Annotated in this window: 49 protein-coding genes and 2 pseudogenes (1 of these 51 running past the window's edge); 22 read left to right on the top strand and 29 right to left on the bottom strand. The window is 36.6% G+C overall.

The annotated features are described in order from the left end of the window. The 7 genes from ACG9ZL_RS16335 to efp all read right to left on the bottom strand — a co-directional run. Positions 1-1857, bottom strand: the 5' portion of a protein-coding gene (locus tag ACG9ZL_RS16335) for a transglutaminase TgpA family protein (protein WP_419360754.1). 159 nt of this gene lie to the left of the window's left edge; the window shows 1857 of its 2016 coding nt (coding positions 1-1857); its start codon is at positions 1855-1857; the stop codon falls past the left edge of the window. Between the two features lie 9 nt (positions 1858-1866). After that, entirely contained in the window at positions 1867-2775 is a 909-nt protein-coding gene (locus tag ACG9ZL_RS16330) for a DUF58 domain-containing protein (protein ID WP_419360753.1), read from the bottom strand. Positions 2776-2787: 12 nt separating this feature from the next. Continuing rightward, a complete protein-coding gene (locus ACG9ZL_RS16325; RefSeq protein WP_419360751.1) occupies positions 2788-3747 on the bottom strand; it encodes an AAA family ATPase in 960 nt (319 codons plus the stop codon). Between the two features lie 137 nt (positions 3748-3884). Further along, on the bottom strand, positions 3885-4910 hold the full coding sequence (locus tag ACG9ZL_RS16320) for a 2-dehydropantoate 2-reductase (RefSeq protein ID WP_419328296.1): 1026 nt from the start codon (positions 4908-4910) through the stop codon (positions 3885-3887). Positions 4911-5107: 197 nt separating this feature from the next. Beyond that, the gene (locus ACG9ZL_RS16315; protein ID WP_004721243.1) at positions 5108-5410 is read right to left on the bottom strand and encodes a YbdD/YjiX family protein; all 303 of its coding nucleotides are present in this window, start codon (positions 5408-5410) and stop codon (positions 5108-5110) included. Positions 5411-5442: 32 nt separating this feature from the next. Further along, positions 5443-7542, bottom strand: coding sequence for a carbon starvation CstA family protein (locus ACG9ZL_RS16310; protein WP_336953186.1), 2100 nt, complete (start codon positions 7540-7542; stop codon positions 5443-5445). A 397-nt stretch (positions 7543-7939) separates the two neighbouring features. After that, entirely contained in the window at positions 7940-8509 is a 570-nt protein-coding gene (gene efp / locus ACG9ZL_RS16305) for an elongation factor P (protein ID WP_004721246.1), read from the bottom strand. Positions 8510-8848: 339 nt separating this feature from the next. Between efp and epmB the strand changes: the two genes are divergently transcribed. The 3 genes and pseudogenes from epmB to ACG9ZL_RS16290 all read left to right on the top strand — a co-directional run bounded on the left by epmB (position 8849) and on the right by ACG9ZL_RS16290 (position 13847). Continuing rightward, complete coding sequence (gene epmB, locus ACG9ZL_RS16300; protein ID WP_419328295.1) at positions 8849-9865, top strand: EF-P beta-lysylation protein EpmB; 1017 nt, start codon at positions 8849-8851, stop codon at positions 9863-9865. A gap of 14 nt (positions 9866-9879) precedes the next feature. Then, the gene (locus ACG9ZL_RS16295) at positions 9880-11631 is read left to right on the top strand and encodes a cyclic-di-GMP receptor FimW-related protein (RefSeq protein WP_336953190.1); all 1752 of its coding nucleotides are present in this window, start codon (positions 9880-9882) and stop codon (positions 11629-11631) included. Beyond that, positions 11613-13847 (top strand): annotated as a pseudogene (locus tag ACG9ZL_RS16290) (EAL domain-containing protein). Before ACG9ZL_RS16295 ends, ACG9ZL_RS16290 begins: the two are co-directional and overlap by 19 nt. Positions 13848-13976: 129 nt before the next feature. Here ACG9ZL_RS16290 and rpmE read toward each other — a convergent pair. The 4 genes from rpmE to ACG9ZL_RS16270 all read right to left on the bottom strand — a co-directional run bounded on the left by rpmE (position 13977) and on the right by ACG9ZL_RS16270 (position 18846). Next, complete coding sequence (rpmE, locus tag ACG9ZL_RS16285; protein ID WP_004721254.1) at positions 13977-14201, bottom strand: 50S ribosomal protein L31; 225 nt, start codon at positions 14199-14201, stop codon at positions 13977-13979. 237 nt (positions 14202-14438) lie between these two features. Further along, positions 14439-15419: a bile acid:sodium symporter family protein gene (locus ACG9ZL_RS16280; protein ID WP_419328293.1), complete on the bottom strand. Its 981-nt coding sequence runs from the start codon at positions 15417-15419 to the stop codon at positions 14439-14441. 539 nt (positions 15420-15958) lie between these two features. Continuing rightward, positions 15959-16360: a lactoylglutathione lyase gene (gloA, locus tag ACG9ZL_RS16275; RefSeq protein WP_419360749.1), complete on the bottom strand. Its 402-nt coding sequence runs from the start codon at positions 16358-16360 to the stop codon at positions 15959-15961. A gap of 290 nt (positions 16361-16650) precedes the next feature. Next, positions 16651-18846: an AmpG family muropeptide MFS transporter gene (locus ACG9ZL_RS16270; RefSeq protein WP_336953195.1), complete on the bottom strand. Its 2196-nt coding sequence runs from the start codon at positions 18844-18846 to the stop codon at positions 16651-16653. Positions 18847-19027: 181 nt separating this feature from the next. Between ACG9ZL_RS16270 and ACG9ZL_RS16265 the strand changes: the two genes are divergently transcribed. Next, positions 19028-21667, top strand: a complete 2640-nt coding sequence (locus tag ACG9ZL_RS16265; protein ID WP_419330211.1) for a Lon protease family protein — start codon at positions 19028-19030, stop codon at positions 21665-21667. Between the two features lie 242 nt (positions 21668-21909). Here the strand turns inward: ACG9ZL_RS16265 and grxD are convergent, their stop codons facing one another. Beyond that, a complete protein-coding gene (grxD, locus tag ACG9ZL_RS16260) occupies positions 21910-22251 on the bottom strand; it encodes a Grx4 family monothiol glutaredoxin (RefSeq protein WP_336953200.1) in 342 nt (113 codons plus the stop codon). Positions 22252-22416: 165 nt separating this feature from the next. Here grxD and ACG9ZL_RS16255 point away from each other — a divergent pair, with 165 nt between their 5' ends. Beyond that, positions 22417-23628, top strand: coding sequence for an aspartate aminotransferase family protein (locus ACG9ZL_RS16255; RefSeq protein WP_419360747.1), 1212 nt, complete (start codon positions 22417-22419; stop codon positions 23626-23628). A 137-nt stretch (positions 23629-23765) separates the two neighbouring features. On the opposite strand, the gene ACG9ZL_RS16250 is transcribed toward ACG9ZL_RS16255, so the two are convergent. The 3 genes from ACG9ZL_RS16250 to surE form a co-directional block, all read right to left on the bottom strand. Then, positions 23766-24698, bottom strand: coding sequence for a LysR family transcriptional regulator (locus ACG9ZL_RS16250; protein ID WP_419328288.1), 933 nt, complete (start codon positions 24696-24698; stop codon positions 23766-23768). 95 nt (positions 24699-24793) lie between these two features. Further along, positions 24794-25627: a peptidoglycan DD-metalloendopeptidase family protein gene (locus ACG9ZL_RS16245; RefSeq protein ID WP_336953206.1), complete on the bottom strand. Its 834-nt coding sequence runs from the start codon at positions 25625-25627 to the stop codon at positions 24794-24796. Positions 25628-25733: 106 nt separating this feature from the next. Then, positions 25734-26519 (bottom strand): 5'/3'-nucleotidase SurE, encoded by a 786-nt coding sequence (gene surE, locus ACG9ZL_RS16240; RefSeq protein WP_419328287.1) that lies wholly within the window; start codon positions 26517-26519, stop codon positions 25734-25736. Between the two features lie 116 nt (positions 26520-26635). Between surE and ACG9ZL_RS16235 the strand changes: the two genes are divergently transcribed. From ACG9ZL_RS16235 to ACG9ZL_RS16220, 4 genes are all read left to right on the top strand, one after another. Continuing rightward, positions 26636-27001, top strand: a complete 366-nt coding sequence (locus ACG9ZL_RS16235) for an MCR_0457 family protein (RefSeq protein WP_419328286.1) — start codon at positions 26636-26638, stop codon at positions 26999-27001. A 181-nt stretch (positions 27002-27182) separates the two neighbouring features. Continuing rightward, positions 27183-27557, top strand: a complete 375-nt coding sequence (locus tag ACG9ZL_RS16230) for an MCR_0457 family protein (protein ID WP_336953211.1) — start codon at positions 27183-27185, stop codon at positions 27555-27557. 141 nt (positions 27558-27698) lie between these two features. Further along, a complete protein-coding gene (gene dacC / locus ACG9ZL_RS16225; protein ID WP_336953213.1) occupies positions 27699-28847 on the top strand; it encodes a D-alanyl-D-alanine carboxypeptidase PBP5/6 in 1149 nt (382 codons plus the stop codon). Positions 28848-28980: 133 nt separating this feature from the next. Beyond that, positions 28981-29523: a gamma carbonic anhydrase family protein gene (locus tag ACG9ZL_RS16220; protein ID WP_419360745.1), complete on the top strand. Its 543-nt coding sequence runs from the start codon at positions 28981-28983 to the stop codon at positions 29521-29523. Positions 29524-29650: 127 nt separating this feature from the next. Here the strand turns inward: ACG9ZL_RS16220 and ACG9ZL_RS16215 are convergent, their stop codons facing one another. After that, the gene (locus ACG9ZL_RS16215) at positions 29651-30133 is read right to left on the bottom strand and encodes a hypothetical protein (protein ID WP_004820707.1); all 483 of its coding nucleotides are present in this window, start codon (positions 30131-30133) and stop codon (positions 29651-29653) included. 607 nt (positions 30134-30740) lie between these two features. Between ACG9ZL_RS16215 and ACG9ZL_RS16210 the strand changes: the two genes are divergently transcribed. The 5 genes from ACG9ZL_RS16210 to ACG9ZL_RS16190 all read left to right on the top strand — a co-directional run bounded on the left by ACG9ZL_RS16210 (position 30741) and on the right by ACG9ZL_RS16190 (position 35318). Continuing rightward, positions 30741-31226, top strand: a complete 486-nt coding sequence (locus tag ACG9ZL_RS16210; RefSeq protein ID WP_419328284.1) for an NUDIX hydrolase — start codon at positions 30741-30743, stop codon at positions 31224-31226. 4 nt (positions 31227-31230) lie between these two features. Beyond that, on the top strand, positions 31231-32367 hold the full coding sequence (gene mnmA / locus ACG9ZL_RS16205; RefSeq protein WP_419360744.1) for a tRNA 2-thiouridine(34) synthase MnmA: 1137 nt from the start codon (positions 31231-31233) through the stop codon (positions 32365-32367). A gap of 30 nt (positions 32368-32397) precedes the next feature. Next, positions 32398-33129 (top strand): high frequency lysogenization protein HflD, encoded by a 732-nt coding sequence (gene hflD, locus ACG9ZL_RS16200; RefSeq protein WP_336953223.1) that lies wholly within the window; start codon positions 32398-32400, stop codon positions 33127-33129. Positions 33130-33185: 56 nt separating this feature from the next. Continuing rightward, positions 33186-34574 (top strand): adenylosuccinate lyase, encoded by a 1389-nt coding sequence (gene purB, locus ACG9ZL_RS16195; protein WP_336953225.1) that lies wholly within the window; start codon positions 33186-33188, stop codon positions 34572-34574. 102 nt (positions 34575-34676) lie between these two features. After that, positions 34677-35318, top strand: coding sequence for a DUF2238 domain-containing protein (locus tag ACG9ZL_RS16190; RefSeq protein ID WP_419328282.1), 642 nt, complete (start codon positions 34677-34679; stop codon positions 35316-35318). A gap of 68 nt (positions 35319-35386) precedes the next feature. Here the strand turns inward: ACG9ZL_RS16190 and ACG9ZL_RS16185 are convergent, their stop codons facing one another. Continuing rightward, positions 35387-35761, bottom strand: coding sequence for a winged helix-turn-helix transcriptional regulator (locus ACG9ZL_RS16185; RefSeq protein ID WP_004721299.1), 375 nt, complete (start codon positions 35759-35761; stop codon positions 35387-35389). Positions 35762-35887: 126 nt separating this feature from the next. On the opposite strand from ACG9ZL_RS16185, the gene ACG9ZL_RS16180 reads away from it, so the two are divergent. After that, a complete protein-coding gene (locus ACG9ZL_RS16180; protein WP_239045888.1) occupies positions 35888-36739 on the top strand; it encodes an SDR family oxidoreductase in 852 nt (283 codons plus the stop codon). Positions 36740-36799: 60 nt separating this feature from the next. Here ACG9ZL_RS16180 and ACG9ZL_RS16175 read toward each other — a convergent pair whose 3' ends face one another. The 8 genes from ACG9ZL_RS16175 to uvrB all read right to left on the bottom strand — a co-directional run bounded on the left by ACG9ZL_RS16175 (position 36800) and on the right by uvrB (position 45327). Then, positions 36800-37480 carry a hypothetical protein gene (locus ACG9ZL_RS16175; RefSeq protein WP_224965304.1) on the bottom strand — a complete coding sequence of 227 codons (681 nt, stop codon included), beginning with the start codon at positions 37478-37480 and terminating at the stop codon, positions 36800-36802. A gap of 12 nt (positions 37481-37492) precedes the next feature. Then, positions 37493-38227: a hypothetical protein gene (locus tag ACG9ZL_RS16170; RefSeq protein WP_056512445.1), complete on the bottom strand. Its 735-nt coding sequence runs from the start codon at positions 38225-38227 to the stop codon at positions 37493-37495. Positions 38228-38357: 130 nt separating this feature from the next. Continuing rightward, positions 38358-38819: a hypothetical protein gene (locus tag ACG9ZL_RS16165; protein ID WP_419360741.1), complete on the bottom strand. Its 462-nt coding sequence runs from the start codon at positions 38817-38819 to the stop codon at positions 38358-38360. A 458-nt stretch (positions 38820-39277) separates the two neighbouring features. Continuing rightward, a complete protein-coding gene (locus ACG9ZL_RS16160; RefSeq protein ID WP_336953235.1) occupies positions 39278-39517 on the bottom strand; it encodes a hypothetical protein in 240 nt (79 codons plus the stop codon). Between the two features lie 168 nt (positions 39518-39685). Continuing rightward, positions 39686-41143, bottom strand: coding sequence for a glyceraldehyde-3-phosphate dehydrogenase (locus tag ACG9ZL_RS16155; protein ID WP_336953237.1), 1458 nt, complete (start codon positions 41141-41143; stop codon positions 39686-39688). A gap of 361 nt (positions 41144-41504) precedes the next feature. After that, positions 41505-42434 carry an EamA family transporter RarD gene (rarD, locus tag ACG9ZL_RS16150; protein WP_419360738.1) on the bottom strand — a complete coding sequence of 310 codons (930 nt, stop codon included), beginning with the start codon at positions 42432-42434 and terminating at the stop codon, positions 41505-41507. A gap of 145 nt (positions 42435-42579) precedes the next feature. Beyond that, positions 42580-43170 carry a lipocalin family protein gene (locus tag ACG9ZL_RS16145; protein WP_419360736.1) on the bottom strand — a complete coding sequence of 197 codons (591 nt, stop codon included), beginning with the start codon at positions 43168-43170 and terminating at the stop codon, positions 42580-42582. Between the two features lie 135 nt (positions 43171-43305). Then, positions 43306-45327 (bottom strand): excinuclease ABC subunit UvrB, encoded by a 2022-nt coding sequence (uvrB, locus tag ACG9ZL_RS16140; protein ID WP_419360735.1) that lies wholly within the window; start codon positions 45325-45327, stop codon positions 43306-43308. Positions 45328-45458: 131 nt separating this feature from the next. Here uvrB and ACG9ZL_RS16135 point away from each other — a divergent pair, with 131 nt between their 5' ends. Further along, the gene (locus tag ACG9ZL_RS16135) at positions 45459-46394 is read left to right on the top strand and encodes a hypothetical protein (RefSeq protein WP_419360734.1); all 936 of its coding nucleotides are present in this window, start codon (positions 45459-45461) and stop codon (positions 46392-46394) included. A gap of 141 nt (positions 46395-46535) precedes the next feature. On the opposite strand, the pseudogene ACG9ZL_RS16130 reads toward ACG9ZL_RS16135, so the two are convergent. Beyond that, positions 46536-47051, bottom strand: a pseudogene (locus ACG9ZL_RS16130) (IS5 family transposase); the annotation flags it as partial. Positions 47052-47537: 486 nt separating this feature from the next. Between ACG9ZL_RS16130 and ACG9ZL_RS16125 the strand changes: the two are divergent. The 4 genes from ACG9ZL_RS16125 to ACG9ZL_RS16110 all read left to right on the top strand — a co-directional run bounded on the left by ACG9ZL_RS16125 (position 47538) and on the right by ACG9ZL_RS16110 (position 53085). Next, entirely contained in the window at positions 47538-48755 is a 1218-nt protein-coding gene (locus ACG9ZL_RS16125) for an acyltransferase family protein (RefSeq protein WP_419360733.1), read from the top strand. A 307-nt stretch (positions 48756-49062) separates the two neighbouring features. Next, the gene (locus ACG9ZL_RS16120) at positions 49063-49842 is read left to right on the top strand and encodes an A1S_2505 family phage non-structural protein (protein ID WP_419360732.1); all 780 of its coding nucleotides are present in this window, start codon (positions 49063-49065) and stop codon (positions 49840-49842) included. 202 nt (positions 49843-50044) lie between these two features. After that, positions 50045-51448, top strand: a complete 1404-nt coding sequence (locus ACG9ZL_RS16115; protein ID WP_419328277.1) for a sensor domain-containing diguanylate cyclase — start codon at positions 50045-50047, stop codon at positions 51446-51448. 185 nt (positions 51449-51633) lie between these two features. Continuing rightward, positions 51634-53085: a sensor domain-containing diguanylate cyclase gene (locus ACG9ZL_RS16110; protein WP_336953244.1), complete on the top strand. Its 1452-nt coding sequence runs from the start codon at positions 51634-51636 to the stop codon at positions 53083-53085. Between the two features lie 98 nt (positions 53086-53183). Here the strand turns inward: ACG9ZL_RS16110 and ACG9ZL_RS16105 are convergent, their stop codons facing one another. Then, positions 53184-53363, bottom strand: coding sequence for a hypothetical protein (locus tag ACG9ZL_RS16105; protein ID WP_004721316.1), 180 nt, complete (start codon positions 53361-53363; stop codon positions 53184-53186). A 220-nt stretch (positions 53364-53583) separates the two neighbouring features. Here ACG9ZL_RS16105 and ACG9ZL_RS16100 point away from each other — a divergent pair, with 220 nt between their 5' ends. After that, on the top strand, positions 53584-54819 hold the full coding sequence (locus tag ACG9ZL_RS16100) for a pyridoxal phosphate-dependent aminotransferase (protein WP_419360730.1): 1236 nt from the start codon (positions 53584-53586) through the stop codon (positions 54817-54819). A 119-nt stretch (positions 54820-54938) separates the two neighbouring features. Here the strand turns inward: ACG9ZL_RS16100 and ACG9ZL_RS16095 are convergent, their stop codons facing one another. Further along, a complete protein-coding gene (locus tag ACG9ZL_RS16095) occupies positions 54939-55316 on the bottom strand; it encodes a hypothetical protein (RefSeq protein WP_419360728.1) in 378 nt (125 codons plus the stop codon). Positions 55317-55544: 228 nt separating this feature from the next. Beyond that, complete coding sequence (locus ACG9ZL_RS16090; RefSeq protein WP_419360726.1) at positions 55545-56441, bottom strand: AraC family transcriptional regulator; 897 nt, start codon at positions 56439-56441, stop codon at positions 55545-55547. A gap of 201 nt (positions 56442-56642) precedes the next feature. On the opposite strand from ACG9ZL_RS16090, the gene ACG9ZL_RS16085 reads away from it, so the two are divergent. Next, positions 56643-57338, top strand: coding sequence for an alpha/beta hydrolase (locus tag ACG9ZL_RS16085; protein ID WP_419360724.1), 696 nt, complete (start codon positions 56643-56645; stop codon positions 57336-57338). Positions 57339-57671 lie beyond the last annotated feature (333 nt).

Genomic DNA, 57671 nt, shown 5'->3' with positions numbered 1-57671 from the left:
CATCCATTGTTGAAACGTTTCTGCTTCTGCTTTTTGATCAACCACAGATAATTGATGATTAAATTGAGCAATGATTCGCTCAAGTCCTGACATTTGACGAATGCGCCAAAATTGCGTCACACCCCAATAGATCAACAGTAATCCGAGAATTCCAAAAATTAAAACCAAACCATAACTATAGGCCGATGTTAAGCCAAGTTTCTTCATCCAGCCGCTTTGCTTCTCTGCATCGTAACCGACAACCTTACTCTGCCATTGAAAACCAGCATAGTCACTCCAAACACGCAATGTTCTAAGCAGCGATGAATGCTGAAAACGCAAATTTGAATAACCCGCATCACCAAAAATCGAACGATCATCATTCATCACATTTTGCATACCACGATCAATACGTGTTGGTGCAATGATAGCTGTTGGATCAATGCGTTGCCATTGCCCATGTTGATAAACCTCAGCCCAAGCATGTGCATCTAACTGGCGTACTTCCCAACTCTGACCATCAGGAGACAACTCCCCCCCTTGGTAGCCTGTGACCACACGCGCTGGAATCCCAACATAACGCATCAGCAAGACAAAGCTTGAGGCATAATGTTCACAAAACCCCTGCCGTGATTGAAACAAGAACTCATCAACACGGTGATTCCCTAACTTTCCAGGGGCAAGTGTATAAACAAAATTTTCTTTCTTGTACCAGTTCAATACATTCTGAATATAAGCTTCAGGATTAGACTGACTCTGCTGATACAGATTTAAAGCAAACTTCTGAGCTTGTAGATCACTCTTTTTCGGATAACTGAGGTTATTTTTCAGCATCATCTGTTCAAAATGTGCATCTTGAATATCTCTAACCTGACTCCCCACCCACTGCAATTCAATTGGCTGGGTACGCTGTACCAGTCGTTTAGGTGTAATCGACCAATCTTGGTGTAACTCAAAACGTTGTTCTATTGGAATGGACTTTTCTAAACCGGTAATCCATTGCTGACTTGGATCACTGGCAAGATATTGATAATGAAATCCATCAAGATGCCCTGCGATCTTGGAATACGCTTTTACCTGTTTATTGGCAAACTCACTTGTCCACGTTGTACCATCATAACGATCAAGCACCATCGCTCGCCAATACAGCTCATTACGATTTGGCAATTGCTTCATATTGCCAATAATTCGAAATGCCAATGCACTAGACTGTGAAAGCTCAGCGATATCACCTGGTGACATGCGATCACTCAATCCCGTTACCGCTTTATTATTGGGAATGGGGATTTGCCAAAGTGGTGGCAAACGCGGGAAAAACATAAACAGTAAAACAAAGAATGGCAAAGCTAATGCAATAAATTTAACAATATGTATTGAATCAGTTTTAAATGACTGAAAAATCGGTTGATCTATTTCAAAATTAACGATTTGTACACGATATAGCCCAACCAAGCAACTGATTAAACAGCACAAAACTAACAGTGCCATCCAAAAGGCTTGGCTGTGTAAAAACAAACTGGCACTGACGAATAAAGCGAAGTTAAACAGAATAATGAAGTCTCGTTTTGATTTGGTTTCAAGCGCTTTAGCAAATAAAAAAGTGGAGAGAACGGCTGTCCCTGCTTCTACGCCTAAAAATGTGCGTGAATCAAAATAAATGATGAGCAAAGCTAAAAGTGCAAAAACTAATTTTGGGATTTGTGTAAATAATCGAGGCAGATTATAGACTTGATGTTTATTAGTTTTGTCATAATACAGCGCCAAAGTCATTATATTAATGAGGAATAAAATAGACAATGCAATAGGCATATAAGCCAGTTGTGCCAACCAAATTAAACTCAGCACAACTAAAATTGAAATTTGTATCGATTTATTCATTGTTCATCCTCACGCTTGCGCCAATAAGGTTTTGATATGAATATAGTGCTGTTCTCCAATCCCATTTTCAGTTTGTGCATGCGGTAAAATGATGCTGTACGGCGTTTCAGTCTGATGACATCGATCGACCAACTCCATCATAAAACTCAGCTTCTCTTCATGGTCTGCACTTGGCATTTTGCTATATTCAATTTGCATCGCATGGGTATCGACCAAATCATCGAATTGTTTGACAAATAATCCTTGTCCACGCGCAGCCTGTTTCCAAGAAATGCTTTGCAATGAATCACCTGATTTAAAAGTCCTTAACTCTTTAAATTCATCTAAATCAGGTTCGCCCGTATTAGAATAATTCTGTGATTGATGCGTTAAAGGCTTCGCTTCAGGAGCAATCCAATAACTTTCAGTTAAATAAATATAGGTCCATGCCCGCACCAAACCGAGTGGATATGTGGAGTAAATTTGAATTGGGGGGACTGAAAATTCGCCACGTTGTTGTGGGATAAAATTCAATTCAAAACTTTGTTGTTTTTCTTCAAATAGAAAAGATTGTAATTGTTCATCAAATTTAAAGTTTAAAAATTTAGGCGTAGCACGGTCCTGTTGTAGGTTTACTTTCACTTTAAAAACTTCATTAACCTTACCCACCTCATTGACAATTACGTCTAATGTAATCGCATGTAATTGTTTAAAACTGAGATAGAAACTAATACATAAAATCGCACTCATTAAAAAACAAAAGCCAAGAATTAAATTATTGGCATAATTAATACCAGCAATAAAAGTAATCAGAATGAGGACTAGATATAAAAAACCCTGCTGGTATATAAAAACCAACACTTGGTTTTGTTTCAGTGTACGAGTTCCTGTATAGCGAAACCGAAGATGCAGCCATTTAACAAATCGTTGACCTAACATAAGCGTTTCCAATTAGCCCTTTACAGGAACTTTTTGCATAAGCGCTCGTGTCTCAGACTCACCTAATCCTATACGATGAGACACCACAGCAACAAATACGGCTTGTACATCATCTGCAATTACAAATTGTCTTTTTTCAATCAAAGCATAGGCTTGTGCTGATTTTTTTAACGCCAATAATCCACGTGGAGATAAGCCATGACGACCTTTACGTGTTTCTTCTGCTAAATCAAGCATATATTCAAAAACCACATCGCTCAATGCAATTTGATTTACCATACATTGTAATTGCAAAATTTCCTGATGTTGAAAAATTACTTGCAACTTTTCAATCAAATCATGTCGTGAGTTTTGTTGTAGTAATAGTTTTTCTGCTGCGCGTGATGGATACCCCAAAGACAGTCGCATTAAGAAACGATCAAGTTGTGACTCTGGTAAACTATAGGTTCCACTTTGAAAAAGTGGGTTCTGCGTTGCAATCACCCAAAATGGATGAGGTAAAGAGTAACGTGTACCATCTATAGTGACATTGCCCTCTTCCATTGCTTCAAGCAAAGCACTTTGGGTTTTAGGGCTACAGCGGTTAATTTCATCTGCAAGCAGAATTTGGGTAAAGATTGGACCGTGTTTAAACTCAAATCGATGCTCTTTTTGATTAAACATATTGATCCCAATCACATCACTTGCCAGCATATCATTGGTAAACTGAATCCGTTGAAAATCGAGACCTGCTAGACGTGACAAACTGCTGGCTAAGGTGGTTTTTCCAAGTCCGGGTAGATCTTCAAAAAGTAAATGTCCACCAGCTAATAGACTACATAACGCCAGTTTAGTCTGATGACTTTTATCTAAAATAATTTGGTTAATTTGACTTAAAAAGTCATCAATTTTGGGGTAAAACTGAACGAGGTCTAAATTTGTTACAGGACTATGTTGTTCTGATGCCTTTACTTGTGTTGTTCCCCAAATCACCTTATATTTCCCCAATAAAATTATTGTAACTTCCTTAACATACACGGTTTTAAGGAATACTCAATCTTGACTGCTATAATTCCTTATTTTCATTTGCTGAATATTAGATATACTTCAAAATTTATAGCCCCCATCAACTAAAATTTTAACTTTGCAGCATGTTTTAACTTTATTTTTAAATCATCTGCACCAATTGAAAATTCACTTCCTGAAATTTCAGCCTGTTTAATCAATTCGATTAAGGTTTTATTGATAGGCGCTTGTTTACCTAACTGCTGGGCGAGCTGAACGACTTCGCCATTAATCCAGTCCACTTCTGTGGTTCGCCCTGCCATCAGATCATCTTGCATAGATGATCGCGCCAAGGGATCAATTGCCAACATTTTACGGCTTAATATTTTAAAAATGAAATCGGGCAAACTGATTATTTTAGGCAATAGATGTGCCGAAATTGCTGTGAGTTTGGCTGGCTTAATTTGTGCTAAATCTAAGAGATATAACGTTTCTTGTTGCGCCATAGCAAGGCATTGTCGATATTGATGATTAGACAATTGTTGTTTTAACGGTAACTTTGATAAAGCATTGATTGAATTATTTAAATTCAGCAAAATTTTTGCCCATTGCACTGCAAGCATATCCTGATCAAAAACAATTTCTAATTCAGCTTGTTTAAAAAGCTTGGCTAAATCCTGTTGCTGTGCATACGCTTTCACATGCAACGCACCAGATGTCCCTTGATGAAAATGCCCAACTGCTTGAACTGCAACATTAAAAGGCACCATACCTTCTAAAATCGAATGATGTTTTAAAATCCGCTTTAAAATCGGAACATTACTCAACCCGTTTTGAAAACTCACAATATAGGGTCTGTGTGCGCCCAAGTTGTCATAAAGTTCCTTGGCAACTTGCTCAGTCGCAGCCGACTTTACACATACAAAAATAATATCAGCATCTGTGACTATTTTAGGATCAACACTGAGCTGTAAATCATTTGCCGCGATTTTTATCGTTTTACCAGTGTAATCTGTCAGTTTTAAACCAGACGTGCTTAATTCTTCATATACACGAGAACGTGTAATAAAGCTCACATCAGCACCTACCGTTGCTAATCGACCGCCAATATAACATCCAATACTACCAGCACCATAAATATAGATTTTCATAGCAGTCTCCTTTTCATTTATATGTATTACATGATTTTAGCGGAGTTAGAATTTGCCAACTGTCAGTTATACGACAAGTCTAATCATGAAGTGTGCTGTTATTGCGTTAAACCGATAAATCACTTCGCTCATCTTCAATAAAAAACGGCACCCAAGTGCCGTTTCTATTTAAGCTTTAAATCAACTTATACATTCCATCAACATGGGCATTTCTTCATTGTTCCACCAGCTGTTGGATAGCGGGCATCTACACAATAGCGATGAAAAGTCTTTTCATCCATTGCATCCATATCGGGATGATGCTTTTTCATATGTTCCAGATAATTTTGATAATCTGGAACACCCACCATCAAACGGAAACTTTGTTGTAAGCGTGTCCATAATGTTGCAATTCTAGACCAATTTTTAGGATTAAAAATTAGTTCCTTTTGCGACATGATGGTCATCTTGATGATTTTATAAATCACCGTTTTACCACCTTGAGCAAATTTAAGCTTCATCACTCACCTCTCACTCTATCTGCAATATCAACTTAGTGTGATTTAGAAACAGACACTTCTTCAGGATCTGCATATACCGCTGGAGCTTCATTTACTGTTGGTGTAGGACTCGCCAATGCACGACGAATTGCGCCAATAGCGGCAAACAGCATCACAATCGCAACAATCATAAAGAATGCACATAGTGCAGCATTGATTTGATTGGACAATACAATGGTTTGCATTTCTTCAAGTGTTTTGGCTGGTTTTAAAATTTCACCATTGGCAATTGCTGTTGAGAATTTATCCGCCTGAGCCAAGAATCCAATCTTAGGATTAGTATGGAAGATTTTTTGCCAACCCGCAGTCATACAGGTAATGAATAAGAAAATTGTTGGGATAATGGTAACCCATACATATTTCTCTTTCTTCATTTTAAATAAAATCACTGTACCTAAGATCAAAGCCATTGCCGCAAGCATTTGGTTACCAATACCAAACAAAGGCCATAAGCTGTTAATACCACCAAGTGGGTCGACTACACCTTGATAAACAAAGAAGCCCCATCCCGCAACAGCAACCGCTGTACCGATCATATTCCCCACGAAGTTGTGTGAGTTTTTAAGTGCTGGAACAACGATACCCACCGTATCCTGTACCATAAAACGACATGCGCGAGTTCCAGCATCGACTGCAGTTAAGATAAACAGCGCTTCAAATAAGATCGCAAAATGATACCAGAACGCCATCATTGAACGATTATTGAAAATATCCGTGATGATATGAGCCATACCAATTGCAAATGTTGGTGCACCACCAGTACGCGAAAGAATCGTACTTTCACCGACTTCTTTTGCCAGCAAGCTCAATGTTTCAGGTGTAACCACAAAACCAAGTGTACGTACTGCTTCTGCCGCGCTTTCTACTGTAGTACCCAATACTGCCGCTGGCGCATTAATCGCAAAATAAACACCCGGTTCAAGCACTGTTGCACAAATCATTGCCATGATTGCAACAAATGATTCCATTAACATACCGCCATAACCAATGACACGAATATTGACTTCGTTATCAATCAGTTTAGGTGTAGTTCCAGACGAAACTAAGGCATGGAAACCAGAAATCGCACCGCAAGCAATGGTAATAAATAAGAATGGGAACATGGATCCAGCAAAGACAGGACCTGTACCATCGATAAAATGCGTAACAGCCGGCATTTTTAACATTGGCATTGCAACCATAATACCCACTGCTAAACCTGCAATTACACCAATTTTTAAGAAAGTTGATAAATAATCACGCGGTGCTAATAACAGCCAAACAGGTAATACTGAAGCGACGAATCCATAAATGATCAAAGCCCAAGTGAGTTGTGTTCCTGTTAATGTGAAGAATGGTCCCCAATAAGGATCAGCGGCAACATTTCCACCATAAACAATTGCAGCCATCATCAGAACAAAACCAATGATAGATACTTCAGCAATCTTACCTGGGCGGATATAACGCATGTAAATGCCCATAAATAAGGCAATTGGTATCGTCGCTGCAATACTAAACACACCCCATGGGCTATGTGCAAGTGCTTTTACCACTACCAATGCCAATACAGCAAGGATGATAATCATCACGCCTAATGCACCAAGCATGACCACAACACCAGCAAATGAACCAAGCTCTTGCTTTGCCATTTCCCCAAGTGAGCGGCCATCTCGACGTGTAGAGATAAATAAAACCAAAAAATCCTGAACCGCACCTGCAAGAACAACCCCGACTAAAAGCCAAATTGTTCCGGGTAAATAACCCATTTGGGCAGCAAGAATAGGTCCAACCAATGGCCCCGCTCCTGCAATAGCAGCAAAGTGGTGGCCAAAAAGTACATATTTATTGGTCGGAACATAATCCAAGCCATCTGCTAAACGATGTGCTGGAGTTAATCGCCGAGAATTTAGTTCAAAAACTTTATTGGCAATAAATAAACTATAAAAACGATATGCAATGCTATAGACACATACCGCTGCAAGTACTAGCCAAACCGCATTGACATGCTCACCCTTGCTCACCGCAAGTATTCCAAAAGATACTGCACCAATTATGGCGACAATCACCCAGATCAATTTTGATAAGGGTGATGATTTTGTTTGAATATTTTCCATTAAAACCTCACATCTTGATTACAAAAAGCAGTTCCATTGTTTTTATAAAGCGTAATGCATTTCCGTGACTCATTCCTTGGTGACTCTACTCCTCATTTTTTTGTTTTCATCTAAGACTTTGGCATTAAAACTGATCTGAATATGTACTATTAGCATGACATCACAATGACTTAAATCGTGACTTTGTTATTTTTATCATTCATATAATAATTCGACTATCTGACTCTACTATTAATTATGGGCTATCATTCTACGACTTTAGTCGAAAATTTAGCCGTTATTCTCTATTTTATAAAAGCTTTTACCCTTAGAAAGGCTTATACAAACTCTAATCTAAATACAATAAAAAAGGGATGATTTTCATCATCCCTCAGCTTCTTCATTTTTCAAAAAATGCTTAAGCACGCTCTAAGTAATCACCAGTACGAGTGTCTACACGAACGCTTTCTTCTTGCTGTACAAATAATGGAACACGTACAACTGCACCTGTTTCAAGTTTAGCTGGTTTACCACCACCACCTGAAGTATCACCACGTACACCAGGATCAGTTTCAACGATTTTCAATACAACGAAATTTGGCGCACTTACGTTTAATGGAATACCATTAAATAGCATAATTGTGCATTTTTCGTTTGAATCGTCTTTCAACCATTTCGCAGCATCACCCATTGCAACTTTATCAGCAGCAATTTGTTCAAAAGATACGGGATCCATGAAGTTCCACAATTCGCCATCGTTGTAGAGATAATCCATTTCTACTTCTACAATATCAGCTGCTTCTAGAGATTCACCTGATTTAAAAGTTTTTTCTAATACTTTGCCAGATCTTAGGTTACGTAGTTTTACACGGTTAAACGCTTGACCTTTACCTGGTTTTACATATTCGTTTTCCATGATTGAACATGGGTTACCATCAAGCATAACCTTTAGGCCAGCTTTGAAATCATTTGTAGAATAATAGGCCATGAAAGGCACACTCCGAACTTACTAATTTAAATCTCTACTGCGATGCTATCAGCAAATCACCCGATTTGTGATAGTGATCATTCCAAACAGCAAAGAATGTATTTTACATTTTTCGTATTCTAAATGAGCAATACATCGTGAAGCAATGAAAAATTACCCATGTTCGGTCAGATTGAGGGTAAAATCTTCGATTCATTGGTGATTCACTGCTGTTCAATACAAATCAACTGTACTGAAAGCATTTTTCCATTGAAATATTTCAAATTGGACCTGACAAATTCAATCTGAACAAGCAATACAATCCGCTTTCCCTATCTCCAACTATTTATCGCACGTGGCATGTTAAATTACTTATATCAAGAGCAAAATTGGCAATCTCAACTCAGTGATTTAATTACTGACCCAATAGAGCTGTTAGAAACACTTGAACTTTCTAAAGCCCAGTTACTGTCTGGCGCTATCCTCGCGTCTGGACAATTTAAACTACGTATACCGCGCGCATTTGTAAAAAAGATGGAGGTTGGAAACCCCCTAGATCCGCTTTTACTACAAGTTTTACCACATCATCTTGAAATGGAAGAACATGAAGGCTTTATCATAGATCCTCTTGATGAAGAACAAGCCAATCAGATTCCTGGATTATTACACAAATATAAGTCACGTTTTTTACTTACCCTTACCGGTGCTTGTGCCGTACATTGCAGATATTGCTTTCGTCGTCATTTTCCTTATCAAGACAATTTACCTAAAAATGAAGATTGGTTGAACATTAAAGGCTATTTAGAAGATCATCCGGAAATTAATGAAGTGATTTTGAGTGGTGGCGATCCGTTGACGCTATCTAATCGAAAATTAGCCATCTGGATAGAACGTCTAGAATCTCTCAGTCAGATTAAAATCTTGCGAATTCATTCACGAGTTCCAATTGTAATTCCAGAAAGAATCGATGAAGAGCTAGTTTCTTTATTGAAAAACAGTAGGCTACGTGTAATTCTAGTGGTACACTCAAATCATCCAGCAGAATTAGATAATTTGACCTGTTCAAAGTTATCTCATTTAGCAAAACAAAATATTCTTGTGTTGAATCAAGCAGTCTTACTTAAAGGTGTGAATGATTCTGCACAAACTCTTGTTAATTTGAGTCAACGACTTTTTGAAGCACAAGTTTTACCCTACTATCTTCATGTTTTAGATAAGGTAAAAGGTGCACATCATTTCGATTTAGGGGCGGAAAAAATTGATCAGATCTATAAGGATGTATTGGCCAGTTTACCGGGTTATCTAGTTCCTAAACTGGTTCGAGAAGTCGCGGGAGAGAATAATAAAACACCGCTTTTTGGAGTCACAACCTTTTAAGAGTTGAAATACTCATGATAAATAAAGAAATTTCAGAAATTTTTCAAAATATCACGGTTCTACAACGAGAAAGTCTAAGTTTTGCAGAAAACTCTGTGGCGTCTGTCAATGCATGGGTGGCCACACTTTCTATTATGCAACTTGGTGACACCTCAGAGTCTGTCTTAAAAGCCATAAGTGAAATCAGTGAATTAGATTGTAGCGAAATGCTACGCTTTGACTTAATTCAAGTTTTACATCCAATTACAGAAAGTATTTTATCTAGCCTTGAAAAAAATATCTTAAATCAAGGTCTTTCTCAAAATGCGCGTATTGAACATATTATTGATCTTTCTTCTAGAATTCGCACCTATTTTGCCAACGTGTACATCAATATTGTGCGAAGAAGTCATCAAACACTAGTTTCAAATAAATTCTCATTTTTTAATTTCAAAGAAAAACGAAATTTACAGACAGCACGTACACTTGCAACCTTTTATGCTTTAGAACAGCTTGGTTTATTATTAGTTCAGCAACAAATGCTCTACAGTGGTCCATTGACCCATCAATGGTTAACCACCCACCTTCTTTATGAGCTCGCTGTTAAGAATCAAGAATTTAATATTAATATCAATCAATTACAAGGCACACATTTTACCATTCAAAATATCCAGCAAGCCTATGCACAAGTACTACTTTTGGATATTTTTAATACGCATCAGATTCGTCCAACAGAAACACAAGCGCTTTATCAATGTACATTTGATTGGGTTAAACTTATTCAAATATTACCAAGAGAAACCAGTTTATCGCGTTATGTGATTGATGGCTCAAAAGACGTTCCGCCCATTTACAATCGCAAACAACATGCTAACTTTCGGACTTCTTTGTATATTTCTACACAGAATCTGCTGGAACATATTAATTCAACGATTCATAAAGATGAATATCTGTCTAAAAATGAACAGATCTATTTATCCGCTGCATTAAAGTTTCATGTGCAAAATGTCTTGGGTACGACAACTGAACGTCAACATGAGCGCTATGAATACTCTGCACAACTTCAAATTTGCTTTAGCTTACAAACAGCGCATTTCTATTTATCCAAAGCTAAGAATTTCTATGAAACACTCAATTTAAATAACAATTATGCATTTCAGTCTGAATCCAATATCCATTCATCTATTTCAACAGGCTCAAGCACCGCATCAAACTTAGGACAAATTAAAAGTTTAGACCGTGAAGCAAAACAAATCTATCAAACTCAAGTACTAGACATTAGCGTCAGTGGTTATCGTATTCGATGGTCAGATGAAACCCCACGAAACTTAAGAACAGGGGAATTTATCTTGGTCAATGAAAGCCTCAATGACAAATGGAAAGGTGCAATCATTCGTTGGATCAAACAGTCTGTTAAAAAAACCTATGAAGTTGGTCTAGAGGTTTTAGCCCAAGATATTTACCCATGTGCAGTAAAAGTTCCAGCAGATCGCTCAACCATTAACTACCACCCTTGTCTTATGGTTCAAGTACAAAATTTGAATGAATCAAATATTTCTATTATTTTGCCAAATTTACCGTTCTTCAAAGAACAGCAAGCCATTTATTTACGTTTAGACACTGAAGAAATTAAAGTGTATTTAACAAAAACACTGTTAATTACCCAGAGCTTTATTCAGTTCGAATTTGAATTGATCAATGATGAAGAAAATAATCGTATAGATCAGTTCATTCAACACCAATCAGCCAATTTGAATAATCAAGATGTATGGGAAGCTTTAAAGTGAGAAATCTATTATTATCGAAAAAATTAAAACTGTCTGAAACTAGATTACTCATTATTGATGATAACCAAATTCGTTATAATCAAATTATTGATCTTTTTCAAAGTAAGAATCATCAAGTACAAGCGATATTACTTGATGATTTAAAAAGTTTTGAAAAGCAGCTCAATACTTCATGGGACTTGATTATTTTTGGTCGTGCTTATGACATCAAAATTGAGCAAGCTATTACATTGATTCAAGCCTCTGCTGATATTGATCTACCTGTTTTGTTCTTAAAACCTGAAGATTATCAAACCAACCAATATCAATCCTATATTCAAAAAGGCATCTATGATGTAGTTGACTTAAAATATACCGATCGTTTTTATATTAGCTTAATTCGTGCACTGTCTTACAGTCGCACCTTACAAGCGAAAAAACACCTTTTAAATGATCTTGAAAATGCCAAGAACCAAGCTCAAGCCTTGGTTGAAGAACAGCACAAAGCAATTGCCTTAATTCAGGAAGGTATTCATACCCAAGCCAATACTGAATATCTGAAATTGTTTGGTCTAAAAGATGAAGCAGAAATTATTGGATTGCCTTTATTAGATATTTTAAAGCCTAAGAATATCCATGATTTTAAACAACGTTTTAAAAAGATTTCTCAAGGTAATTTTGATTTAGCACGTTTTGAAATAGATACCCTGAATAGCGATGCTAAATCAGAAAATCCTTTGAAAATTGAGTTTCTTCCTTCAGATGAAGAAGACTGTATTCAAATCACCATTGAGAACAATTCTACAAGTCAAGCCTCTCAAGCTCACTCATTCGACTCTGCTAAAAAAGGAATGAGTAGTGTCGCTAGTAGTTACCAAAAAATTCAGTATGCTTTAATTAATCAACCCGCTAAATCCAATGCTTTAGTCCTTTTTAGCTTCGCCGCTTGTCCTGAGAATATTTTAACTTCGCCTTGGAAAACAGCTATTCAGTACTTAGAAGGCTTTAAAAATTTTATTCAAGAACAAACCAATAGCACAGTATATCAAATTGATATGTTATTGTATGCTGTTATTTTACAAGCAGAATCATAGACGATTTTAGAGTCACGCATCCATGGACTTCATGCTTTAGAAAAGCCACAATTACTTGAGATTGATAGTCATACTTATCCACTGAATATTAAGATTGGATATTCAAATATACAGCAAAACAACTTTACAGAAGCAAATTTTGAGGATGTTTTAGAACAAGCCTATGATCATCGTTTAGCAAAAAAAGAGTCTGTATCAGACCAACAATTAACCGCAACTTTACAAGACACTAAAATTGAATTGTCATTGGTTGAACAAAAGTTAGATGCTGAACCATTGCAGCTTCAAAGTGACCCGATTGAACCTACAACAAAATCTCAGCTTGAAAATACATTGGTAGAGAAACAAGAACAAATTAAAGAAACTCCAGCGGCTCATATCTTTAAAACCTCCGCTATTCTTGGTCAAATTGCACAATCTCTTGAAAAAAGTGAGATTCAGCTAAAATACCAACAACTTTATGACAAACAAGATAGTAATTTAAATACTTATGAGGTTAGTAGCGGTTTTATTTTTGAAAATCAGTGGAAAAAAGTAAGTAATTTAATTGATTTAGATGATGATATTGAACTTTCAATTAAATTAGATCGCTGGATATTAGTTGAAGCATGTAAGCAATTACATAACTTTATCACCCAGTATCCAGAAGCAAAATTAATCGTTAATTTAAATCGCCATGTCCTATTTCACGACAAGCAGTTCCCTGAGCTTATTTCTAAACTCTTAACGATTGTTGGAAGCCGTCAATCCCATCCTCTGATTTTACAATTTGATGAAGAGGATATAGCAAAAAATATCATTGAATCTCACAAGCAAATTGGTGTTTTACGTGATCATGGTGCCGAAATTTCAATTCGACGTTTTGGTTCTAGTATTTCAAGTGAAGCTATCTTAAAACAATTGGATGTAAATTTGTTAACACTGGATGAGAAGTTTACGCAGCAGATGAATAGTGAGGCCAGCATGACTCAATTCCAACATACCCTGGAAAAATATCACACTATTAAACCAATTGAATTTTTGCTGAAAAATTTAAATGATATGAACTCTTTTGCAAATGCTTGGAATGTAGATGTAAGATACTTACAAGGTGAATATTTTCAGAAAAAATTGGACCATTTAACTGACGTCCAAGATCAATAAAGCATAATATCAAAAAAGGTTGAGCGCCTAAAAAACTCAACCTTTTTAATTGATAACATAAATAGATTAAAAATGGATAAAATTCAGCAAAAAAAACGGGCTTTAGCCCGTTTTTTATGTTTTGTCGTATTAACGTTTAACAGAACGTGACATACCAGCAAAACGTTGTTTGAATTTATCGATACGGCCACCAGTATCAACATTCTTCTGTTTACCAGTATAGAATGGGTGACAAGCTGAACATACGTCTAAATAAAGTGTCTCTTTACCTAAAGCTGAACGAGTTTCGATAACGTTACCACATGAACAAGTAGCAACTAATTTTTCATATTTTGGGTGAATATCGGCACGCATGGTCGATTCTCCTAAGTTAAGAAAGGTTTAGCTGTCATCGCAATTAACCACTCTCAAAATCTAATAAAACTTTGAGGAAAGCAGATTTAAATTCTAAATCAGCAGATTAACACCATAACAGACCATTTCTTTTGGCCCACCGAGACTATAAGCGTCAGAGCTAAGCACAACAAGTGGGCAAGATTATACTTGAAAAATTTATAAATTGCGAGCCACTTGATTAAAAATCAATATAATTTACTCGTCAGTATGTTTTTGCTTAGACCAATAGTTAGCAATCACTCCACAAACCATTAACTGGATTTGATGGAAAATCATTATCGGTAAAACTATCATGCCTAAGGGCTGTCCAATAAATAGAATCTGCGCCATAGGTACACCACTGGCAAGAGTTTTCTTCGAACCACAGAAGAATATCGAAATCTGATCTGCTTTACTAAAACCAAGCCATTTTGGAACATACAAAGCCAACAACATAATCACTGTGAGTAGAATTGAACATGCTAAGGTTAGATAGATCAATGTAGATAAGCTGACCTGATGCCATAAACCAGCAACTACTGCCCCACTAAATGCACCATAGACCACCATCAAAATAGAGCCTTGATCGAAAACCTTGACGATCTTTGGCATTTTTTGCATGAGTGGGAATACATACGGGCGTAATACTTGTCCTAATACAAATGGAACCAACAGCAATAAGGTAATTTCTATAATAGAAGATGTTGGGTCATAATTATGTTTAGATTGACCAAAAATGAATAAGCTCACTAAAATCGGAGTAATAAACATACCAATCAGGTTGGAGAAGGAGGCACTACACACTGCCGCTGCCACATTGCCTTTTGCAACAGAGGTAAAGGCAATGGATGATTGTACTGTCGATGGCAAAAAGCACATGAACAGAAAACCCCAATACAATTGTTGTCCAAGCAAAGGTTCAAGCACAGGTTTTGCCATTAGGCCCAATAGTGGGAAAACTAAGAAGGTAAAAGCAAAAACCAGTGCGTGCAATTTCCAATGCAAAACCCCCTCAATCACGGCTTCACGTGATAATTTTGCGCCATGTAGGAAAAATAAAATCGCAATTGCAATTGTAGTGATTTTTCCAAAGATAAGCGCTGCCTGTCCTGAAATCGGAAAAATAGAAGCTAAAACCACCATTGCGATTAAAAGTATCGTAAAGCGATCTAATGCTAATAATTTCAACATTTTCATAAGCAACGTCCTGTATTCTAAACATGAAAAAGCCCAGTAGTTAAATTTTACTACCAGGTAAAATTCAATCTTACTGAGCGAAATAAATAAAGCTATTCATTTGGCTAAATATTCACTATTTATTTACGACACATCTCAAGTTAATTTAAGGCCTATTGATATTTCTTTGCTAAATAAGCAATAGACCCTCATCATTTTTTTAATGATGGGGGCTGTAGACATTTCATAAATGGCTTGCGTTGTAGGTTAAAATTGAGCATGAGACGTATACGTCGTAAAGCATGAATGAGAATAGCGAGACTATTTTCGAGTTCCATAACATAGGCTGAGATAATTTTAGCCACAACCCTGAGCAAGAACAAAGCACGGCTTTGTTTGCAACGCAAGGCACAGCGGGGACTAGCATGTTTTTACCGGTACATTGTTACCTTGCGAAACGATGTTTTTCATCATTTAGAATGGCTAAATTTCGTATCTCGCGCCTAGTATCGCCTAAAAAACACACCTAGTCGCAAACGTAGACAAATTGTCAACGGCCCCTAATTATTTCGAGCATCTTGATCTTGTTGGATCAATTCAATTTTATAGCCATCTGGATCCTCAACAAAAGCAATGACTGTGACACCACCCTTCATAGGACCCGCTTCACGTACCACATTACCACCACGTGCTTTGATCTCTTCACAGGCTTTATAGGCATCATCGACACCAATAGCAATATGTCCATAGGCATTGCCTAATTGATAACTTACAGTATCCCAGTTATGGGTAAGTTCTAATACAGTATGATGCTCTTCATCACCATAACCCACAAATGCTAAAGTAAACCGCCCTTCTTCATAATCACGTTTACGAAGTAATGTCATACCGAGAACTTCAGTATAGAACGCTAAAGATTGTTCTAAATTGCCTACTCGTAACATGGTATGCAACATGCGCATGATTTATTTTCCTGTTTAGTCAGATATTATCTGCCAATATAGGCAATACAATTCAATATTTCAAATTATCTATATTTTGTCAGATCAATGAGACAATCTTCTGGATTATTTTTAAGCAATAACAGCTTATTTTAGAAGAACACTACAACTTTATCTTTAAAATAAACTATTTGAATGTGTTAGCAATCCAATGGTTCAAACTCTCATCCTGTTAAAGAAGCCTATTTTATCTATAAGATAAAATAGGCTTCTTGTTATCCTCATAAATCTATCTTGAGTAATTCAGTCGCTTACTCGATGGATTGATTCATCTTTTGCGCTTGATGTTGTCGCAACAATTTTCCAACCCATAACACAAGCAATAGGATTGGAATACCAATTAAGGTGGTCATTAAAAAGAATTTAGGATAACCAATGTGGGTAACAATTGTTCCAGAATAGCCACCTAAAATCTTAGGTGTAAGCGTCATCAATGAACTAAAGATCGCATATTGAACTGCTGTAAATGACACACTGGTCAAACTAGACAAGAACGCTATAAATGCTGCACCCGCTAAACCCGAAGCTAAATTATCAACAACGATAGCAAAATACAGCCAACCAGAACTATATTTTTCAATCACTTTACCCTTAATCTCAACGGCTGCAGATGAATCTGCTTTGATCACTGGAAGTGGTTGAATATCCACATCGATATCACTTTTTATCGCTGTTAATTGATAGCTTTGTTGAGTACTCAATGCTGCTTTTGTTTGTTGATAGTTTACCACAGCTATCACGTTTTTTGTGCCAGAAGCATATAAAGCTTTACCATCAATCGCACCGCTAAATAAACCATCTCTATCTAATTTTGCTGGGTATGTTTTGTCATCGAGTTTAAGTGTAATCGGCTGATCTGGATTAAGCTCAGATACAGGTATTCCCGCAATCTGCCCCTTAACCACAATACTTTGCTTCGCTTCTGTTGCAGATAATTGATTATCACTAGTGATAGGTAATAATTGAATTTGAGCCTTGGCTTCTTCTTTTAGATAGGGCACCGTATATTCATTTGCAACAGCCTGATTAACCAATGCTGCTTTAATATGAATGGTATTTTCCCCTATCAAGTCCTGACCAGGCACAGAAACCTTCCAATAACCTACTTCATCAGGTTGAGCTTGAAATTTCTTATCGCCAATCTGTACAGATACTGCTTGCATCGGTGCACCAGATTTCACCAATCCAATAAATATTAAATTAGTTGAGCTTGCTAAAACTGCACCCACAAACATCAATTTCATAATGTTCATACGTTGTGCAAGTAACCCCCCTAAAAAACCACCCAATAGACTAAAAATCACCCCGTAAATTTTAACAGCTTCTGCAATTTGTTCTTTGGTAAAGTTTAAATCTTGATAGAAAACATTCGAAATAACACCAGCAATAATGTCTGAAATTCGATAAAAACCAATCAATAACAGTAAAACCAATGCCAGTTTTACCCCATAACGCTTAAAAAAATCAGCAATCGGGTTAACCCAAGTCTCATAGGCCATCTTTTTATTAACGACACCAAAACGTATCAACGATGTAGCAACAAGAATTGCACCGAGACCTGAGCCTAAAAAACGCACAGCTTCCATTAAAAACTTAAGCAAGTTGTCTTCGACTTTCCAAGTCGCTTGTAAATATTGAACCATGTCATCAGAGTAAATATATAAACAAACAAAACTCGCCACAGCCAAGATAAAAACCAAAACCAAACGATAGTAATCAATATTTTTATAGTGTTTATCAACTCGATTAACCAAGGGTTCTCGAATCACTAAGGTTGTGATAATGCCCACCAGCATCACCAGTGCCATCGTTAAATAAGTATATTTCCATGCTTCATAAATATAGTTCCCTTTTGCAGTTCCCAAAGAAGCAGCAAGGAATAAAGCGCCCGCACCAGCAAGAATCATCCCTAAACGGTAGCCTGCGTTATAGGTCGATGCCAACACCGTTTGCATCTCAGTTTCAGCCAGCTCAATTCGATAGGCATCAATCACAATATCCTGTGTTGCTGCGGAAAACCCCAGTAATACAGCCCCCACAGCCATTTGGTAAATATAACTTTGGCCCAAAGCGGGATCAGAAAACGCCATAATACAAATCGCACAGATAATTAGTACTTGTGCAATCAACAACCATGCGCGTCGCCGCCCCAGTCTTTTGGTGAGTATCGGGACGGGTAATTCATCAATCAGTGGCGCCCATACAAATTTAAAAGAATAGCCTAGCGCAGCCCAACTAAAAAAAGTCACTGCACTTTTTTCAATTCCGGCCTCACCTAGCCATAAAGATAAACTTGAGAAAATTAGCAGAATGGGAATACCTGCCGAAAACCCAAGAAAGAGCATAATTGCAGCACGCCGATCGATAAAAGCGGCAAAAGCAGATTTCCATCCTTTTTTTGCTGTGGAATTCTGCTCAGCTGATTGCTGAGATAATTGCGTTGTCATTGCGTTGTTATTTTCTGAAAAATGAAATAGTGCTATTCAACCGCTTAATGCTTAGAGTTTCAATCACTTTTATGCAACTGATGAGCGCTTTTACAGATATTTCCGCTTTTGGCGCTTGATCTTTACCCCCAATCCTGTATACCTTTAACTTTTCAACCCATATAAGTTTTGGATTTCACCTGTGACCCAAAGACACGATCAATTAAGCTCTACTACTGTTTCAATTACGACGACTGCAACCCCAATACAAAAAACTGAAACGATTTTTCCATCTGCTTTTGATCAAACGGAAATTCAAAACACGTTGACACAAACCGCACTAAAATCAGAACAACTGACGCATATCCCCAATCTGAGCAAGATTCCTACGTCAACCAAGAGAATCAAGCCTTTAAATAATTTCTTAGGGCAAGATCGTGCCAGAGCCTCTGTAGAAGCAGGGATTGCTTTACCTTATTCAGGTTACAACATTTTTGCTGTGGGCACGGCAGGTCTTGGAAAAAGGACCATGATCAAGCGCTTGTTGCAACAACATGCCAAAACTATGCAAACGCCTGATGATTGGGTCTATGTTTATAATTTTAAAAATGCGCGACAACCGATTGCCCTTCGTTTTCAAGCAGGTCAAGGCAGTAAGTTTCAAGCTTTAATCCACCAAGCTTGGCAAACCATTCTTAAACAACTTGAACGTCGCTTTAGTGCAGAAACGTATCACAATCGTATTGAACGCATTCGTCAGATTACGGGAAATGAGCAACAACTCGCTTTAGTTGAACTGACCAAAGAAGGCGAAGACCTCGACCTAAAACTGATTAATCGTAACGATGAACATATTTTTGTGCCGATCCATGTCAAAGATGACAAAATATTGGAAATGTCACAGGAAGATTTAAATGCGCTTGACAGTAAACAGCGTGCAGAAATTAATTCCAATATGCGTTATATGGATAAGAAACTTGAACGGCTTGGTCTTCAGTTAGGTGATTTAGAAGATGATGCACGTGATCAAGTTTCTGAACTGAATCGTGATATTGCCAAACAAGTGGTAATTCCTCGTATTGATTTAATTTTAAGTAAATTTAAAACCGTAAATGGACTAGATCAATATTTAAAACATTTTGCTGCTGATATCATTGAAAATGTTGAAACGATTCTAGATCAAGAAGGTGAAGAGTTCTCTCCTGCTTTATTTAATCGTGTTCCTTCACGTTACCAAGCCAATGTCGTAGTGAGCAATAAACCGAATTCTGGTGCACCGGTTATTTTTGAAGACTTCCCAACACATTACAATTTACTTGGACATGTTGAACAGTTGACACAAAATGGTACGATTACCACTGACTTTACTCTGATTCGTCCAGGCTCATTGCATCAAGCCAATGGTGGTTTTTTAATTTTAGAAGCGGAACAACTGTTAGAACAGCCTTATGCATGGCAAGGTCTAAAACGCGCATTAAAATCAGGACAATTAAAGTTATCTTCTCTTGAGCACATGCTGACTTTAACAGGCAGTATTTCAATTGAACCGGCATCTGTGCCACTTAACTTAAAAGTGGTTTTATTGGCAGAACCTGAAATTTATTATGAAATTTTAGAATTAGAGCCAGAATTAGGCAGTGTTTTTAAAATTCGTGCTGATTTTACCGACACTCTGCAACGTAATGATGATAATGAGCAAGCCTATATGCAACTGATTGCAGACTATGTTCAACAAGATAAATTACTGCCATTTGATCGCTCTGCATTGGCAGCGTTATTAACAGATTCAAGTCGCCAAGCTGAAGACCAAAGCTCATTGTCTTTACATGCTTTAACACTTGGTGATTTAATTCGTGAGTCACATCATCATGCAGCGCAGTCGGACGAAAAGTTAGTTACGTCTCATCATATCAATACAGCCCTGAAACATCGTCAATACCGCTTAGGCTATTTAAGAGAGCTCTATTGGCAAGACTTGTCACGTGGCACTCAGTTAATCGAAACTCGTGGCCATCGCTTAGGTCAAATTAATGCTTTATCTGTGATCCAATATGCCGACGTTGAGTTTGGTTTACCTTCACGCTTAACCGCTTCTGTATACCAAGGTGGTGGTGACATTCTAGATATTGAACGTAGTGTGGAACTGGGTGGTTCATTACACGCCAAAGGCGTCTTGCTCATGTCGAGCTTCTTAAAAGCACATTTTGGTCGTGAACAGATTTTGCATTTTTCTGCTGCCCTCGCCTTTGAACAAAGTTATGGTCAAGTAGATGGTGACAGTGCCACAGTTGCAGAACTCTCTGCGTTAATTTCTGCGATCTGCCAATTGCCTATCGATCAATCTTGGGCAATCACAGGCTCAATGAACCAATTGGGTCAAGTTCAGCCTATTGGTGGAGTTAATGCAAAAATTGAAGGATTCTTCGACGCATGTAAGCTACAAGGATTAACCAGCAAACAAGGTGTGATTATTCCTCGTCAGAATATGCAGCATTTGATGCTTCGTCATGATGTGATTGAGGCTGTCAATGAAGGTCAATTTCACATCCACGCAATTGACACTATTGACCAAGCTTTAGAAATCCTAATGGCGCGCCCTGTTGGTACCTTAGACAAGAAAGACCGCTATACCAAAGGTTCAATCTATGCAGCAGTGATGGCACAGCTTGAATATTGGCAGGCATTGGAAGATGGTGTTGAAATAGAACAGAAACCAAAGAAAAAGAAAAAAAAGAAGAAGGAAAAAAAACTGAAAAAGGCTGAAGCTGAAGCACCAACTGTCTTCACTGAAGAAAACCAGCTTGAAGTTGTGGCAAAGCAGAATAAACGAAATTCATCTTAAGTTGATTGTTAATTTACAGCCTCACATAGACAAAGCTTTGAATATTCAAGGCTTTGTCTTATTTTTCATGATCATAAATGAGTTAAACTTCCTGTTTTTTTAAATATCTAAACACTTAAACTCTTCACCAGTTATCGCAAAGTCTTGTCTAGGCTGTTGATCAATTTTCCCATCCTAGAACAAAATAAATCTTAGCCAAATAAAAAAGCACCTTCCGGTGCTTTTTCTACATCATCTACTCATTAAGCATCTGGCGCTGGGCTATACTGCTCAATCAATGGTTTTAATTCACCATTTTGGAACATTTCTAGAATAATGTCGCTACCGCCGATCAATTCACCATTAATCCACAATTGAGGGAATGTAGGCCAATTTGCAATTTGTGGCAAAGTTGCACGAATATCAGGATTTTCCAAGATATTTACATAAGCAAATGGACGACCAATTTGGCTAAGTGCTTCAACTGCACGCGCAGAGAAACCACATTGTGGAAATTGCGGAGTACCTTTCATATAAAGAAGTACTGCATGTTTAGCTATTTGATCGCGAATTAACGCTTCTGTATCACGCGCTTGTTCAGTCATTGATTAAATCCTCAACTCATCTGCCTGCATTATACCTAAATCCACAATAAAGAATATGTCTAGACGATTATTTCCAATTTTATTTATATTAAAGCTTTAAATCTTCCGCATATTTTGGTTAGATAATCTTTCACCCTTTCCACTCCTAACAGATAAGAGTTAGTTATGAATAACATCACCCTCGCTCCGGTACAAACTGATCAACCTTCACATTTGATGCCTGTATTCAGCCGTCAACCGATCAGCTTTATACGAGGACGAGGTTCTTATCTTTATACAGAAAATGGCACTGAGTATTTAGATGCATTGACGGGTATAGCCGTTTGTGGCTTAGGGCATGCTCATCCTGTGTTGGCTGAAGCCATTGCAGAACAAGCAGCTACGTTAATTCATACGAGTAATATTTACGAAGTCGCTTGGCAAACTGCAGCAGCACAAAAGCTGGCTGAAGTTTCAGGAATGGAAGAAATCTTTTTCTCAAACAGTGGTGCAGAATCGAATGAAGGTGCAATTAAAATTGCACGTAAATTTGGTCATTTACAAGGTGTTTCCACCCCTAAAATCATTGTTGCAGACCAATCATTCCATGGTCGTACGCTTGCAACACTTTCTGCTACTGGCAATAAAAAAGTTCAGGAAGGCTTTGCACCTTTGGTTGATGGCTTTATTCGTGTACCTTTTGGCGATATAGAAGCCATTGAAGAAGCCGCTATTCAGCATCCTGACATTGTGGCAATTTTGGTTGAACCAATCCAAGGTGAAGGTGGTGTCAATACGGCTCCTCAAGGCTTTAGCTATCTTGAAGATATTCGTCGCATTTGTAATCAACATAATTGGTTGATGATGCTGGATGAGGTCCAAACAGGTAATGGCCGTACTGGTAAATACTTTGCCTATCAACATACCAATATTATTCCAGATGTTTTAACCACAGCAAAAGGTTTGGGAAATGGTTTTCCAATTGGTGCTGTGATGACACAGGGTCGTGGTGTTGGTGTTCTTGCTGCTGGGAATCATGGGTCTACTTATAGCGGCACACATTTAGGCTCACGTGTCGTCTACACTGTGATTGATTTGATCCAAAAAGAAAATATTGTCGCAAATGCTGCAGAAATTGGAACCTATTTAGTCGATCAGTTCCGTGCTCAACTTGCAGATCAGGATGTGGTTGTGCGTGGTTTCGGTATGATGATTGGTATCGAACTATCAAAAGACTGTGCTGAATTGGTGAACATAGCACGTGATAAGTATCATTTAATCATTAATGTTACTTCAGGTAATGTGATCCGCTTACTTCCTGCGTTAAATATGAATCATGAGCAGGCAGATGACTTATTGAAACGTTTAGTGCCTGCAATTAAAGCATTTAATGCTTAAACATTAACCAACACTTTAAGAGCTCAACCTGTTAATCTCTTTTAGTTTTATCGTCATTGCTTATAAAGTTAAAAATATAGAAAAGCCGCTTTAAAGCGGCTTTTTTATTAGAACTTATTAGAGTTAGAACTTTGGCTTTATGAGGCTTCTTGGAAAATTCTACCACCAGGTAACTGGCTAAAATATTGTTTCAAAGCGTCTAGACAACGATGAATTTTCATCGGTTGCTGTTCACGCTTTAAGGTCACAGCACTTAAAGTGAAAGTTGGTAACTTCCACTCTGGTAATACTTCAACCAACGTTCCATTCATCAATTCTTTTTGCACATCTAAATAAAGAATCCGAGCAATACCATGTCCATGTTGGCACAATGATTTTGCAACAAATACATTATTTGTCTGAAGACGATGCTTCATTTCTAAATTAACGACTTCACCTGTTGCACCATGCTGAAATGAAAAATGTTGAGAATTTTTCATGATATTTATCGGAATCAAATCATGATTCTGTAAATCTTCAGGTCGCGAAATAGGCGCTGTTTGATTTAAATAACTTGGCGATGCAACTAAGATTTGATCTACTCTTGCAAGAGGCGTACAACTCAAGTTATTCACATCTTCGATTTTTGAAGACATACGAATAGCAATATCTATACGCTCTTGGATCAAGTCGATATATTGGTTATCTGCTTCAAAATGAACCATCAAACCTCGATGTGCAGACATCCAATGCGATAAAGCAGGCACAACATGTGTTGCTCCTATTTCTGGGGTTGTCGCAATACGCAAATCCCCAACTAAATCATCGCGCAACTCATTAATGCGGATTTTTCCACGCTCTGCGGCAGCGAGCATTTCTTGACAACTGTGGAAAAAAGCTTGACCAGCCTCAGTTAAACTCAGCTTTCGTGTAGAACGATGTAGAAGCGTAACTTCCATTTCATGTTCTAAAGATCTAATTTGCTGACTAACCGCACTAGTCGTAATGCCAAGGTCACGCGCGGCACCACTAAAAGAACTTTTTTCAACAACACAAGCAAATACACCCATTGCCCGAAGTTGATCTAACATAAATTTCCCTCTGAAATTATGAGCTGTTTCACACTTTTTTGTTCAAAACAACTCATTGTATTATACGAAGAAAATTACACTTTGCATTAAAATATTTAATTTATTGGTAAAATATTTGCTGGGTTAATTGGTTTTCCATCTAAACGTACCTGAAACTCCAGCATAGTACTGGTGGCGCCTGAAGATCCCATCTCTGCAATCTTCTGTCCTGCTGTCACCGTTTGACCACTTTTCACCAACATTTTGCTGTTATGAGCATATGCAGTAATGTAACCATCAATATGTTTTACTAAGACAAGATTACCATATTCTTTTAATCCATCTGCAGCATAAACCACTTGACCATCCGCTGCGGCAAAAATTGGATCACCTTGATTCCCTCCGAAACGTATTCCTTTTATATTATTCGCAACATTATAATTTGCAATAACAGGCCCATTTGATGGTTTTACCCATCTCAATTGTGTTGATTGTACTGTCGTCGTCGTTTGCACAGGCGGCGTTGCTGGCTGAGCAGTTATTGTCCCAGTTGGTGGTGTTGGCTGCTGTGTTGGTAACTTAATCGTTTGACGTTGAATTTGCGGTTCATTGTTAGTTAACGCTTTCGTCGTAGATCGAGTGACATTGCCACTACCCTTTTTCAAACGTAATGACTGCCCCACATAAATTCGATAAGGCGCAGCGATATCATTCATTTCAGCAACACTGAGATAACTCAAACCATAACGCATTGAGATTGCACTTAAGGTATCACCAGAACGAACTGTGTAATAGTCAGGTGCAACAGCATAGCGTGTAGGATTATTTATTTGAGGCTTCGATGCACACCCAGTCACCAATATTGTAGAGGTGATTGCTATTGTGGACAAAATGATTTTTATCCATCGTTTAGGCATTTGAATTGGAAGTGTTGATCGAGCCAAAAGCATTGATTTCCCTCTCTACAATCTTAAAATTTAAAAATATTTGCTTAAGATTAGCAAAAAACACACGCATTTCACTGTTTAACAGTGCTTTTTCACAAAGTTATAACACTCAAACATCAAAATGACTATGTGAGAGTTGTGATTGTAGTGTTTCAAGAATCGTATAATTAGTCGCGTCCATTTGAATTGGTGTAATACTGACATACCCATTGGCAATTGCAAAAAAGTCAGATTGCAGGTTTTTTGAATTCTTTTTGGGGTCTGTCACTGCTTCACCCGCCAAACCAATCCAATAGACTTGACGACCACGAGGATCGACCTGACTGGTAATCGGTTTTGATTGTATTCGACGACCCTGATAAGTAATTTGAGCACCTAAAATATCTTCTACATCAGGAATATTGATATTTAGAATATGTCGTGGAGGCAGTTCAGGTAAGCCTTTGGCAATAAACGTATAAACCCAATTTGCGGCTTGCGCATAATCTTCAGGATTGTCATATGAACGCACATTACTGCCCGCTAATGAAACTGCGATGGCAGGTTGTTTCATCAAACGCCCTTCAAATGCCGCCCCTACTGTTCCAGAATAAAGTACATCGTCTCCTAAATTTGCCCCACTATTGATTCCGCTCACAACTAAATCAAATTCAAAATCGAACAAACCATTCATGGACAAATAGACACAATCTGCAGGTGTACCGTTTACTGCCCACATATCTGTTGCAATTTGAATTGGTCGAAGTGGTCGATCTAGGGTTAATGCACTTGAAAAACCACTGCGCTCACTTTCTGGCGCAACAATAACAACTCGACCTAATGGTCGCAACGCTTTTGCTAAAGCTTGAATACCTGGTGCAAAAACACCATCATCATTTGCAATTAAAATATTCACTAACGGGTTCTCTGATTAAAATTTATTAAATGACTACTGAGTTATTTAATTCAAATTTATTTAACAATTATATATAGTTACTTACTCAATTTTAAATCTAATTTGTGACTATAAAGATGATTACACGTTCTCTTACTCATACTATTTCTATTGCTCTCATCACACTTTGTGCACAATCTGCATTTTCAGAAACATTAACTTCACAAGAGTCTGATCGAATTGCGAAAGAAGATATTGCAGCAACCCAAGTGCTTGCCGAAGTTTGCCCAGTGTTAATCGGTAACAATCCTGCATTTCAAACTAAAATTGAGAATTTAACCCAAATCTTATTAAAGGATCTCTCGAAAACTACAACATTAGTGCAGCTTCAACAAGATCCAGAATACCAAACTGTACTGAAAGAAGCACAAATAAGTGCCAAAGAAGTGGATCAAGCTGAACACAAAGCAGTATGTGCTGATGTACTTGAACTTTCACACTAGAACAGCATAAGAACCTCACGACCAATGCGATGTTAAAAATACTTTTTTGACATCTTTTGCATTGTTAAGTTTGCGAAAATTTCAAATAAATCTACAACATCGATACACTTTCTCTATATTTTTCACAGTTTTTACGTTTAATCTATGCAAATTCTCAAATTAAAAATTGATTAGGTTATTTATGCGTATGACGTTAAAAATGCTGACATTAAGCCTTGTATCAGCAAGTAGTTTATTTATGACACATGCTTTTGCCGCATCTGACAAAATCGAAGTTACTCAGCAACAAGTATCTAAAGAAGAATTGGCTGCAATTTATGTATTGTCGGATATCTGCCCGAGTCTAATTAAAACAGATGCTGCGTTTAACAAAGGTTTTGATCATCTGCTTAAAGACTATATGCCAAATGACAAAGATCCTAAAGCAACCTTAAAATCACTTACCAAGCAAAAGGATTTCCAAAGAGCGTTAAAAGAAGCAAAAAGTGATGCAAAAAAAGCAGGTGATGCTGAAAATACAGCGATTTGTAATGACATTAGTCACTATCAGTCATAACGATTTGTACGATATATTCAACAAATATTGAATTAGTTACAATAAGTAAGAAATAAGCCGACTTTCCTTGTAGAAGTCGGCTTTGCTTTGCCCTAAAATGCTAGCCTGTTTGTGCTCATATAACGATTGGAACGACCTAGAATGACTCGAAAAAGCGCCATTGCTGCATTATTACTTTTACCTTCATTTTCTTATGCAGCAACCGTCTTAACAACTCCGCCAGAATTAAATAATAAATCGTATGTCTTAATGGACTATGAGACAGGTCAAATTCTTGCATCGAAGAATGAAAATGAAAAATTAGCACCTGCTTCGATGACTAAAATGATGACGAGTTACATCATTGAGCAAAAACTTCTTAAAGGTGAACTGACCGAAAGTGAAAAAGTTCGCATGAATGAGTCTGCATGGTGCCGTGGTAGCAGTACTGAATCTTGTATGTACGTACCTTTAAATGGTACTGCAACAGTTTTAGAAATGTTACGAGGCATTATTATCCAGTCAGGTAATGATGCATCTAAAGCTATGGCTGAACATATTTCCGGTAATGAGGGTTCATTTGCTTATGCGATGAACCAAGAAGCCAAACGTGTGGGCATGGTCAATACGCATTTTATCAATGCAACAGGTATGCCTGCTGAAGGTCATTACTCAACCGCAAAAGATATGGCGGTACTTGCTAAACATATCATTCATGACAGTTCAAAATATTATCCTATTTATTCGGAAAAAGAATTTACTTTTAACGGCATCAAACAAGGTAATCGTAATGCCTTACTTTATACTGACCCAAGTGTTGATGGCTTAAAAACAGGTCATACAGATGAAGCGGGTTATTGCTTAACTACCTCCTCAAAACGTGGTCCAATGCGTTTGATTTCTGTGATTTTTGGTGCGCCGTCTATGAATGAACGTGCGAGTCAAACACGTTCATTATTAGCATGGGGTTACTCAAATTTTGAAACTGTCAGTGTGCAACCTGCAAATCAAGTTCTTGCTAAAGCAAAGGTTTATTTTGGTAAAGAAAGTGACGTACAAATTGGTTTAGCTGAAAACTTCAATGTGACGATGCCTAAAGGTCAGGCTAATGCCATTAAAACTCAAGTTACTGTTCAACCCAACTTAAATGCACCATTAAAACAAGGTCAGGTTGTAGGTAAACTTACTGCAACTTTAGACGGTAAAGTCATTGCTGAAAAACCATTAGTGGCGTTAAAAGCTGTAGAAGAAGCAGGCTTCTTCTCTCGCTTGATCGATCATATCAAAATGTTCTTTAGCAACTTGTTCTAAATTATTCGCTTAAACCTAATATTGAGTTTATTAGACTAAAGCACAGGCATCCTGATCACAGATTTGGATGCCTTTTTAATTTATACTCGGAAAAACACATTGGTTAAATTTTGCTTTTGACATGGAAGCCAACATGAAAAAAAATATTCGTTCGTATTTAGACCATCATCCTAAAATTGATTCAACCTGTTATATCGATGATCTCTCGGTTGTAATCGGTGAAGTAACTTTGGCGGAAAATGTATCTGTTTGGCCTTTTGCGGTGATTCGTGCTGATGTCAATCACATTAAAATTGGGCGTTATTCTAATGTACAAGACCATTGCATGTTACATGTTAGTCATAAAAATGATGCTAAACCCAATGGTTCACCTTTAGTAATTGGGGAAGATGTGACGATCGGGCACCATGTCACTTTACATGGTTGTACCATTGGCAACCGTGTTTTAGTTGGAATTAATACCATTGTTCTTGATGATGTGGTAATTGAAGATGATGTCATGATTGGTGCAGGCTCTCTAGTTCCACCAAGAAAGCGCTTGGAAAGTGGTTACCTCTATGTAGGAAGCCCTGTACAAAAAGTTCGCCCTTTAACCGATAAAGAAAAAGAATTTCTACCTTATTCAGCAAGACATTATGTCAAAGTGGCGAATCATCATTTAGAGACACACGATTAATCATAGGATTAAAGCAAATATCTAAGCATGCTTAAAAGCGTATTTTTTATTTGAATACATGTTGCTCAAGTAAATCTAATTCCACTAAACTACAGTGGAATTAGGCATTACATTTTGGATCAAACCGCTATTCAGAGACTTTGTAGTATTTGGTTAATTCTTCAAATACGGGTGCTTTGACATTGTCTTTTAAGATATAGCGGGTAATCACACCTTGATCTGTATGTATTTCCATAAAGATATTTTGCGAGCCTTTGAAGTCCCCCATTAGGTTGACTGGAATAAGCACACTGTTACGAGAACGATTTGCTTTAAATGCAAAATCAATTTCAGTTGGCCCAATCACATTAAAGGAGTGACTTTTTGCACCATCACTAAATACAACTTTTTCAATATTATATTTGGTATAGGCGCTATTTAAGCTGAGTTTCACCTTTAAAAAGTCTTTATGTGTCTCATTCCACACCACAGTGACGATTGGACAAAGTTCACTTGGCTGGCAAATTAATAATCCCTGTGTACCTACATTTGAAGTGGCATCATTAGGATTTGAAGCACACCCAGTGATCAGTAATACACCTAAAGGTATACATAATAATTTCTTTATCATACTTTTTAAATCCTATTGTATGCCCAAGAATTGGAATGGCTAAGCGATCTTAAAACAAGAACTGGCTTTACCTGTATAAAACGTTGCTTGATCAAGCCCCAATTCAAGCTTTTTTGATTTGACTATCTTTTATAGTCAATGTCTTATAATTCTATCCAAAAAACATTCGACGATACAGTAGATTCAAACAAATAAAGTCTTTTATGTTTTAGTGGGGTACACCCGTAAATAGCGAATGTATCTAATTCTGTGTTCGGTATTAAGTCGAATAATCATACAGACATATTGCGTATTACACTTAACACATCTACACATGAATATTCCAGCGGTCTATTGAGTTAGATCGATAGAGCCAAATACATCAGTTTATATAGTAATTTTTATGTGAAACATTCTGACCTACAACAAGTTGGTATAAAATAATAGATTAATCAGTTAAAGCGCTGAGATTTCAGCTCCAAATGCAAGATAAGCAAACTTGCCCAGAAGTATTTTAAGCATATTATGGATACATGTCCGCTTAGGATGATCAAAGAAAATCCGCATGAACATAGCCACCACGTGCTAAATTTTGTAGAATAATGCTTTATCTCCCTTGGTGCTGGTCATGACCGCTTGGACACCCCACGTTACTGTTGCGACAGTTGTAGAAAAAGATGGAAAATTTCTTTTTGTAGAAGAATATACCGAAGGTGTAAGCCATACTGTGTTCAATCAACCCGCTGGGCATGTTGAATATGGTGAAACTATTATTCAAGCAGCGTTACGTGAAACCATGGAAGAGACAGGATATGCAGTAGAAATCAATTCATTACTGGGGATCTATACCTATACCCCACCCATGTTTCCAGACCGCACTTATTTTAGATTTTGCTTTTTAGCGCATGTGACTGAATACTTTCCAGACGCACAGCTGGATACAGATATCATTGGACCACAATGGATGACGCTTGAAGAACTGCTTGAATCTGCTCGCGCAAGAAGTCCTTTGGTCATTAAAGCTGTACAAGATGCACTTTCTGGGCAAAAATACCCACTTTCGCTCATCTATGAGCACCAAAACTCTCCTTTAATTTCAAATTTGGATGCCTAATCCTATGCAACAACGTGTCATCGTCGGTATGTCGGGTGGTGTAGATTCATCTGTTTCTGCTGCACTTTTACTTCAACAAGGATATCAAGTTGAAGGGCTTTTCATGAAAAACTGGGAAGAAGATGATGGCACGGAATATTGTACCGCAATGGATGACCTTGCTGACGCACAAGCGGTGTGTGACAAAATTGGGATCAAACTCCATACTGCAAATTTTGCAATGGAATATTGGGATCGCGTATTTGAACATTTCTTAGCAGAATATGCCGCTGGGCGTACACCAAACCCAGATATTCTGTGTAATAAAGAAATTAAATTCCGTGCATTCTTAGATCATGCTGTCAATTTAGGCGCTGATTTTATTGCAACTGGACATTATTGTCGTCGTGGTGAAACAACCACAAATTCAAAAGGTGATCAATATGCGCCTTTATTGCGTGGTGTAGACAATAACAAAGACCAAACCTATTTTCTTCACGCAGTCCATGGTCGTGAAATCAATAAGACCTTGTTCCCTGTTGGTGAAATCGAAAAACCACAAGTACGTAAAATTGCGGAAGAATTGGGTTTAGCCACTGCCAAGAAAAAAGATTCAACAGGAATCTGCTTTATTGGTGAGCGCCGTTTTAATGACTTCTTAAAACAATATTTACCGGCACAACCTGGAAAAATTGTCTTAGATACTGGAAAAGAGGTTGGTGATCATCACGGCTTAATGTACTATACGCTCGGTCAGCGTGGTGGTATTGGTTTAGGCGGTCTCAAAGGTGCTGAAGAAGGTGCTTGGTTTGTTCTACATAAAGACATTGAATCTAATCGTCTTGTAGTTGGGCAAGGTCATGAACATCCACTGATGCAGAGTACCATTTTATGGTCTCAAACTATTGACTGGGTTGCGGGTGAACAAGCAATTCCAGACACTGGTTTCCGATGCACGGCAAAAACTCGTTACCGTCAGCCTGATCAAGCATGTACAATTTATAAAGATACAAACACTCCGAATGGTGTTCGTGTCGAGTTTGATGAAGCACAGCGTGCCGTTACTCCGGGACAAAGTGTTGTTTTCTATGTCGATGAAGTATGTTTAGGTGGTGGTGTGATTCATCATACCAATGCACCAAAACCAGATTTTATTGAGTAATGATTAAAAATTATTTAAAGGAATTTAGGCATGGTTGAGTTGCCCTTTCAACAGCCTCAAACTTTGAATCAACGCCAAAACCGAGCTTTGGCGTTAGCAGCTGTGTTTCAAGCAACACAGCTAACCCATATGACTGCAATGTCAGGACGTCAAAGTATTGGTGAAAGCGGTAATTTCTATTTTGAACAGCTCATCAAAGCTAGCCTCAATATTCGTCCTTCTGCCAATCTATCCGGTCAAACTTTAGATTTTTTCAATCAATTGGCAGACATTTCTTTAGGTTTAAAAGCTTTAGAAAGTAGTATTACACAACCTTTCTCGACATCACCGAAATCTAGAATTCCTAAAATTGCCAATGCAAAACTACCAATGACTTATGCAATGTCGTTATTGGCCTTGGAAAAAAAAGTCTATAGCAATTCAAAATTTGTTGAAATTATTGAACAATCTCAACAAAAAATATTAAAACAGCTGTCTTTTTTTGATAATAACTATTTACATCCAAGTATCATTGCCAATTTAGCACAAACCTATGTCGACACTGCTGGTCAAATTAATCCTCGAATTCTAGTTCGCGGCAATGCAGAGGCCTTTAAAGATTCTGCCCATACCAATCGTATCCGCGCCAGTTTATTCACAGGCTTACAAATGGCACACCTATGGCGTCAATTAGGTGGTAGTTCATGGAATATGATCTTTAGCAAACGCAAACTTCTTCAAGATATTCAAGATCTGGCTCGATTACAATATCAGGTTGTTTAATTTGATACTGTTCGGGTTACGCCATTCGCTCTAATTCCAAAATTTAAGGAATCTTTATGAACGCTTTAACCGCCCTTTCTCCACTAGACGGACGCTATGCAAGCAAATGCGATGCATTACGCCCTTACCTCTCTGAGTTTGGTCTCATCCATGCTCGTGTGACTGTTGAAGTGCGTTGGTTACAAGCGCTTGCAAATCGTCCTGAAATTACAGAAGTGCCCGCTTTTTCTGTTGCAACCAATACTGCTTTAGATGCGATTGTTACTCAATTTTCTGAAGATGATGCTAACCGTATTAAAGAGATTGAGCGTACCACTAACCATGATGTAAAAGCGGTTGAATATTTCTTAAAAGAAAAAATTGCACATATTGATGAGCTTAAAAATGCAGGTGAATTTATTCACTTCGCATGCACTTCAGAAGACATCAACAACCTTTCTCACGCTTTAATGTTGAAAAGTGGTCGTGAAGTATTAGTTGTTGCTATGCAACAAATTGTTGATTCTATTGTGGCTTTATCTGAAACACATGCTGAACAACCGATGCTATCACGTACCCATGGCCAAACTGCTAGCCCAACGACTTTGGGTAAAGAAATGGCCAATGTTGCATATCGTTTAGCACGTCAAATCAAACAGTTTAAACAAGTTGAATTATTGGGCAAAATTAATGGTGCAGTGGGTAACTACAACGCACACTACTCTGCTTATCCTGAAATCAACTGGCCTGCTCACTCGCAAGCATTTGTTGAATCACTCGGTTTAACCTTCAACCCTTATACAACTCAGATCGAACCACACGATTACATCGCTGAATTGTTCGATGCTCTACGTCGTTTTAATACAATTTTAATCGACTTTAACCGTGATGTTTGGGGCTATATCTCTTTAGGCTTCTTTAAACAACGTCTAAAAGAAGGTGAAGTCGGTTCTTCGACAATGCCACACAAAGTCAATCCTATTGATTTTGAAAACTCAGAAGGTAACTTGGGCATTGCAAATGCAGTATTAGCGCACTTAGGTGAAAAATTGCCAATTTCCCGTTGGCAACGTGACCTCACGGACTCTACCGTATTACGTAACATGGGTGTTGGCTTGGCACAAAGTTTAATTGCTTTTGAAGCATGTTCAAAAGGTATTGGAAAACTTGAACTTAATGCGACACGTATTCTTGAAGACCTTGATCATGCACAAGAAGTATTGGCTGAACCAATTCAAACTGTAATGCGTCGTTATGCAGTTGAAAAACCATATGAAAAATTAAAAGCATTGACTCGTGGTCAAGCGATGACACGTGACATGATGGTTGATTTTGTCAATGGTACTGAGCTTGAAGCTGTACCTGCTGCTGATCGTGCACGTTTGGCTGAAATGACTCCTGCTACTTACACAGGTAATGCTGCGGATCAAGCCAAAAAAATTAAAGATTTGATTGCTAAAATCTAAGCTTTTAATCATCTAAAAGACCTAAAAAATGCGAAGCCGATGCTTCGCATTTTTTTGCATTTTGATTACAATGCGCAGTAATAATTTTTAGAAAATACCATAATGATTTATCATGCCTTAACAAAAAAACATTGGCTTGTTCTTGCTTTGCTTGCAATCGCAATCATTCTTGCCAGTATCAATCCCTTAGAATACCCATCTTACATGCTGCATCAGATTGGCACCTTACTCATGCTGATTGTTCTATTTTTCTGTCTAAAGAAAATAGGGCTGACATTTTCATCATTTTTATTGTACATCCTCTTCTTGGTGATTCATGTCATTGCTGCACATTATCTTTATTCTTATGTGCCTTATAATGATTGGTCAATCAAATACTTAAACTTTGATCTCAATCAAGCAATGGGGTGGACACGTAACATGTTTGACCGCTTTGTACACTTATTCTATGGCTTATTTCTTTACCCATTTTTCTACCGAATTTTCCAAGTGTGGTTACCAAACTTAAAGCCTAAAACCTTATTTTTATTAGTCATTCAATTTGTTATGGCAACCAGTTTATTTTATGAATGGATTGAATGGTGGATTGCCATTGGCCTATCTCCAGAAGAAGCTGAAAACTACAATGGGCAACAAGGTGATATATGGGATGCGCATAAGGATATGTTCTTAGCCACCATTGGTGCAATCATGACAGGACTAGTCTCTTTAAAAGCTGCGGCAAAAGGGAATCATCCTCAATAATACGGACTTTCCTCTCAATATACTCACTCAGCGATCAAGTTGTTGGTGAGTATAGAATCCACTGAGTTTTACTTTTGCAATCTTTGTTTATTCTCTAAGATATCGGGCAAACTGCGCTCGATCCAACCAATCAAATAGTTTAATTTTTCAGCCGCTTGTGCACCTAAAATCGTCAATTGGTACTCTACTTTCGGTGGTACTTCAGGGTAAACCGTTCTCAATATAAAGCCATCTTGCTCAAGCACTTTTAATGTCTGTGCCAGCATTTTTTCGCTGATCCCCTCAATTCGATTGCGCAGTTCACTAAAACGTTGCACACCATCATTTAAACAACGTAAAACCAATACAGACCATTTGCTGGTTAAATGCTCCAATATTTCTCTAGATGGGCACTGACTGGATAAAACTTGACCAATTAAATCACTTGAAGCATAGATGCTCATAAATTCTCTCTACACAGTAATTAGCTTACTTTTAGGTACGTACTTACATATAGTAAGTTTAATGATTATGATAATAACATCAAGTTTAAAAAACATCCAATTTAAATCATATGTAAAGGTGAATTTATGAAAATCGCAATTACAGGCGCAACGGGTCAACTTGGACAATTGGTGATCCAAGCCTTACTTCAACATACTGCTGCTGAAAATATTGTGGCGCTGGTTCGAAATATAGATAAAGCACAGTCGCTCAAACAACAAGGGATTGAACTTCGCCTATTTAACTATGATCAACCTGAAACATTAATACCTGCTTTACACAATGTAGATAAATTACTTTTAATTTCAGCCAATGAAATTGGTCGTCGTACCCCACAACATAAAGCAGTTATAGATGCCGCAGTCGCAGCCAAAGTTGAACACATTGCCTATACCAGCTTACTCAATGCAACAGATAACCTACTCGGTTTAGCGCAAGAACATCGTGAAACAGAAGAACTTATTCTGCAAAGTGGTTTGAAATATACGTTTTTACGCAACAATTGGTATAGCGAAAATTATCTTGGTAACGTTAAGCATACTGCGGAAACAGGAACGCTTTACGGCAGTGCTCAAAATGGAAAAATCAGTTCAGCTTCTCGTTTAGATTATGCTGAAGCTGCAGCCAAAGTCCTTGCTTCCTCAGGACATGAAAATAAAACCTATGAGCTTGCAGGTTCAAATCATTTTACCCTTGCAGATTTAGCCTCTTATATCGCTTTGGCATCAGGTAAAACTGTACAGTATCAAGATATCAGCCCAGAAGATTATACTCAGGCGCTTCTCACAGCAGGATTACCCCAAGCACTTGTAACGGTTATTGTTGATGCAGATGTACAGACTGTAAATGGTGCAATGTATAGTGAAAGTAAAGACTTGGAACATTTGATTGGTCGTAAAACAACACATATTCAGGATCAGGTTAAAGCTTTATTTTAGGTATTTTAAAGATGAGCATGGGCTTAAATACAAAATTTAAGCCCATGCTATACTGAGCAATTAAGGATGAATATTTTTGATAGGGAAATCGATATTCATCTCTAGATCTGCGAGGGACTGCCTTTCTGTGTTGTACATGGTTGCACGGAACACCGCAATTTTTTTCATCGTCATTGGATCATTAATATTCAGTATTGGCTTAAGTTTATGCTTCACATATAAATGAATCACTTCATCAAATTCTAAATAAACCGGTCCATCAAACATAATCTTGATCGGGACTTGATATCGTCGTTTTAACTTAAATGGCACCGAAAGTTTAATCGGAATATCCACTTTTAAAGGAAATTGAGGCAACAGTTTATTTTGATAAACCAAGTCCGTAGTTGTTTCTAATGGCATTAGCGTTTCAATCTGAATATCAGTCTCATAATCAAGCTCAACCTCAATCGGCGTTGTCACAACAAAACTTAAATTAGCCAAATATTTGCCTTTCAAAGGTAAAGCCAACTCACGGTCAATCGTCAACTCAGTATCTAAAGCACCTTGTGCATGTGTTTGTAAATAATTCCCCACATGGATTTTTGTTGGTAAAGATTCCGACAATTGAATTTGTGCGCTTTGTGCAGAAACCTGCATTGAGGCATGAATATTCAAATATAACCAAACGCATAGCGCAATGAGCAATACGACACTCATAAAAGTGAACAACAAATTTCGTATAGATTTAAAGATCCACATTTCCATACTACCCTATTTTAAAACTTCGGACTGTGGTTGTTGTGGTTCTACTGGCGGATGATCGCGACGTGATAGCCTTAAACTATTGAGTGGAATTTTAAGTTGCCCTTTTTCAATTTTTACTGGCAATGTATTTTGAACATCTACTGTTGCTTGAAGTGCTGATTTAATTGGAACATTGAGGTGGCCCTGAATTGGAATATTGGTTTTTAATGTCGCATCAAGTGGCACATGTAAATTTTCTTTAAGTAACACCTTTACTGGGGCATCAAACTTTAAATGAATATTTTGGTTGAGTGGCACTTGTAAATTAATCGGCACATCCATATGAATCGGGATGTTCCCTTTTAATGGTAAAGTAATATCTTTACCTAACACAGTGACTTTAACCTTGGTATCAATCGGCATATCCTGATTGATTTTGATCACTTCATTCACAGGAATTGTGGTTTGAATAGGGACTTCATTATCAAAATACACATGTGGGGTTAAGGTTTGTGTAATCGGTAAGTTTAGCTTTTCATGAATAGGAATTTCAGCTTTCACTTTTCCTTTGACATCCACATCTAATGCGTCATGAATTTGTACTTTGGCTTGTAAAGGTTCTTTTAAATCGATACGTACAGCTTGATTTTCAAGTGGAATATAAATATTAAAATGTTTAAATACCCAGATTGCAATCAATACACCACACACCGTAGCAATAAGAATAAAGGCAACTCCCGCCATAACTTGCTTCAACTGCAAAATCCTGTCCTTAATTTTTATCCTTAATTATTTTTTATTTTAAATACTTATGTGAATTAATATGCGTTTTTATGTATAAAAGTCGAAGAATTTTGTTTAATTATTAAACAATTGATATCTAATCTACGGATTATTTCGAAAAATCAGCTAACCAATAGCACTGCACAATTGCTGTATTATTTTTATACTCAACACTCACATCGCCTTTTTCATGATTTTGATTGAATTTTAGAGTTTTAAATCGCTGCTTTACTGTTGTAGCACTCAGATCAAAATATAAATATTGATTGTATTGTTGCGCGGGACGACCAAAACTAAATTCTATTTTGCGAATAGGAATGCCAGCATAAGTGACATTTTTTAATTTATACGTGGTTGAGTCATAAACCTGTTTATCCAAATATTTTACATCAATCGTATAGTGTTCAAGTGGTGCAATCAGTTCTGAATTTTCATTATGAAAATCGTATTGCTGCCGAATTGCACAGTTTTGTTCGAAGCGATCTTTTAATAAAGGACGTAATTCTAAGGATTTGGCATGTGTAGCTCCCGTTAGCAGTAACATCATGCTCAGTAATATCTTTTTCTTCATGTGATTTTCCTTTGTTGCAAATTACTTTATATAAAATAGCTTTTATTAGACTTCTTGCGTTAGTCAAAAATGAGCATTTAATACTTGTATCGTTTTAAATAATGATGAAACCATAGATGGTCTTTCTATCGTAAGGCATCACCTAAGCAAAGCAATTTAAACTTTAAATGTGGCATTGCAAACTTGCTTTTCATACACCTATTTCTATGTGATAGTAAAAAGTTTCATCACTTTTAGAAATCATCCCAAAACTTAATTCACAATAACACTATTGAAGTCCATTTTTATAAGACCATAAACAGATAGCTATTGCATCACTCTTGCCCTTTCCAGCCATCACAAAATTTGCAGATTTAGTTGGTTGCTGTATATTGCTTTTAATCTTATTAAATTGCTGTTTGGCTGAAGCCATTGGAAGATCAAAGTACAACGTCTCACTCAAAGTCAAACCGCCCCCATCAAAATTCAATTTTATTTACGACTAATCCCCTGTAAGCCGTATTTTTTAAACTAAAATTTTTGCTGACGTAAGCCGCTTGCTCTTCTACTTCATCCTTAACTACCTGATTCATTAAAATTACCTGCATCTCATCATGAGTATAAAAATCGAATTGTTGACCAATCGCACAATTTTGTTCAAAACGATCCTGCAATATAGGAGTTAAATCAAGACTTGTATGCGGAGTTGCGTGAATCATTGTTGATAAATTCAGCAAACTTAAAGCAAAAATTGATAATTTTTTCTTTATTTTTAATATTCTCTAAGTTTTAATTAGAATCATAAATTAAAACTTAAATAGAACCATAACTTTATAATATAAAAAAAGGAGCTCCATTTGAAGCTCCTTTTCGACGACTCTTAGAAATTATGCATTTGTTTCAGCTGGTACTTTTGGATAACTTACACCACATACTTGTTCAGCAATACGCAATACTTGGCAGCTATAACCAACTTCGTTATCGTACCAAACGTAAGCTGTTAAACGGTTACCAGAAGTAATTGTTGCTTGTGCGTCAAATACACCCGCTGTACGCGAACCAATAAAGTCAGACGATACAACTTCTGTAGAGTTAGTATAGCCAATTTGACCTTGAAGGTTAGAGTTGATCGAGATTTGACGAATATATTCGTTCACTTCTTCACGATCTACTTCTTTCTCAAGTGTTAAGTTAAGAATAGCAAGTGAAACGTTTGGTGTTGGAACACGTACTGAATTACCTGTTAATTTACCTTGTAACTGAGGTAATGCTTTCGCAACAGCTTTTGCAGCACCTGTTTCTGTAATAACCATATTCAGTGTTGCAGCACGGCCACGGCGATCTGCTTTGTGATAGTTGTCAATCAAGTTCTGGTCATTAGTAAATGAGTGAACAGTTTCCACATGACCATTGATCACTTTGTATTTGTCTTCTAACACTTTTAAAACTGGTGTGATTGCGTTAGTAGTACAGCTTGCAGCAGAAATGATTTTGTCTGAATCAATGATGTCCGCTTGGTTAACACCAAACACCACATTCTTCATATCACCTTTACCAGGTGCTGTAAGTACAACACGACTTACGCCAGGGCATTTAAGATGCTGAGATAAACCATCGATATCACGCCATTTACCAGTATTATCAATCACTAATGCATTGTCGATACCATAAGCTGTGTAATCAACTTCAGCAGGACTAGATGCATAGATCACTTTGATAAAGTTACCATTTGCAATGATTGCTTCATTTTCTTCATCCACAGAAATCGTTCCTGCAAATGGACCATGAATTGAATCACGACGTAACAATGAAGCACGTTTTTCTAAATCACCATCAGATGATTTACGTACAACGATCGCTTTAAGGCTTAAACCACGACCAAGACCTGATTGGCTAATGATCAGACGCGCTAAAATACGACCAATACGACCAAAACCATAAAGAACGACATCTTTAGGCTCAACTTGTGCAGGACGACCTTCTAAAGATTGAACAGCTTGAGCAACAAATGCATCAATATCGCCACCCTTTTCTTTATATTCAACTGCAAGTTTACCTAAATCAACTTCAGCAGAACCGATATTATCTAATTTCGCTAAAGCTTCTAAAATAGGGAAAGTATGTACAACAGAAAGCTCAACATCCATCATACGTGTACGACGGTGTGCTTTAAGGATTTGAATTACTGAACGGTTCACTAAAGAACGACCGTACACAGAAGTCACAATGTTTTTTTCACGGTATAATTGACCGATTAATGCAATCATACGTTCCGCAATTTCTTCACGGTTTTTCCAGCGACCTTGGTGCTCTGCATGTAGGGCGATGATAGTGTCTTTGCTCACAGATACGTCCTCTATTTATGTATATCTAGACATGGATTTTTAAACCCCACAATTGTAATGTAATTCTCATTTAGTTGAAATCAAATCGTGATACATTTTTATAGAATTTTGTCATACTGGGTATTTTATTTTAAATTATGCCTTGATCTTTAAATAATATTTCAGTTCTATGTGGATTTTAGTCGTGATATTGACTTTATTAGAGTAAGAAGAAAAATAAAGATCATGTTAGATCTTTAAATTCCAAATTGCTACACTTAACCTGCTGTTAATAGTAAAGCTATCACACATCTAATGAGTTAGATCTTGTTAAAGTCACGATTCTAAATGACAATCCAACTATTATCGATCTTTGTTTTAACTAACGGATTCTTTCGTCCAATTTTTCAATATTCAATACTAAATTTTTCCGTTTATTGTTTTGTTGATAGATATGCCAAATCCCCTCTAATACCAAAATACTCACAGCACACCAAATTGGAATATAGGTAAACCATTCATCTGCAGAAATAGACTCTCCCAACGCCAACGAGGCTAGCGCCAACAAAACAGGTTCTAAATAACTTAATAACCCAAACAAAACCATCGGCAAATAACGACTGGCTAAAATATAGCTACCTAGACCAATTGCACTCAAAACTCCAAGCCCTGCAACCACAAGAATTAAAACGGGTGAGTTAGCAAATTGACTATATGCTTCTAATCCAGTTTGGGTGAAATAAATTGCAATAGGAATACAAATTAAAATATCCCACCAAAAGCCACCTAAATTATCGGTTTTGATGGTTTTTCGAATCAAGAAATAAAGAGAGTAACCTAATGCAACACTTAGTGTTTCCAATGCAATACTACCCAAACGCCATAATTCATGCCCCACACCAAGCACAGCAAAAGCAACGGCAACCATTTGGAATCTTGATAATTTCTCTTTATAAAATAAACTACCTGCGAGTACAAGGACCAAGGGTAATAGAAAATACCCAAGTGAAACTTGTAATCCCCGCCCATTCATTGGGCCCCACAAGAAAAGCCATAATTGGAAACAGGTCAAAATAGATGTAATGATTAATAAAAGTAATAAAGCAGGTTGTTTGAGGATTCGATAATAAATCGCTTTAACATGAACAAAATCACCACTCCATAGCATGAATAAAGTAAGGAACGGCAAAGTCGCAATAATCCGCCAACCAAAGGTTTGCTGACTATCTAGATCGCCCAACAATTTGGTATAAAAATATAAGACCCCAAACGTTACAGATGCCAATACAGACAATACGACGCCCTTAAACATCTGTGGCCTCACCATGATTTTCAAATAAACTCTTAGGCATTATAAACACCTTCACCCAAAATTAATTTGAATTCTCAATTATTTTCAAAATTAAGGATTTACAACTACTTTAATATTTAAAATATATCAGCTTAAATTTTCTATCTTATTGTTGCGTATTCTGTTTGGTTCGAATCAGATCTTTTAAGTTAAAACCTACCGTCTGCGCATAGCGGAGAAATTCAATCACCTTTGCTTCATCTGGATGAGGATCTCTAGACAGTAACCACAAATATTTTCGTTTAGGTTCTCCGACCAAAGCCATTTGATAGTGTGAATCAATTTTTAAAATCCAATAATCACCACGGCCCACAGGCATCCAACGAACCGCTTCTGGAATAAAACTCACTTTAAATTTTGAATTAAAAGGCTCATTACTGATAAATGCTTCACCCAGTGAACGCAATTCTTGTCCATTTTGATCGACGCATCGATTATCTACTGCAACATTACCATATTCATTTACGGTATAACGTGCAGTGACATCTGACTTACAGTCTTTTTGAAAATACATTGGTTTACGGGCAATTTCATACCATAATCCTAAATATTGACCCAATTCCAATTTTGGAATCGCTGCTAAAGTCGAATTTTCAGCATAGGCTTTTGGATATAAAAAGCTCGAAAAAACCACCCCCAACACGATTATTAATTTTTTGAAGTCATATAATTTGGGTAATATTTTAAATGATTGCACTTTATACCCTCAGCATTACTTTTTACTATTTATTATAAAATAATCATAAATTTAAACTTAGACTGTAGCTTTATGTATCCTTGTTTGGCCTAAAGCTACAGCAAGTGCAAAAGTGAAATCACGTCAATAAAGCAATTATTTTAACATTCTATTTTTTAAACGCACAATTTCGTCTCGTAAACGCGCAGCTTGTTCAAATTGTAATTCTTTAGATGCTTTCAGCATTTCTTTTTCGAGTCTCGTAATATGCTTAGTAAACAGTTTTGGATCAGACAAAATGTGACGTTCATCAGCAGTTAAAGCTTGATGCTGATCATTTATGTTTACTTCAATTTGATCATCACTAATAACCTCACCCGTATCAATTTCTTTAATTGCTTGGCGTACAGCACTACGTGGAATAATACCATGCTCTTCATTAAATTGGATTTGTTTAGCCCGACGACGATCGGTTTCATCTATAGCTTTCTGCATCGAATCGGTTATACGGTCAGCATATAAAATCGCTTTACCTTTTAAATGTCGTGCAGCACGACCAATAGTTTGGATTAACGATCGTTCAGAACGAAGAAAACCTTCTTTATCTGCGTCAAGAATGGCAACCAAAGAAACTTCCGGCATATCCAAACCTTCACGCAATAAGTTAATCCCGACCAGAACATCATGTACGCCTGTACGAAGATCATGAATAATTTTGACTCGCTCAACTGTGTCAATATCTGAGTGCAGATAAGCCACCTTCACCCCATATTCTTTTAAATATGAGGTTAAGTCTTCTGCCATACGCTTGGTTAAAGTAGTGACTAAAACACGCTCATCAAGTTCTTTACGGATATTAATTTCTGAAAGAACATCATCCACTTGCGTTAAAACAGGACGTATTTCGATTTCTGGATCGACCAATCCTGTTGGTCGCACCACTTGTTCGGCAACTTGTTCAGATTTTTCAAGTTCATATTTAGCCGGTGTTGCACTAACATAAATGGTGGTTGGGACGATACGTTCCCATTCTTCAAACTTCATTGGACGATTATCCAATGCACTTGGTAAACGGAAACCATAATTGACCAAGTTTTCTTTACGTGAACGATCGCCTTTATACATTGCACCAATTTGGGGTACAGTCACATGCGACTCATCAATAATTAATAAAGCATCATCTGGGATATAATCAAATAATGTAGGTGGCGCCTCACCCGCTGGACGACCAGATAAATGACGTGAATAGTTTTCAATACCGTTGGTATAGCCTAACTGTTGCATCATTTCTAAATCATAACGTGTGCGCTGTTCGATCCGCTGTGCTTCGAGTAATTTTTCATGGTCTTTAAAAAAAACTAATCGATCAGCCAGTTCATCCCGAATCGTTCCAATTGCACGTTGTAGATTATCTTTTGGAGTGACATAGTGACTTTTCGGATAGATTGTCACACGTGGTGCTTTACGTACCATTTTCCCTGTAATTGGATCAAACCATCGAATTGAATCGACTTCATCATCAAACAACTCAACACGAACTGCGTGTTGGTCTGATTCAGCAGGGAAAATATCGATAATTTCGCCACGAATACGATAAGTACCACGTAAAAATTCCAACTCATTTCGCGTATATTGCATTTCAACAAGTCTGCGAATAATATCATCACGACTAATTCTGTCCCCTTGTACAATATGCAATAACATACTCATATAAGCATTCGGATCACCCAAACCATAGATTGCGGATACTGATGCGACAATAATAGCATCACGGCGTTCTAATAAAGCACGCGTAGCAGAGAGACGCATCTGGTCAATGTGATCATTGATCGCTGAATCTTTTTCAATAAAGGTATCCGAAGATGGAACATAAGCTTCGGGTTGATAGTAGTCATAATAACTAACGAAGTATTCAACTGCATTGTTTGGGAAAAAGGATTTAAATTCACCATATAATTGTGCAGCAAGAGTTTTGTTATGTGCCATGACAATAGTTGGACGTTGCGTTTGCGCAATCACATTTGCCATGGTGTAGGTTTTCCCTGAACCCGTTACACCGAGTAGAAGTTGATCGTGAAAACCTTTATTTATGCCTTCGACTAATTTTGCTATTGCCTGTGGTTGATCTCCAGCAGGTTGATAATTTGTAACAAGTTCAAAAGGTAAATTTTCGCTCACAGTGTGCTCTTAAATATTTGTGTATAAAGAAAATGCATTTAGATTAAAAGAGTATACAAAAATATTGATTGTTCTGCTAAATGATATATATTCACAAAAATTCACTCAAATAAAAATTTAACGGAAAACTTATGCGCAATAAATTAATTAAAACAATCAGCTTGGTATACTTGGCTTTAGTAATACAGGGCTGTGGTGGTGGAAATTCTTCTTCAACAGGGGATACACCAACATTACCTCAAGCAAAACAAGATATTTATGTATTAGGAAGTAGTAGTCTGGAGTACATAAATAATGCGTTAACAAAAACAGCAAATCTGAATAATTATAACGTAATTAATTATGCTAAAGGTGGAGAGTATTTGTATAGTATGTGTTTAAGAATAGGAGCATTTTCTGGAACAGTCAAATTTAAAAATACTCAAATAGTACTAAATACAAAAAACTATCTTGATGCTGATTGGCCAACAGATTTTTATTTAAAACCATTCGATGTGAAAATAAATAATAATTTAGGTCAAATCGGCATTGATCAAAATGGTTATTATTTTATTCCAAACCAAGTTAATGATTTTTATGTAGACAAAAATATTTTCTATCCAATCCAAAGTCTTTTTCCAAAAGTTAAAAATAGTTCAATTTTTATTGTAAACCTAGGTAAAAATAATTTACTAGGCAATGACCCTACACTAAGTACAACCCAATACGTTATTGAAAAGTCTAATCAATGTATCAGTTGGATCGATAAAAATTTAACCAGCAATATCTTGGTTATAGGTTTTTATACATCAACAAAACCATCTCTTAATCTTATAGATAAAGTTAATTTTGTTAATAATAATTTATCAAATACTTATAAAAATCAATACTTTAATATCAAAAGCTATATAGAAGGAGATCAAATTTGGAAAGATACAACGATTACACCTAACACTTTTGATTTACAGAATCAAAAAAATCAAGCTTTACCTATGAGTCTATCTAAAGATGAAGTGCATGTGAACGAAAAAACTAACTTAGCACTCAGCAAGAAACTAATCCATTTTATAAATAACAACTTTAAATGATTTTTCATTCATGCACAAAGTATCTTCTTTACATAAAAATATTAATTTTTATAGGCTTTGTTGCATAAAGAGCTGAAAGATAGAGTTCCCCTAATGGACTTAAATTTAGGATGCAACTTGGGTATGTGGTCGGCCTAATTCTTCACTGACATTATTCGTTGTAAGTTTGACAGCACGTATTTGCAGAGTTTTAACATTTATACCGATATGAAGCTTACGCCATTGGCGACGATATTCAGGCTGATATTTCTTACGTTTCCATTCGTCTTCACCTAAAAACTTCAAACCCGTGGAATCTACGAGTATATGCAGTCCATCATGACTTTTTTGATAGCTAACCGCAATGTCAATATGCTTCTGTCTTCTGCAAAGCGTGGAATAGTCTGGAGCTGTCCAGCTTAAACCGCAGAGTTGAATCAGGCTTTGAAAAAAGCCTGTAACCATCCGTAAAGAAAGTCTAAAAAGAGATTTGATCATCAAATAGCATTGAATCGCTGTGTCGGAATAGGTTCGATTTCGTCCATGCTTGCCCTGTGGCTGAGCATACCATTGAGCAGAAGGATCAAACCAAATGAGGATGTTTCCTCTATTTATTAATGCTCGGTTATACGAGGAACAATTGGTCGTGCGATAAATTTTAGGTGCAGGCTTCTTCATTTGGAAATTATATTACTGAAGAAATCTTTAAAGGGTAGGTTTGTGCAACAAAGCCATTTTTATAACAAAACACAAAAAATGTTTTGTTTAGACATATTACTCTTTGACCAAAGTATAGAATTAATGTAAGTGGCCCTTTACAATTCAAAATAGCGATAAAGTAAAATTAGCAACCATCACAAATTTACTAGTCGTAATACATCATACAATACTGAATAATTGACACTCTTTTAAGTTTAGGAATTTTCAACTTAAGCTACAATCTTTTTTAAATACAAATTGTTAGCTACAATACTTTATATAGCTTAATGTCACTGACTCAACATTATTAAGCAAAGCAATCAAATAAAGCCGTCAATGAAATCAAATTACAGTAGTCATAGCTACCATATCTATTTGGCTACCCTTAAGAATTATCGACATAGTCTGTTATTTTTATGTTTTTTTATGTAAAATGTAATAATTATGAAACATTAGTTAGAAAGTATGATTTTGTCAAAAAAAATTATTGGGTTGGATTTACTTCGATTTTCTATGGCTATATTGATGGTTTTGTACCATATCCAAGGTTTAATAAATGATTCTATCCTAAATGAGCTGATATTTAATGGTTTTTTTGGTACAAGTACTTTTTTTATATTATCTGGATTTATTCTAACTCATGTCTATTATAGAAAAATTGAAGAAAAAAAATTTTCAAATACAAATTTCTTACTCAAAAGATTTTCTGCTTTATACCCTATTCATATTTTCACAATGTGTATGGCTATTATTACATTCTTTTCATTAAGTATCATTACTAAAAAATCATTTCCTACTGAACTTCCAATTCAAGCATTACCATCAATTCAATCAAATGAGGTTATGGAAATTTATTTTATTGATATTTTTAAATACATAATAGAAAGCATTACTTTGATTCAAGCATGGGACTACCATTTTCTATTTCTTAATCCAGCGGCATGGTCAGTTTCTGCATTATTTTTCTTTTATTTGACATTTAATTTTTTTGTTAAAATATTGAAAAATATAAAAAATTTAAAAAAATTTATGATGGTTTTTTGGATTTTTTCACTCATTCCAGCTATTTATTTTACTTATACTCAAAATTTCTCTTCAGATATTATTGGTCTAATGCACAGAAATCCAGTTCTTAGGCTTCCTGAATTCATTGCAGGCATTATTTTTTATTTAATTTGTTTAAATTCAAAAATATACTCAAAAAAATATCAAATCTTTTGTCTGTTTTTTGCTGGGTTTGGATTTTTTCTTATGCATTATCTAGTCAAAACAGCACCTCAGCTATGGTTCTACCTATCACATAATGGATTGTTTTTATTTCCACAGCTAGCATTGATTTATTGTTTTTTAAGCATCAACTTTAATAATCATAAAATCACGACCTTAATTGAAAGATTAGGAAAAGCTTCACTATCAATTTATATGTTACACCTTCCTTTACTCTCTATTTATTTTATTCTTTACAAATTGATCATTGCAAGTACACAAGTTTCAACTATTAACGAAATTATTGAAACTGCAAAAAGTATTGATCAATTAGATATTATTTCTACCCTGATATTTATTATTCTACTTATACCAATCAGTCTATATCTTCAAGAAAAACTTTTCACTCCAATCCAAGTTAAATTATCAAATAAATTAATTTGGATAAAAACTATGTTAAATCATAGAGAAACCTAATTTAATGAACAAGGAAATTTTCCTTGTTTACCTTACTCCCATTTTCACAACAAGATAATGTACCAATAGATGTTATACATGCTTATGCATAATAATTTGTAACAAGTTCAAAAGGTTGATGTTCACTCACAATAATTCACTCTTTAACCAATTGGGAAGAAGCCATAATAGTTTAACAGAAACCAATTAAACCCATACATTGACACCTATTCTAGATGGGGCTTTTTACACAATATTCAACAAATACCTTGACCCTTTTTTATTTCAATAGCAACATGGAAACAAGCGAATTAAAAGATTGAAAAACATGACATATCACTATCATGATGAAAGCATAATCAAAACTTTGCCAGAAGATACTGTGTTTGTTTTTGGTAGTAATATGGCGGGTACTCATCAAGGCGGTGCTGCAAAATCAGCACATTTACATTTTGGCGCAACTAAAGGTGTTGGACGTGGCTGGGCGGGACAAAGTTTTGCTATACCCACCATGAATGAACATTTACAGCAAATGCCACTTTCGCAAATTCAACACTATATTGATGATTTTAAAATTTATACAAAAAATCACCCGAAGATAAAATATTTTATTACTTCTGTGGGTTGTGGTGTTGCTGGCTATAAAGTTGAAGAAATTGCCCCCATGTTTAAAGGTATTTCACGCAATGTGATCTTCCCTGCTTCATTCCGCCCATTTGTAGAAAAAACTTTGCCTAAGCTCACACAAAAATTGCTGCATAGCTTTATATCAGATGAGGTCATTTTTAGTTCAGATATAGAACAAAAAATTCAAAGCTTAGATTTAACTGAAGCTGAAAAAAGTCTCGCTACAATTATTCTCAATACACCCATGTATCCAAATGATAGTAATGGTCGAGATCGTATTTTTGAAATACAAGATATTCTTCACAATCTAAATGGAAAAGTATTTGAATTTCAGTCTGATTCAGAGGGTTCAATGATTTTTGGGGGAGCTATTTTAGCGCTTCTAGAACTCTATAATTTAAATGAAACAGACTTTATTTCAGTATGGACTGGCCAGCGTACCATTGCTGCACCAAAAGCAGAACATCGGGCTAAAAAGTAATATACTTCAGTGTGTGGTTATTTTTGATTGAACCAATCTATGTTTAATTTTTACTTAAGTCATATCGCTCGGAACAAGGTCTGATGACAGCCCGATTCTGTTTGAGCCTATAAGTCATTTTTAGACGATACAAGGCAAGTCATTTATAAAATGTCAACACCCCTAAACTAATAAGAGTGATATTGGAAAGCGTATGGAGCAAATGGATTTAACAATATTTGATTTGTCTCCAATTGCCATGTGGTTACAAGATTTTAGTGGTATAAAAAAAATATTTGATCAGTGGACGGCGCAAGGTATTCCCGATATTAAACAACATCTATTGGAGGATACTAGCCGTTTAAAACCCTGTTTGGCAGCGATCCGTACCATTCATATCAATCAAAGCACTCTGATTTTATATGAAGCTGATGATTTAGCGGAGATTTTAGAAAAATTTCCGGAAATGCATACAGAAAATACTGAACTATTACATATCCAATTTTTTTCAGCACTTTGGAATAAAGAAAAAGATTGCTCGATTCAAGTGGTCAACCTTAGCTGCAAAGGTAAAAAAATTGATATCCAACTTAGAGCCAATATTTTAACGGATGCGAAAGAAAGTTGGGATCGAGTTTTATTAACCACGGAAGATATCTCTCAGTGTCAAAATGCACGTCGGATTGCAGAATCCCTATTTTTGCATTCACCCACTGCCCTCTGGGTCAAAGACTATAGCCAAATAAAATCATTATTTAATCAATTGCTAGCGAATAATGTCACTGACTTAGATCAATATATTCAGCAAAACCCTGATTTTCTATTTCTTTGTTTTGAAAATATTCGATCAGTTGGTGTAAATCAAGCTTTACTGGATTTATTTAATGCCAACAATGAACAACATTTTTATCAGCATTTAAATCATATTTTCAGAGAGAATTATCAACAAAATTTTTATAAACAATTATTACATTTATGGGATGGCCATCATCAGCTTAAGCGAGAATGTGAGTATCGGTCAATCAACGGAGATTTGCTACATGTCCTCGAACAGTTTGTTATTTTTCCAGATTCAAAACATAACTGGGATACCGTGCAAATTGCCTTTACCGATTTAACAGAGCGTAAGAAATTAGAAGATCATCTGCTATATGCAAGCAAGCATGATCAATTAACTCAATTATATAATCGAACTTTTTTTGTAGGTGAAATTCAACGCTTACAAACTACCCCATTCAGTTCACTTTCATGTATATACTTAGATATCAATGGTTTAAAAAGGATTAATGATTTACAGGGCCATCATATTGGTGATTTGCTGATTCAACGTTTTGCAAATCTTTTAAAAAAATCCACCATAACCACCCCATATTCTGTTTCCCGTATTGGTGGTGATGAGTTTGTGATTCTTATGCCTGAATCAAATTATCAGCATATAGAGCTACTGCTTAAAATAATTAAGCAAGAAATAGAACTTGATCAAATTAACAATCCGCAACATCCACTTCATGTGGCGATTGGTTATGCAACAACTCACCATTATAAAAATATCGATGAGTTATTAAAAAAAGCAGATAAAATTATGTATCAAGATAAGCAAGCATATTATTTATTGAAGACCGATTAATAGTTTGACGGATTAAAAATATAATTTGAATTAAGTAACAGTTGTGCAAATCCAATTAAACGATAACCAGTTATCATAAAATACGATTAGTAATAAATATCATGAATTTTATTATTTTATATCCTCCTTTTTTAGGATATATTTCAAATATTCTAAAGCACCTCACATCGAACGAGAATCTTATAATGGAATTTTCTGATTCTTCTATTTTTGATATATCCCCTACCCCAATGTGGTTAGAAGACTATAGCGAAGTAAAAGAACAATTTAACCAATGGAAAAGTCAAGGAATCACAGATCTACAAAGCTTTTTAGAAGAAAATCCAGACCAGATCACAGCTTGTGCGCATAAAATTAAGATTCTTCAGGTCAATAAAAAAACCTTAAATTTATTTGAAGCAAGAACTCAACAACACCTCTATCAGAGCTTAGATATTATTTTTCAGAAAGAAATGCTGCATTCACATATTAAAGAGTTGGTTGCACTTTGGAATGGAGAAGCAGAATTTTCAAATACTACTGTCAATTACACGATTTCAGGTAAAAAGTTAGATATCAAATTACGCGGTATCATTTTGCCGGGTTCAGAAGTCAGTTTAGACCGAGTTTTAGTTACCACTGAAGATATTACTGACTATCAAAATGCGCGCCGTTTAGAAGAAAAAAATCGCCAACTGGCAGAATCTCGCTTTATTTATTCGCCAACTTCATTGTGGGTGGAAGATTTTAGTCGTGTAAGACTACGTATAGATCAACTCCGTGAAATTGGTATCGAAGATTTTCGTACCTTCTTAGATGTTCATACTGACTTTGTAAACCAGTGTATAGAAGACATCATCTTATTAGACGTCAACCAAGCAACCCTGGATTTATTTAAAGCCAAAGATAAAGAGACCTTGTTTAAAAACTTAAACAAAGTATTTGCAAAAGAGATGTATCAGACTTTCCGTGAGCAACTGATTGAGCTATGGAATGGTAAAATTCATCATCAACGTGAAGCTGTAAATTATGCATTAGATGGTTCAGTACGAAATGTATTACTCCAATTCACTGTTTTCCCAGGTTATGAACATGATTGGAGTCTTGTTCAAGTCGCATTGACTGATATTACTGCACGAAAAAAAGCAGAAACGTATTTGGAATATCTTGGAAAACATGATGTTCTCACAAAATTATTTAATCGTTCATTTTATACAGAAGAAATCAATCGTTTAGAGCGTGGCGTACTACGCCCGACTTCAGCTATTTTTATTGATATGAATGGTTTAAAAGCCATCAACGATCAGTTAGGTCATGATGTTGGGGATGAATTACTTCGACGTATGGGCAATATTCTGACTCGTACCATTACCAATACAAGTTATACTGCTTCTCGTATTGGTGGAGATGAGTTTGTAATTCTCATGCCTGCGGCAAATGAGCAAACCGTCGAATCAATGATCATGACTATTGAAGAATTACTCAATATAGATAACCAGTACTACTCGTCACAACCTATCAGCGTTGCAATTGGTTACGCAACAACAGGTGCAAATGAAAGTATAGATAATATGCTAAAACGAGCAGATTTACTGATGTATCAAAAGAAAAAAAAATATTATGAATATGTCACGGAAATGCTAAATGACGGTGCTTAACCATCAACAAAGATAAACAATAAGCTTGAAAAAATATTCTTTTGAATACTTAATATAAAAATAGGTGCATCAAGCACCTATTTTTATATTTTACACACTTAACGTTTTCCCATCGAACGACGTGTACCACGAGGTGGCATCCAAGTACGGTCTGCGTATTGCTCAGGTTTAGGGCGAACGTTGTTATGGGCAACATCATCATCATTTTCTAAAGATGATGGCATTGGAAATGGTAAATTCACCAATGGCTTCTTTTTGGGAGTATTTTGGGTGCTCATGTGATTCACTCAATTTTAACTGACTATATTGTACGTAAATTTCGGCTTTGATGCGAGTGCTCTTAAACTTTCACTTTTATTTGTATTCTCTTGATACATTAATTTTTGCTTTTCGTGAATATTTATTGAATTTGAATAGATATTAGACGACCAAACATGAAAAATTAGGCTATGATAATGTGCTTTTTATTTTTTAATCCCTATAAGAAGGAATAATGCCGTGGACGTACGTCTCTCTGATCGTGTAAATGCCATCAAACCGTCTCCAACGCTTGCTGTTACCAACAAAGCTGCTGAATTAAAAGCTGCGGGTAAAAATGTAATCGGATTGGGCGCTGGCGAACCAGATTTTGACACCCCACAACACATCAAAGATGCTGCGATTACAGCGATTAACAACGGTTTTACCAAATATACCGCTGTTGATGGTACACCAGGCCTTAAAAAAGCAATTATTGCGAAGCTAAAACGTGATAACAATCTTGACTATGCTGCAAATCAGATTTTAGTCTCTTGTGGTGGTAAACAGTCTTTCTTTAACTTAGCACTTGCTTTGTTAAACAAAGGTGATGAAGTCATTATTCCAGCGCCATATTGGGTAAGCTATCCAGATATGGTGATCATTGCTGAAGGTGTTCCTGTCATCGTGAAATGTGGTGAAGAACAACGTTTCAAGATTACACCTGCTCAACTAGAAGCTGCGATTACAGACAAAACACGTTTGGTGGTTTTAAATAGTCCATCTAATCCAACAGGCATGATCTACAGTAAAGCTGAACTTGAAGCTTTAGCAGAAGTGCTCCGTAAATATCCTCAAGTTTATGTTGCTTCTGATGATATGTATGAGCCGATCCGTTGGGATGATGAGTTCTACAACATTGCTACTGTAGCTCCTGACCTTTATGAGCGTGTGATCGTACTTAACGGTGTATCTAAAGCATATGCAATGACTGGATGGCGTATCGGTTATGCAGCAGGACCTGCAAAATTGATTGGTGCAATGAAAAAAATCCAATCACAATCAACTTCAAACCCAACTTCGATTTCACAAGTTGCTGCTGAAGCTGCGTTAAATGGTCCTCAAGATGTTCTTCAACCGATGATTGAAGCATTCAAACGCCGTCATGATTTAGTTGTAAATGGTTTGAATGAAATTCAAGGGATTAGCTGCTTACCTGCTGATGGCGCATTCTATGCTTATGCCAATATTCGTCCTTTGATTCGTGCAAAAGGTTTAAAATCTTGCACAGAATTCTCAGAATGGTTGTTGGAAGAAACTGGTGTTGCTGTAGTTCCTGGTGATGCTTTTGGTTTAGGCGGCTATATGCGTATTTCTTATGCGACTGCTGATGAAGTACTTGTTGATGCACTTGCTCGTATTAAAAAAGCTGCAGATTCTATTGATGGTGTTGATGTAGCAATTGCTTCAATCGCAGCTGAAAAAGCAGCGCAATAAGACGATATTGGTTTAAATGAAAAATGGGTGTATTGATTACACCCATTTTTTTATCTTTGTTTATATTACTTATCAACATGTCACTATTTTTATCAACAAGCTTCTATATTTTTTGTAAATTAATCTTTGAGGAGCAAGCCCGTGGTATTGTCTCCATCATTTCCAGTACCGTAATGATCTATACGTCCAGTATCAACTTGCACAGCAGATGTGTTTGCCGCATAGTACTTTTCATGATCGACTAATAATAACCCTGCGGTATTGTCTCCATCATTGCCTGTGCCATAATGTTCAATTCTCGGCTCCTTATTTTGATCAAGCTTTAAATAAGGCACAAGTTTTATTGGCTCTTTCAATAAAAGACCTGACGTATTATCTCCATCGCTACCTGTACCAAAGTGATCAATGCGTATTTCTTGCGTATTTTGATGTGATGCAAAACTTAAACTTGAAACACTACAAAGACCAATAACAGCTAATCTGATTAAAGTTTTCATGTCATTCTTCCCATTGATGTATCACTTCATTCTAGAGGTCGAAACTATACAATTCACGGTCTTGGGAATTACATTTATGACATTAACCAATTTTTGTTCATCTTCAATAAAACCTGAAATCTAACCTAAATCTTTAAGTTTTATTGCTGTTCTGGATCAGTTTGGCTAAGTACGATTCAGTGTTAAAAAGCATTTAAAGCATAAAAAGCTACAGTTGATTATCTGTATTTATTGATGACTCTGCATCAATGACGCTCTAAATACTTTCGGTGCGCATCCATATGTTTGTGTGAAAGCACGAGTGAATGCAGCTTGTGAGCTATATCCTACTAATTCAGCAATTTGAAAGATATTTTTGTCTGTCTCTTTTAAAAACTGACTTGCCAGTCTCATCCGCCAATTTTTTAAATATTGAATTGGAGAAACACCGACCTGTTCAACAATTTTTTTAGCAAAACTTGAACGTGATTGATGGGTGGATTGAGCCAAATTTTCTACATCCCATGGATAAGCAGGACGATCATGCAGCAAAAATAATGCTTTACTAATCGTGGGGTCACGTAAAGCAACAATCCAGCTTTTATGTTCAATGGTTGCCTTTGCCAACCAAAACCGTATTGACCACACCAATAAAAGATCGATAATCCTTGAAAGCATCACTTGACTACCAAGGCTAGGATGTTCAAGTTCAAGCTTTATCGCAGCAACAGTCATTGGCACCCATTCTGCAATTTTATCCGTATCATTGTGCGATGGGACATGGATATAGCGAGGCAACCCTTCGATTATGGCTTCGCCATAAATCCCACTAAGTTTAAAAATACAGCTAATCACAGCGGCTGCTTGGTTTTCAGCATCCAACAATTCAATCGTGTGTTCTCCTGCTGAAGGTAGAACAATAATATCCCCTGCTTTTAAAACGAGATCTAGGTTAGTGCATGCAACTTTAAGTCTGCATGTCGCCTGCTGAACGATATGGATATATGCATAATCCTGTTTAAAGCTTAACTGTTGTTGATCTGTAAATCGCGCGAAGTCATAGATCTCACCTGATATTTTTGCAAATTGATAAATATCAAAGAATATATCCGTTAAAGCACTTTTTTCTGCATATTCATCTCTCATTTTTTGTCACAATTCCTAAAAAGTGTTTCTGCAAAAACATTGGTGTTTCTGTTATTGTTAAATTGAATTTAAACATGAATAATCGTTTATAGAAGCTTTTTTGAGTATAAAAATTACATTCTGTATATATCCAATCTTTACACAAAAATTCTTCAACCATTTAGCTCAACAAATACAATAGCATTTAGCTAGGAGAGATACATGAGTAATAAACCGACAATTATATTCGTACACGGATTTTGGGGAGGCGCTGCTCATTGGAGTAAAGTCGTAACTGAGCTGTCTCACCGAGGTTATGAATCATTACGTGCAGTAGAACTCCCGCTTAGCTCACTAGCTGAAGATGTTGAACGAACAAGAAAAATGATTGCGCAAGTTAAAGGAGATGTCCTTCTGGTTGGTCACTCATATGGTGGCGCTGTAATTACTGAAGTTGGCAATCAAGCGAATGTCGTAGGCTTGGTTTATATTGCTGCTTTTGCACCTGACTCAAACGAAAGCCCTGGTGGCATTACTCAACAACATTTACCTGAGGCTGCACCAAACTTAGAACCAGACAGTGATGGTTATCTCTGGCTTAAAGCAGATAAATTCCATGAAAGTTTCTGTCAGGATTTGAGTAAAGATGAAGGGTTTGCAATGGCTGTCACCCAAAAAGCGCCAGTAGCGAGCACTTTTGGCGATACGATTTCCACACCAGCCTGGCAAACGAAACCATCTTGGTATCAAATCTCGACTCAAGACCGAATGATTCATCCTGAAAATCAAAAAGTCATGTCTGCACGCCTAAATGCAAAAAAAGTGATTGCGTTAGATGCAAGCCATGCTTCTTTGGCATCACATCCAAAAGATATTTCAGACTTGATTGAAGAAGCTCTCAGCTTTCTTGCTCAATAAATGATGAATGAACAGAGGGAATCAAGGGATTTCCTCTATATCTTAGACCCATTTAAAACTTAGATTTATTGAAATTCAATTTGGCTATAGTCAAACCACCTAATCATACATACAAGTGACTTCTCTCAAGTCATTGATCATCAATGAAGCTTATGTTTTTGTATGAACTTATGGAAGCTATTGGTTATCAATTCGTTTTTCGTATTTTTGAATAATAGATGGTTGTCCTACCGTGGGGCGACATGGATGTCGCCGTTGGGCGGGGGTATATGAGCAAAAATAAAGCACTGCTTTGTTTGCAGCGCAAGAGCCCTGTTAAACGAAAGATTTTTG

Origin of the sequence: Acinetobacter legionensis (assembly GCF_048551735.1) — a bacterium.
Taxonomy (GTDB): domain Bacteria; phylum Pseudomonadota; class Gammaproteobacteria; order Pseudomonadales; family Moraxellaceae; genus Acinetobacter.
This window is presented reverse-complemented; position numbering and strand designations above follow the sequence as displayed.

Excerpts from the sequence above, each read along its gene's own strand:
- ACG9ZL_RS16330 (WP_419360753.1), bottom strand. The coding sequence starts at position 2,775 with ATGTTAGGTCAACGATTTGTTAAATGGCTGCATCTTCGGTTTCGCTAT.
- ACG9ZL_RS16320 (WP_419328296.1), bottom strand. The coding sequence starts at position 4,910 with ATGAAAATCTATATTTATGGTGCTGGTAGTATTGGATGTTATATTGGC.
- ACG9ZL_RS16315 (WP_004721243.1), bottom strand. The coding sequence starts at position 5,410 with ATGAAGCTTAAATTTGCTCAAGGTGGTAAAACGGTGATTTATAAAATC.
- ACG9ZL_RS16310 (WP_336953186.1), bottom strand. The coding sequence starts at position 7,542 with ATGGAAAATATTCAAACAAAATCATCACCCTTATCAAAATTGATCTGG.
- efp (WP_004721246.1), bottom strand. The coding sequence starts at position 8,509 with ATGGCCTATTATTCTACAAATGATTTCAAAGCTGGCCTAAAGGTTATG.
- epmB (WP_419328295.1), top strand. The coding sequence starts at position 8,849 with ATGTTAAATTACTTATATCAAGAGCAAAATTGGCAATCTCAACTCAGT.
- ACG9ZL_RS16295 (WP_336953190.1), top strand. The coding sequence starts at position 9,880 with ATGATAAATAAAGAAATTTCAGAAATTTTTCAAAATATCACGGTTCTA.
- rpmE (WP_004721254.1), bottom strand. The coding sequence starts at position 14,201 with ATGCGTGCCGATATTCACCCAAAATATGAAAAATTAGTTGCTACTTGT.
- ACG9ZL_RS16280 (WP_419328293.1), bottom strand. The coding sequence starts at position 15,419 with ATGAAAATGTTGAAATTATTAGCATTAGATCGCTTTACGATACTTTTA.
- gloA (WP_419360749.1), bottom strand. The coding sequence starts at position 16,360 with ATGCGCATGTTGCATACCATGTTACGAGTAGGCAATTTAGAACAATCT.
- ACG9ZL_RS16270 (WP_336953195.1), bottom strand. The coding sequence starts at position 18,846 with ATGACAACGCAATTATCTCAGCAATCAGCTGAGCAGAATTCCACAGCA.
- grxD (WP_336953200.1), bottom strand. The coding sequence starts at position 22,251 with ATGACTGAACAAGCGCGTGATACAGAAGCGTTAATTCGCGATCAAATA.
- ACG9ZL_RS16255 (WP_419360747.1), top strand. The coding sequence starts at position 22,417 with ATGAATAACATCACCCTCGCTCCGGTACAAACTGATCAACCTTCACAT.
- ACG9ZL_RS16250 (WP_419328288.1), bottom strand. The coding sequence starts at position 24,698 with ATGTTAGATCAACTTCGGGCAATGGGTGTATTTGCTTGTGTTGTTGAA.
- ACG9ZL_RS16245 (WP_336953206.1), bottom strand. The coding sequence starts at position 25,627 with ATGCTTTTGGCTCGATCAACACTTCCAATTCAAATGCCTAAACGATGG.
- ACG9ZL_RS16235 (WP_419328286.1), top strand. The coding sequence starts at position 26,636 with ATGATTACACGTTCTCTTACTCATACTATTTCTATTGCTCTCATCACA.
- ACG9ZL_RS16230 (WP_336953211.1), top strand. The coding sequence starts at position 27,183 with ATGCGTATGACGTTAAAAATGCTGACATTAAGCCTTGTATCAGCAAGT.
- dacC (WP_336953213.1), top strand. The coding sequence starts at position 27,699 with ATGACTCGAAAAAGCGCCATTGCTGCATTATTACTTTTACCTTCATTT.
- ACG9ZL_RS16220 (WP_419360745.1), top strand. The coding sequence starts at position 28,981 with ATGAAAAAAAATATTCGTTCGTATTTAGACCATCATCCTAAAATTGAT.
- ACG9ZL_RS16215 (WP_004820707.1), bottom strand. The coding sequence starts at position 30,133 with ATGATAAAGAAATTATTATGTATACCTTTAGGTGTATTACTGATCACT.
- ACG9ZL_RS16210 (WP_419328284.1), top strand. The coding sequence starts at position 30,741 with ATGACCGCTTGGACACCCCACGTTACTGTTGCGACAGTTGTAGAAAAA.
- mnmA (WP_419360744.1), top strand. The coding sequence starts at position 31,231 with ATGCAACAACGTGTCATCGTCGGTATGTCGGGTGGTGTAGATTCATCT.
- hflD (WP_336953223.1), top strand. The coding sequence starts at position 32,398 with ATGGTTGAGTTGCCCTTTCAACAGCCTCAAACTTTGAATCAACGCCAA.
- purB (WP_336953225.1), top strand. The coding sequence starts at position 33,186 with ATGAACGCTTTAACCGCCCTTTCTCCACTAGACGGACGCTATGCAAGC.
- ACG9ZL_RS16190 (WP_419328282.1), top strand. The coding sequence starts at position 34,677 with ATGATTTATCATGCCTTAACAAAAAAACATTGGCTTGTTCTTGCTTTG.
- ACG9ZL_RS16185 (WP_004721299.1), bottom strand. The coding sequence starts at position 35,761 with ATGAGCATCTATGCTTCAAGTGATTTAATTGGTCAAGTTTTATCCAGT.
- ACG9ZL_RS16180 (WP_239045888.1), top strand. The coding sequence starts at position 35,888 with ATGAAAATCGCAATTACAGGCGCAACGGGTCAACTTGGACAATTGGTG.
- ACG9ZL_RS16175 (WP_224965304.1), bottom strand. The coding sequence starts at position 37,480 with ATGTGGATCTTTAAATCTATACGAAATTTGTTGTTCACTTTTATGAGT.
- ACG9ZL_RS16165 (WP_419360741.1), bottom strand. The coding sequence starts at position 38,819 with ATGAAGAAAAAGATATTACTGAGCATGATGTTACTGCTAACGGGAGCT.
- ACG9ZL_RS16160 (WP_336953235.1), bottom strand. The coding sequence starts at position 39,517 with ATGATTCACGCAACTCCGCATACAAGTCTTGATTTAACTCCTATATTG.
- rarD (WP_419360738.1), bottom strand. The coding sequence starts at position 42,434 with ATGTTTAAGGGCGTCGTATTGTCTGTATTGGCATCTGTAACGTTTGGG.
- ACG9ZL_RS16135 (WP_419360734.1), top strand. The coding sequence starts at position 45,459 with ATGCGCAATAAATTAATTAAAACAATCAGCTTGGTATACTTGGCTTTA.
- ACG9ZL_RS16125 (WP_419360733.1), top strand. The coding sequence starts at position 47,538 with ATGATTTTGTCAAAAAAAATTATTGGGTTGGATTTACTTCGATTTTCT.
- ACG9ZL_RS16120 (WP_419360732.1), top strand. The coding sequence starts at position 49,063 with ATGACATATCACTATCATGATGAAAGCATAATCAAAACTTTGCCAGAA.
- ACG9ZL_RS16115 (WP_419328277.1), top strand. The coding sequence starts at position 50,045 with ATGGATTTAACAATATTTGATTTGTCTCCAATTGCCATGTGGTTACAA.
- ACG9ZL_RS16110 (WP_336953244.1), top strand. The coding sequence starts at position 51,634 with ATGGAATTTTCTGATTCTTCTATTTTTGATATATCCCCTACCCCAATG.
- ACG9ZL_RS16105 (WP_004721316.1), bottom strand. The coding sequence starts at position 53,363 with ATGAGCACCCAAAATACTCCCAAAAAGAAGCCATTGGTGAATTTACCA.
- ACG9ZL_RS16095 (WP_419360728.1), bottom strand. The coding sequence starts at position 55,316 with ATGAAAACTTTAATCAGATTAGCTGTTATTGGTCTTTGTAGTGTTTCA.
- ACG9ZL_RS16090 (WP_419360726.1), bottom strand. The coding sequence starts at position 56,441 with ATGAGAGATGAATATGCAGAAAAAAGTGCTTTAACGGATATATTCTTT.
- ACG9ZL_RS16085 (WP_419360724.1), top strand. The coding sequence starts at position 56,643 with ATGAGTAATAAACCGACAATTATATTCGTACACGGATTTTGGGGAGGC.